The following is a 57,671-nucleotide window of genomic DNA, read 5'->3' as shown; positions in this document are numbered from 1 at the left end:
CAACCTCAAAGCCGAAGATGCCGTGGTGCTGAACGCGAACCAGCTTATCGATTTGCAGGGACTAGGGCAGTGGTTGCATCGCTTTTTGCCTGACATGGAGCTCCCCGTGCTCTCCGGGTCTGTCAGTACGCAAGGTATATTTAGTCTCCCGCTTCAGGCCGCGCTATCTCCTGATACGATGCTCTCTCAGTTGGAGTCCGAGCATCGCTTTAATACCCAGGCAACCCTAAAAGGTATGTCGCCATTATTATCGAATGTTGCGCTGAATTTGAGCGGTACGGTTCATGTGTCGGATAAGCATGTCGTAGGCAATCTGGATAAAGGCAACACGGTGACGGTTATGAAACCACAACTCGCGGATGTTCGAATGAAACAGGCTAGGGTGACACTAACGCGTCCGATTGACTTCAATACCGAGATGAAGCGTGACGGAATAGCTCTGACCAATTTACCGATTTCTGGCGAGCTGTCGCTTTCACCAGTATCCATGGGTAAGCATCGTGCAGTTTTCAGCCCGGTACAGTTCAGTGTCGATTCAGCCGATCTGGTTCAACATCAATACAAGGGATCGATAAGTATTGCCCGTTTGAGCTTGAACGTGCCGGATCAGCGTCTGCCTGACATTTCAATCAAGACGGATTTTGATGTCGATCCACAGGTGCTGAGCACAACGTTTGATCTGAATACACGTGAGCTCCCACTGAGAGTCGCTGGGCGATCCTCTACAGATCTGGGTCGTATGAGTAGCGTCATACAGTGGACCTTGAAGGCGGTAGATATTGCTGGGTTAGAGAAGCAATTGCGTAATTATGTCTCAGTCGTTCCAGCAGAACTGACGTTGAAGGGTGGAAGGCTGTTGCATAATGGTGAGGCTAAAATTCGCGATACAAAAATGCATGTTAACTATTGGAATGCGGTCAATCGGGCTGATCTGACCTGGAATAAAACGGAACTGAACAATGTTGTATGGCGCTCTAGCGGCCGTTACAACGAAAACGGATGGCTCAATGATCGCGGGACGCTAAAAATCTCGCGTATTTTCAGCGGCGTAGAAGTGAATTCGTTGAATACGGAGTACCGTTTTATGCGTGAGCCAAGCGGTGAAGGCACGATTAAAATGTCGCCCGTGACGGCTTCGCTGTTAGGTGGTGATATTCGGATCAACGGATTTGAAACAGCGTTGGTACCACTGAATGTGATGACCTCTGTGGATCTGCAACAGTTAGATATGGCGGAGATACTTAAACTGGAGCAGCAGGAAGGCCTGAGTGGAGAGGGACGGCTCAACGGCCAATTTCCTATCATGTTTGATAACGATGGGTTACGCATCAGTGATGGTCGTTTGATTGCCGATGCACCGGGTGGGGCGATCAGATTTCAACCGGATGGCTCTGTCGCAGCATATGCCGCTGCCAACCAGGGATTGGCGATGGCGCTGGGGGCGCTTGAGAATTTCCAGTACGATACACTGGAGATAAAGTTGAACTATGCACCGGACGGTACTGCTCTGTTGAACACCCGTCTGAAAGGGCATAACCCTGATTGGAATAAGGGGCATCCGGTTGATTTTACTATCAACGTGGAGGAGAACATTCCAGATTTGATCCGTACATTGCAGTTTGCAGATGAATTGACGGAAAAGTTGGAAAAACGTTACCGTGACTAATCTCAGCATCTAGCTTTGCTGAGAAGAAAGGACGCGTATAACCGAGGTGTGATGATGAAACTGACAGCAAGCATGCCGCCGATACTGGTTCTCGTGGCAGCGATGGGCGTAACGGCCTGTTCTCCAAGAGTGGAGGTGGCGGTTCCAAGTGAGCCCATTACGATTAATCTCAATGTGAAAATAGAACATGAGATTCTCGTAAAAGTGGATAAAGAGATTGATTCGCTGCTGAATGAGCAAAGCGATATCTTTTAAGGAGCTAGAGGTATTTCTATGTATCGTCGTATACAACAGGTTTTGACAGCGATTACGCTGGCGTTAACACTGGTTGCCTCGCAGGCGTGGGCTATTTCTAAAGATGACGCTAAGGCGCAGGGGCTGATAGGCGAGCGCGCCAACGGATACATTGGCATTGTTGTCTCTAAGCCTTCGGCGGATCTGTCCCGCTTAGTGTCCGATATCAATCAGAAACGTAAAGCGGCCTACCAGAAAAGTGCGGCAAGTGCGGGTGTCGAACGTAAAGTGTTTGAATTGCGGATGGGGCAGCGTTTGCAAGATCGTACACCACAAGGCCAGTACATTCAGTTAAAAAACGGCAATTGGAAACGTAAGTAACTGGATTAACACCGCGCCTGAAACGTCAGCGTTTTGAATCGTTGTTCACGGTTAGTGCAACAGCCAGCAGTTAGAGTTCGGAGGAAGTCAGGGATGTATATACGTTCACGAATTTTGGAACTTCTGACTGCCGCCCGAATGGTTGCGGTTTTCATATCATTGATATCTTCATCCTGGGTGTTCGCGCAATCCGAATTTTCGCCGGACACCCTTTACCAGTTTAATTACCAGGTCGCGAATACCTCCTCTTTAAACTCTCCCGTTGACGCACGTCTACGCGTGCGTATCTACGCTTATGATCATAGGCTGGCGGACGTGTCCGCGGTTGTACTCAAAGACGCGTATGTTAATCGCTTGCAAAGTGATACCGAGTACCACGTGGCCTTTACGGGTGAGGACTTGGAGCAAGCGTTGCAGCAATATCATGGTTCAGATCGCATTTTGAGTGATCACGATGCGGGTGTTTACCTGATATGGACGGTAGATATAAACGGCGATGGTCAGATTTGCGAAGGTGATTTGCAACTCGACTACAACAAAATGCCAGACCTGTTCTACGGAATTCGGCCTCGATCAGCAGGGCTGGATGAAAAGGTCACTGTTTATCTCGCTCCTGTGCAGGGTGGTGCATGTCAGTCGCTTGAATAATCAATACGCTCAGTTTTAGTGTGAGTATTATCTTCACTAAATGTTGGGCGCTGTGCTAACGTGAAGTTCAATCAATTGAGACTGATGTCGGGCTGAATCATGGATAGAGATGATAAAACACTCGAAAGTGGCCTGATTGATCTACCTGTTAGTGAACATGATTCCAAATGGGTCCGAGCCTGTAGCCAATGTGATGGTCAAATGATCGTGACAGCCAAAGAGGCCGAACAGTATGAAGGCCCGGGCCGTGAACACGGGTTACGTTTTACCTGCCAACGCTGTGATCGCAGCGTTTCAATCGCAAGTTCACTTACCATTTTTACCAACTTAGCCAGTGCCCTGATGGTTCTTTGCGGGGGGATCTATGCGTTCAGTAATGGGCTAGGCGGCTTTATCATCTACGCGGCGACTGAATCCATTCTTTGGTTTTTTGGTTCCTTGTTTTTAACGTTATTTGTATTGGCGTTTGCGGTGGGTGGCTATTTACTTCTCACTAGTGGTATAGAGAAGATCAGTGTCCGCAAGAAACATCCTTTGGTAGCCGGGCCCTCCGATAACGCATCACTTTTGGCTGGCCATTAAGGCAGCAGGGTGGGCTTTTCGTACGATTATTTCAGCGTTATTTTTTCCCCGCACTGATCATTCCCGTTGTGGTACAAGCTTTAGCGTTGTACCAGCGTGTAGATCAATACGGCGTCACTGAGTCGCGTTATTTCGTAGCCGTGTCGGTGATTTGGCTCGGTGGCCTTGCCGTGGCGTATGCGCTGTTTAAGCCTGCACTCAAAAACTTGTTTCTATCGCTGGCGTTACTGCTGATTGTTGCGTCAGTCGGACCGTTGAGTGCAACGAACCTATCGGTCAATAGCCAGATTGGGCGTTTGGAGATGCTGCTCCAACAGTATGGCATGCTGGAGGATGGCGAATTAGTTCAGGCGCCAGATACTCTGAGGTTTGAGCATCAGAAAAGTATAAGTTCAATTCTCCGCTATCTGCGCAAACGAGGCAGGTTGGACGAAATTAATACATGGTTACCCGAATCTGAGCGCGAAAACCCTGCACGCGTACAGACGTTTGCCGAGACGATGGGAATTGAGCTGATCAGTGAGTACGAGACTCAGGGAATAGGGGGTGACAGAGTGTTTAGCCTGACTAGTTCAGATGCAAACAGGGTGCGGGATATCACTGGATTTCAGCAGATCACACCACGGGTTACTCTGTATTGTGGTGATACGCGGTGTGTTGAGAAAAATCCATGGACCCATACGTTTGCGGCAACAGCACCGTTATCAGCCCGTTATCAAAACGAACTTCTTAGTTTTGAATTGCCCGCTATTAAAACGGTTTCGTTTGATTTACTGGCGTTCGTTGCAGCCGAAGTGATCCGTAACCCGAGCCACTCGAAACGTGAGCTTGTTCTAGAGCAGCAAGGAGAGGACTGGCGGGTACGGGTGGTGATTGATCGAATGAGTGTGAGGGAGGAGGATTCAAGCCCTACCGGTGCTCGTTTTACGCTGATCAATATGACGTTTCAGGCTATGCTGGTGTATCCGCACTGATATCAGCCGTTGAGATCTTGAGATGGATGACAAGCAGATTCTGAAAGGCATGACTGCATTGGCCAATATTGATGCAGATGTTGCGAAAGCGTTCGAGCTGTTGGGGCCGCCTGCGGCGCGGGTGCGTCCGACCGGTTTCGGTGCATTTTTATCGATTATTATTGGACAGCAAGTTTCAACAGAAGCCGCTAATGCAATTCGAGGCAGGGTAGAATCGACCTTACCGGAACTCTCTGCTCAAGGGGTGCTTGCGGTTGAGGACCAGACGCTGCGTGATGCTGGCATGTCGTTCCGTAAAATTGAGTACGCAAAGGGGTTGGCTGAGGCACAATTGGCCGGCAGGTTTGACGCGGAAGGTCTGGTGAACTTGAGTGACGCGGAAGCAATCGAATCGATTACTTCATTGCGGGGATTTGGCCGCTGGAGTGCTGAGATCTATTTGATGTTCTCGTTACATCGGCAGGACATTTTCCCGGCAGATGATCTGGCGATCTTGATCGCCTTGGGGCGGTTGAAAGGTCTGGAACAAAAACCAACGCCGAAACAGGCCCGCGATCTGGTTGCGCATTGGGCGCCCTGGCGCAGTGTCGGTTCGCTGTTCCTTTGGCATTACTATCGTGGTGCGCCAACCTGAGGCTGAGGATTGACGCGTATTCAGTTAGCTATGTGTTGAGTTATCCGTCGTAACGGTATCCCAGTCCGTGTACTGTCCGCACAATCTGCGGATGACGCGGGTCCACTTCAATGCTCTTGCGCAACTTGGAGATATGCTGGTCCAGCGTACGGCTGCTCGGCATATAATCACGTCCCCAGCAGTGATTAAAAATCGTATCCCGATCTACAACTTTGCCTTGCTCAGTGTGCAGCAACTGAAGAATTTTCAGATCCCGCAGGCTTAGTTCAATCACGGTGTTATTACGCTGTGCGCGTAGCTCATCGGGAAATACGTGCAGGTCTGCCATTTCAAATGAACGGGCATCGTTGTTTGGAGCGTTGTTTGGATGGGTGTTTTGATTGGCGAGCGCCCGCCGGGTCACCGCACGAATTCGAGCGATCACTTCACGTGTACCAAACGGTTTTTTGATGTAGTCATCTGCCCCGAGCTCCAGACCTACGACCTGATCGATCTCTTCCGATTTTGCGGTGATGAAAATCACTGGCACCAATACGTCATCCTGTCGAATCTGTCGACATACACTGTAACCGTCCTGTTTTGGCATCATGATATCCAGCAAGATCAAGTCAGGCTTAATAGCGTGATATTGCTCCAATGCGACTTCGCCGTCTTCCGCTTCGGTACAGTGATAGCCTTCAGCTTCGAGCAGGTCTTTCAGGCCCAGACGAATATTCATATCGTCTTCGGCGATCAGGACATTCATTGTGTGTCTCCAGGTGCGTGGGTTGAGGCAGACGAGTCAATGTTCAGTGAAATCAGAAAACTTGCGCCTGTGGTGCTGGTTTCGAGAATCAGGTCACCTCCATGACTGCGCGCAAGTTCACGGGCTAAACCCAATCCAATCCCCGTACCGGTTACACCATCAGTCAATTGATTGCTGCAGCGATAGAAGGGCGAAAATACCTGGCTGTGATCCGCCTTGCTAATGCCGGGACCCTTGTCACTTAATCGGATGCGGATGAAATGCCCATCCATCCAGCTGGTGATGGTTATCTCGCCGCTATTGGAGGCGTATTTTTCACAATTGCTGAGTAAGTTGTTAAGAATTTGCTCCAACGCGCCACAGTCAAAGTTCACGTGCGGATCGTCTTGTGTGTCGTAGCGAACAGACAAGCCACGCTGAGAGAGGGCCGGTATAAAATTCTCAATGACAGTATTGATACACTCTGAAAGTAAACCGGGTGTTGGGTTGATTTTATAAGTGCCACGCCCAACGCGAGAAAAGCTCAGCACGTTATCAATCAGGCGGGATAGGCGGAGGCTTTCGTTGCTGATAACGCTGATGTAACGCTGCGCCCGGTCCGATTCGGGCTCGTCCGGCAGGTTATGTTCCAGCATCTCGGCATACATGCGCACGTTCGTTAGTGGTGTTTTCAGTTCGTGGGAGACCTGATTAACGAAATTCACCCGCTGCTGCGCCATGCGCATATCACGTTGATGCTCGCGATAGACCAACCAAGCGATCAGCGACAGGCCCAACAGCGTTGTTACCATGACCAGACTGATACCCATCCAGCTATCGCTGTTAGCAGTGATTTTTGGTGCAACATATTCCAAGCGCCAGCTACCGAGTGGATGACTCAGAGGCAATATTTTCTGGGGTTTGGCTATGGCATCACGGATGGCTTCATCCAGGTGTCCCCACGCGTATATCTGTTCACCACGGCTGTTGATCAAGCGAATCTCTGCGTTGCGTAACGGATCGTTACCCAACTCAGTCTGCTGGCTCGCGGGCAGTGCCGCGATCAAATCGGATGTGAGGCGCGCGCTGTTGAGAGCGAAGCCAATAACCACGCCTTGTGCGCTTCGACGCCAGTAGATGTGTTGTAGCTCGGTATCGGCATACCATGCTATCCAGCCGGACGTGGTTATCGGGTCTTCAGGTGCAATAGCAGGGGCTCTATCGTGTGCCGCTAATTCGGTTTCAGCAATAAACATATCTGATGCGACTTTATCGCTGGCAACACCTCCATCATAAACGACGGAGCGACTGGAGCGTGCTGTAATTTCGAGTGGTTGTTGCCGTTTCTGGGCGGGAATCGGTTCACTTCGTAAATACTGTGCGGGTGCGTTTTGAGTGGCGCTGATCACAGGTTCAACATGAATATCCTCAGGTGTATCTGCAAAAAGAGCAGGGTTATTGAGCAGGTCTGCTGTCTTACGCAGGAAACGCTGTTCGCTCTGCGTGAGGTCAGCGGAGGGTGATGGGTATTCGCGTTCACCTGAGGGGTTTAGCACAAAAATATGCGAGATCTGCGGACTGCGTGCAATAAGTGTATTAAGCGTTGATGTACGGTAAACACTGCTGTTGTCTTGAATAAGTGTGTCGAGTTCTGCATCCAGTGCGGTTTGCAGGCGAGAGAAGTGATCGATTAGTTGTTGGTCAACATCGGAGAGCTGGGATTCAATCAGTGAACCAAGTTGCAGTGTTACCAGCTGTTGCTGGTTGTGTTGCAGGCGAACACCGAACCATGCCAGCAGTAAAACAGGCACGATAATCAGGCAAGCTAGCAGGATCGGTGTTTTGGTTTTCAAAATAATCTCTGTCCCTGATGGTGGTTAGATCAGTAGCTCTGTTGTGTGGCGCGCTTGTACTGACGTTCTTTCAGCTCTTTACGTTTTTTGTTCCAGTCCTGATCGTTTTCTAACTCTTCAGCATCCTGTAGCGCTTCGGCTTTCTGTTCAAGCAGTTTAGGTGATGACAGACTCTGGCCTAGCGTATCAAGATAGGTCGCGCTGCTCTTAAGGACAGATCGTGCACCTTCTATATCCCCCTGATCACGTAGCTGGATCGCTTTGCGGCTCTCCTCATTTGCGACCTGTTCTGCAGCCGCTTCGTAGGTTTTGACGTCTACCGCTTCCTGAATCTGTTTGTCTGATTGGCTGAAGCTTGCGAGAACCCGGTTTTTCAAGGATTGAGCTTGCTGGCTATACAGGTTGGTGTAGCTTACATCGACCTCGGCAACCTCCAGATCATTAGTTACGCCACGCGCAGGGACCTCAACTTCCAAAATGATAAATTTTTCCTGTTCACTATAGAGCTGATTCATGCGCGTTGTGATGCGATTTCCTCGTATCTCCGCCTCTCGACCCAGAATGCGCAGGGGCTTGATGCCGTTTTTGCAGTGAATGTTGATATTCACGCCCTGCGCGACAACAGACAGCACATCACCAAACTCGTATTGAAAAACTTGTGCCAGATCTTCTGCATTTTCAACAAAAGCATGGTTACCGTCGCTGAACCCCGCAAGCTGAGTCATCAGGTCTTCGTTGTAACCCAGACCCAGGCCAATCGTTGTGACACTCATGCCTTCTTTGGCCAGAGACAACCCTAGTTTTCCGAGTTCATTCGCACTGCTGGGGCCCACGTTCGCTAAACCGTCAGAAAGCAGAATGACGCGATTGACTTTGTTGTGGTCAAGAAACTTGCGCAGTTCTTGTGCGCCTTTGCTTACACCGGCAAACAGGGCGGTGTTGCCGTTTGCGCGAATATTACGAATGGCGTTAGCGATCTGATGTTTATCGCTGACCTTGGTCGCCGGCACCACGACCTGAACACGGGAGTCGTAACTCACCACTGACACTATGTCCTGTGCGTTCAATCGCTTGATAGCCATGATGGCAGCTTTCCTCGCCTGTTGAATCTTATCGCCATTCATCGAGCCTGACTTGTCGAGCACAATGGCGATGTTGGCAGGGATACGCTCTTCGTGTTGTTCCTGCTTAAAGCCTTCCAACGATATTTTGATAAAGGTTTTGTGAGTTTCGTCTGCCGCCATGACCGGTGTTGCCAGGTTGGTCGTCAGCGTAATCTCACGTGCCTGTGCGGTAGAAAGACTCAGGACAATAGCCACAAGTGGCAGTAGAAGCGTGCTGAGTGAGACAAATCGAATATTCATAACCGGTGTCCTTGTGGAGTTGATGTCATCACTTTATGTCAGCGGCCCGATGGAAAAGTCAGATAAAGCTTCGAACTTTGTAAAAGATTTGTAAATAGATCATAGCCTTGTGAAACCTGTAATGGGTGTGGCGGAGAGTCGAAGTTGATCGCCAATTGCACAAATTAAAAAATACTGTATATTTAGCCAGTATTCGTGTTTTGATCCTTTCAAAAAGTCAGGAGGCGCCAGATGGCCATTGAAATTGTATACCGCGTGATCGACAGGAACGGCAAGGTAGTAGGAGAGTACATGGATTCTAAGCTGGCAAACATCATCGATAAGCGTACCGATGTTATGTATGAGATGGCGGACAAACTCATCGCCACGGGCCTGAGTGAAGCACAGGCGGATACTGCTGCGGAGATGATCCTGAACAGTCGCACCGATTTTATGGAGCTGCTAAAAAGTGTAAAGGATATTCCAACACCGAAAGTGGTTTCTTCGGAGCAAAAGAAAACTAAAGCGGCAAAACAAACTGAGGCACTGGATCACGCTGCGGAAGGGTAACGTTGATGGCAGGGCCGAAAAAGCCGGGGTTATTCATCTGTAATGGAACCCTGGTTTTTTAAAGTATAAATTTATACCGTTATCTTATGGGGTAGTATTGATCCTTTGAGAGGTTTCTGCGGATAGCGTTGTTAAACAGAAAGCGGGGGGCGGAACACGAAAATCGGCGGAGCTGGAGATACATGACCGCTCTATTGCCAATCTATGTCGACAGAAGAGCGGTCAAACGTTCAAATGTGCAGCGTTTACTGAAACACTTTCTTCAGCAGATCAGTGGTGCGGGCAGCAGGATTCTCTCGAATCTTTTTCTCTTCTTCCGCGAGTACCGTGAACAATCCATCCAGCGCTTTTTCAGTTACGTGGTCTTCTAAGTTGATATTAAGGTTGTTGCCAACATAGGGCAGTTGTTTAGCTTCTTCAGCGACCGCGCCATAGTAGCGAGTTACACCCACTTCGCCCATTGATTCAGCAATACTGGGTTTAAATAGCTCAGTCAGGCGGGCGGAGGTTTTCTCGCGAAAGTACTCGGTTGCTGCGCTATCAGAACCTTCATAGATACGCTTGGCATCTTCGATCGTCATCTCTTTCAGTGCACCAACGATAAGCTCCGTCGCATGTGGCGCTGCTTTTTCAGCCGCGCGGTTCATGCTCTGTTCGAACTGCTCAACCTGTTTTTCCATACCCATGCGGTTTAGAAGTGATGCTGCTTTGTCCAGCGGTGCAGGCATCGGCACGCGGATATTCGCATTGTTGAGGTAACCGCCATCCTGACTGATGCTATCAATTGCGCGACGACTTCCGACCTCCAGTGCTTCTTTTAGGCCTTGGATTAGGGTGTCGGTATCCAGATTAGTGGGTAGTACACTGCTTGAATCGCCGCCGCTCAGACTGCTATCCAGCACTTCTTTACTGGTTTCTTCCAGGCCTTTGACGAAATCCCCAAAACCTGCGGTGGCAGTGTGAGCAAACGGCAAGCTCAGTGCCGTTGCGAGAGGTAACCAGATTAGTGCTTTTTTCATAGTAACTCCTTGTTGCCGGAATTCAGGCCATAAGACACATTGTATTAAATAGCAGCTTAGCTTTATTTTGCTTTATCGGTGCTGAATGCCATCGTCCGTGTGAATTGTGTTAGATCGTGTGATTTTACACAGAGGCTGATTCGAAAAGTAGCAGGGCAAGGCATTGAATGGGGCGTTCTAGTGTAGAAAATCTAACTGTACCGAAAGAGAACAGAGCGAGAATTTGTGCGTGAAATTACTACTTTAGAACGAACTTGGTACCTTGTTCAGAACAAATGTATGCGGCAATAGTCTTAGAACATACATCGTGACCACACCCTGTGGTCTTCAGGAGTTCACTATGAAGTCGTTATTCTTAGCCGTTGTGGCAGTACTCGGAATGAGTGCAGGTCTGGCGTTTGCTGATCAGGGAATGGATGAAGATAAATATCGCGATACGTTTAGTCACAATATCGAGCACATTTATAACCCTTCTACACGTTAAGCTGTAATGCAGCCCAGGAAGCTGAATGACTCCCTGGGCTGTCTTGATAGGATCGCTAGCCACTATGTTTCAAAGGCATCTATTTAGGTTGTGGCACAATCCGGAGGTAAGGTTTAGGTGCTTTCCAGCCATCCGGGAACCGTTCCTTGGCTTCATCATTAGATACAGCAGGCACGATAATCACGTCTTCTCCCTGTTTCCAATTCACAGGTGTTGCCACTTTATGCGTTGCGGTTAACTGACAGGAATCCAATAAGCGCAGTACTTCATCAAAATTTCGTCCGGTACTCATTGGATAGGTGAGGGTCGCTTTTATCTTTTTGTCCGGACCGATCATAAACACCGAGCGAATCGTTGCATTATCGACAGCAGTCCGTGGTTGGCTGCCACTGGCGTTTGGGTGGATCATATCGTAGAGCTTAGCAATGACCAGATCCGGATCGCCGATCAAGGGGTAGTTTACGGCGTGTCCCTGAGTTTCTGCGATATCACTGAGCCATGCATTGTGGTCACTGACCGGATCAATGCTCAACCCTATGGTTTTGCAGTTACGCTTTTCAAATTCAGGCTTCAGCTTCGCCATATACCCCAGCTCCGTTGTACATACAGGTGTGAAGTCTTTGGGGTGTGAGAAGAGGATTGCCCAGCTATCTCCTATCCATTCGTGAAAATTGATGCGTCCTTCGGTTGTTTCAGTGGTAAAGTCAGGCGCATCGTCGCCTATTCGGAGTGACATAACTCACCTCCATTATTAGTTGATTCTGCCGTCACTTGGAGGGTGTTGTTCTGACACCCGCAAAGGACGGGCAGGTTATTCGGCCAGAAAGCGACGCCATACAGATAGACACAAGGCACTGGATTAGTTTTGTCGTAGTCGTCTGCTTTCTAGGGTAGATGACTGAATCAGGCATCTATCACTATAGGTCAGTTCCCCACAGTGATGATAATTGCGTGTTGGCGGAGCAGTGCAACTCGCGGCGGATATTGCACTGTATTCATGTGGTCGCAGGCCGAAACAATGCGACTTCGACGCTGGGATAGGGCTAGTCGGGTTGGAGATCACCGATATGGGTTGATACGGGCTTTATACCACTCCACGTTGGATAGTCAGCATCTTCCGCATCATCAATGGGTCCACCGGTACGGATTTTTGCGGATACCTCTTCAATAGGAAAGCTGATGACCACCGTCGCCTTCATTTCAGTATCGTTCGGTTTACGGGCTTCTTCTGACCGCCCTCTACTGAATTTCTCAAGCATCTGGTCCAGCGCAAACCGCTTATGTTCAGACTCTTCCACGACATCGCCTTTTCCATAAAGCATCACGGACCGAAAGTTGGCCGAGTGATGAAATGCCGATTTGGCAAATACCAATCCATCCAGCAGCGTTACCGTAATGCAGGTCGTTTCACCTCGGATGATTGACTGAAATAGTCCATTTTTGATGGAACCGTGAATATATAAGCGGTCACCAATACGCCAGTGAAAATTGGGCTGAACGGCCGCAGTACCATGCATGGTGGCCCCCAGATGGCAGACATATGCTTCATCTAGAATCGAGTAGATTGTTTCACGGTTATAACACGCTTTCTTGGGGCCTCGTCTTACGCGTGTTCTGTCTGTGATGTCGATGGGCTTCACTGCGTTCCTTCTCCTATGTCATGTTCAAGCTTGCGATGGGTCTAGATTAAAGGCTAAATTGGGGCCTGAAGAGATCCATTATCAGAAAGTTCACAGGCCCACTTTGAGCGATATTCAGTTTCCCACGGCATTGTTCTTACCATTCCATGAAGGTGATTCAGCATTGCCGCAATACGCACGCCTGTTTCGTGCGTTTCAGCAAGCAATCATTGCGGGTCATCTACATCCCGGTACCAAGCTTCCGGCGAGTCGTCCGTTATGCGCAGAGTTGGGTATTTCACGCAATACCGTCAAAGCGGCCTACGAAATGCTGCACTCGGAAGGGTATGTAGAAACCCGACAAGGAGCGGGCAGTTTTGTGGCGACGGACCTACCGGAACTCAGAGGATCGAATCAGCTTGATTCAAAAGGGACGATGCCACAGGCAAGCCCCAAGCTATCAGCATTAGCGAGCCAGCTGACAGACGTCAGACCGCCCAACCAAACGCCCCAGGGAGCCTTGTTGTTGCCTGCACAGCCGTGTATTGCGAGCTTCCCGTGGCATCAGTGGCAACGTGCCGTTGCGCGTGCGGGCAGGCAAATGAAACACCAGCAGAATTCAGTCATGGGTAACCTCTTATTACGAGAGCAAATCGCCAGTTACCTGCGCGTGGTCCGGGGTGTGAAGTGCAATGCAGAGCAGATCATGGTCTGTTCTGGGTCTCAGCAAGCGATGTTTCTGGCATTACGTTTGCTGGTGGATCAGGGAGAGACTGTATTGACGGAAGATCCTTGTTACCAGGGGGTGGATGGGGCGGTGTTAGCTGCCGGTGCCGTAAAAATTCCCGTACCCGTCGATGAACAAGGTATCCGTTTGGAGGATGGCTTAGCACAAGCTCCTGATGCGCGTGTTGTCATGGTGACTCCATCACGTAACCATCCTCTTGGTTATACGCTTAGCCTTGAGCGGAGGCTACAGCTGCTGCAATGGGCACAGCAGAGCGGTAGCTGGCTTATTGAGGATGACTACGACAGCGAATTTCGATTTGACCATCCTCCTCTGACCTCGTTGCAAGGGTTGGGAGGTGAAGATGTTGTGATCTATACCGGCACCTTCAGCCGTATCCTGCATCCTGGTATCCGCTTGGGATACATGGTTGTACCTCAGCCTTTGCTTGAGATGGCTAAGCGCGCAAAAACGTATATGGAAGGTGGAAACTCTATCCTGCCGCAGTTGGCATTGGCGGAGTTTATGGCTAATGGTCAGTTTGCCAGCCATGTCCGACGCATGCGCAAGCTCTATCAGCAGCGGCGTAATTACCTCCATACACTGGTAAAGGATAAGTTCGGCGACTATTTTGAGTTGATAGAAAGCGATGGCGGTATGCATTCGGTCTATCTTATTCCGCAACATTGGAGTGATAGCGATATAAGGAATCGTTGCGAGGAGCAAGGGTTAGGCATTCGAGACTTGTCTCGCTATTTTATCGCCCAAGCGCCAATAAAGGGGCTGATTTTGGGGTTTGCGGGATATAGCGAAGAACAGATTCTAACGGCGGTCAACAGGCTTAAAAAGATCATTGATGCATATGCGTAACGAATTAAACCACGTTACGTTGGAGCCACATTAATTCTTTTGGCATATAGAGAACGTTCATGGTTGTTGAACTGATATTAACTATGTAGTGTTTCCCTAATAGCCTGTCAGAATGCAGTATGGAGGGGAAAATGAAGCGCTATCTGTCATCAGCTTTAATGGGTGCGGTACTTGCCTGCTCGGTTCAGGCCGCTGAAGAGGACCCATATGACGTGCTTGTTGTCATGAGTTACGAAGAGCAAAACCCTTGGTGCAAAGAGATCAAAGCGGGTATTGAATCTGCTTTGGGCGAACATGCTGCAGCAACATATTTCTATATGGATACGAAGGTCGATCCGAAGAACGGTCCTGCGAAAGCAAAGCAGGCTTACAGCACCTATCAAAATTTGCAGCCGGACGGCGTTATTGCCGTTGATGATAATGCTCAATCGATGTTTATTGTTCCGTCTTTAAAGGACAAAGTCAGTACGCCAATTATGTTTGCTGGTGTTAATTCCAACGCTGATAAATATGGCTATCCAAACAGTCATATCTCCGGGATATTGGAGCGGGCTCACGTTCACGAATCACTCGCATTCGCCAAGCAATTAATGCCGAAGATACAAAATGCGTGTTTTTTAACAAACGATGTGCCTTCCGGAAGGGCGCTGCAAACCCAAGTGATGGCGGAACGGAAGGCTTATCCGGTTAACGTACATGATTTCTATCTCATTAAATCCACGACTGAATTAAACAGTGTGAGTGATGAGATGGGGCAAGCGTGTGATGCCCTATTCGTTGACAGCCTTGAGGGTATTGTTGATGAGAATAACGAGCCGCTCTCCAATAACGAAATATTGAAGCGGTTGGATGCGTCCTACGATGGAGCTCTGCTCGGCGGTAATCGATACCAGGTAGAGCAGGGGGCTTGGGCCGCGGTTGTGAAAACAGGTCAGGAGCAGGGTGAAACCTCGGCCGAGATGCTACTGGCAGCCATGCGCGGAAAGGATCTCGCAGAGATTCCAGTTGTTCAAAACACCAGAGGTGAGCGGGTTGTGAACGTCACTGCGCTTGATGAGCACCAAATCTCATTGAAACCTTTGGTGCTACGTGGGGCGACACTCGTCCGGCAGCAACCCTAAGCGGGTTAGTGATGACGCGTCTATTTCCAAGCATTGCCAGCAAGCTTATATTGCTGGCCGTGCTGATTATCTTCTCTTTTACGGCGATCACATCGGTTACCGGAGTTAGCTTTTATCGAGTTGAAGCCCTGTTAACCCAGGTTGTAAACGATGAAGTGTCCGGTGTCATCTCCAACGCCCAGCTTGGGCGTAAAGTCTCTTCTCTTCTATCCGATATCGACAGCCTAAGTCGCCAGTGCAGTAGCTCAAATTTAAACATGAGTGAAATCAGCACGGTGAATAGCAATCTTAGTGAGCTGGCCAATCATCTGACTAATCCCGTATTAATGGATTCGTATTCAGAATTTCGTATGTCCGCGGATACCCTGCTGAAACAATGCGTACTCCAGAACCGGGAGCTTCAAGCGTTACGCGATATTGAACAACTCACCGAACGCAATTTGACACGTTTAGAACATTTCATTGGCGAAACACTGATTCAACAAACCCTAACTGGGAAGACGACTGAGCATCTGGATCAATTGATGGTGTTGGTTGCGGGTCTTAGGGAGAGTTTATTGTCGCTGAGTAAACAGATGGCTGAACAGATTCTGTTTGATATTGCGCAAAGTCCGAAAGTAAACGTTGTCTCCCAAGTAGATGATATGGCACTGCGTCTGCAAACACTAACCGCCTCAACAGATGATATCGCGGTTGTGAGTGAAACGCTTAATGCAAACATAGTTGCATATAGAAACCGATTGCTCAGTTATATAACAACGCACGGACAGCTGAATGACGCAGTCTCGGCGTTACATGATGCCGAACAAGCGGTGCTCAGCGATATGGGGCGTTTGGATGCTGATACTTTCCGGCGCAGTGCATTGGTGCGCTCTGATATAGAGAACATTATTCAAAGCACGCGTGCGCAGCTGGTGGGATTATCCCTCGGTATTGCGTTGGTGACACTTGTGCTGGTCATCCGCCTAAATCGGCGCAGCATTCAGAAACCGCTTGATGATGTGTTACAACTCATTCAGGCGATTAAGGAAGGGCGCAGTGACACGTCCGGCCCCATTCGTTCAGATGAATGGGGCATCATCCAAGCGCAGCTGTTAGAGATGTCTGATGAGCTTCAGAGCTCGTACAAGGAAGTCGTTACCGGTCGTGAGCGCCTTGAAATAGCGATGATGGGGGCGAATGATGGCCTCTGGGATTGGAATCTGGAGTCTGACGAGGTGTACTACTCTCCCCGTTGGAAGTCGATGCTTGGATATGCTGATCACGAACTTGAAAGCAAACTTGATACATGGGCGCGTCTGGTCGATCAGGACCAAGTAGACATGATTTTAATGAAGGTAGAGGAATATCTTGCAGCGCCCAGTGATTCTGCCTTCAGAGTTGAATTTCGCATGCGGCATAAAGAAGGGTACTGGGTTGAGATTCTTTCGCGTGCGCAGTTAGCAAGAGACGCAGAGGGGCGGGAATCTTCCCCGCGACGTTTGGTAGGAACACACGTTGATATTACCGCGCGTAAACTTGCTGAGGATGTGTTGAAGCAAAGCGAACTGGAGCAACGCAGTTTGATTGCCGCATTACCGGATATCATCATGAGATTTGATATCAAAGGGCGACACCTGTTTATCTCTGAAAATATTAATGTGGTAACCGTACTGGAAGCTGAGCAATATATCGGCAAAACGCATCGGGAACTGGGATTTAACGAGGGGCTTTGCAAGGAATTTGAAGCTTCGATTGCGCATACGTTTTCTAAAGCTGAGCCGTATGAGACAGAAGTTCAAATGCGAGGGCCGGCGGGTGAGAAAGTCTTCAATCTTAAGCTTACTCCCGATATGTCAGAGGATGGGGAGGTCCGCACTGTACTTGCGGTAGCACGCGACATCACTCTGCTGAAGAAACATCAGCAGCAGTTAGAGCATATCGCACATTATGATGTGCTAACGGGGCTACCGAATCGTATATTGCTCGCAGACCGTCTCCAGCAGGCGATGATGCAGAGTCTGCGGCGTGGTACCAAGTTAGGCATCGTTTATATCGATCTGGATGGTTTTAAAGAGGTTAATGATACCTATGGGCACGATGTGGGAGATCGTCTTCTGCAAACGGTATCAAGTCGGATGCAAACGGCATTGAGGGACGGTGATACGCTGGCGCGGCTGGGTGGCGACGAGTTCGTTGCGGTGATTGGAGACCTGCAAACACATCAGAGTTGTGAGGAAATATTGCAGCGCATCTTGCATGAAGTTGGCAGGGATGTACGGGGAGAACAGTATGTGACCCGGGTTGGCGCAAGCTTAGGTGTTACGTTCTATCCGCAAGATGAAGATATTGATGCTGATCAGCTTCTGCGTCAGGCTGATCAGGCTATGTACCAAGTGAAGCTGTCAGGAAAGAATCACTTCCATATATTTGATATGGCACAAGACCGCGCTTTACGCGGCAGCCATGAGATCATCGAGCGAATCAGAACCGGGCTGAGCAGAGACGAATTTGAACTCTACTACCAGCCGAAAGTGAACATGAAAACGGGTGCTGTTGTAGGTGTCGAGGCGCTCATTCGATGGAATCATCCGGAATTAGGTTTAATGTGCCCCGATGATTTTCTCCCCGCCATCGGCGATCATCCATTGGGTATTGAGCTGGGGCATTGGGTGATCTGTCGTGCATTGGAACAGGTGGCTAATTGGCAGGATGAGGGGCTGTTTTTGCCTGTCAGCGTGAATGTCAGTGCCGCGTTGCTACAACATTCCGACTTTGTTCGTTCGCTGAAAGTTGCGTTGGATGCGTGGCCGCAAGTGTCACCCCAACAGCTTGAGCTCGAGATTCTGGAAACCGCTGCGCTAGACGATATTCTTCATACCTCAATGACCCTCAATAGCTGTCTTGATCTGGGTGTCAGTGTCGCCATTGATGATTTCGGTACAGGTTACTCGTCTCTGACTTATCTGAAGTCGTTGCCGGTGTCGACATTAAAGATCGACCAGAGTTTTGTCCTGGGATTGATCGATAACCCAGATGATCTGGCCATTCTGGAAGGTATTATGGGGCTCGCGAAGGCGTTTCAATTAAAGGTTATTGCCGAAGGTGTGGAAAGTATCGATCATGGCCGCTTCCTGATGGATATCGGGTGTGAGCTGGCGCAAGGTTATGTTATTTCGCAGCCGCTACCTGCTGGTCAGTTGCCGCAATGGGTACATCATTGGTGTTCCCCATTTCGTGGGCGTTCGAACCTTTACGAAACTGAAAGTTGATCGATCATTGCGGAATGAGCGATCAACGTCTTGAAATCAGAGGTGACGCGACATTTCGTGCCATCTCAATCCACCGTGGTCTGAGGTCGAGGGGCCTAAATCCTGATAACCAAACTTCTCATACATAGGGATCAGTTCTGTCTGGCAAATCAGGTAGATCTCAGATTTACTCATTACTTTCATTCGAGCAATAAAATCATCCATCAGTTTTGCTGCCATTCCCTGTCCCTGATAATCGGGATGTATCACCACTGACATGATGACAATCTGCTTTCCTGCTGGGTCGTGACCAATCAGTTCTTTGAACTCTTCATCAGACAGTTCAACCTGATGGGTCGCCCCTGCGTTGATAAAACCCACGATTTCCCGCTCATTTTCCAGAACGATAAACCCTTCAGGGTAGGTGATGATTCGTTTGAGAATCTTTTCTTTGCTCGCGGCTTCGTCTCCGGCATAGGACACGGTTTCTATTTCGAAACAGCGTTCCAAATCGCTTTCCTGAACGGGACGAATACTCAAAGTGGACATTGAATTTTACCTGCCGAATAGTGTGGAGACAGTCGTAGATGGTGCCGAAAAAAGGGTCGATGAATTGCTCCACCGACCCTTGCTAACGTGCACTGTTTAAGCGTTAGCCTTCTTCTGGCTCATAACCCAGGTTAGGTGCTAGCCAGCGTTCAGCCTGTGTCATTTCCATGCCTGTACGTTCTGCGTAGTTTTCAACCTGATCTTCACTGATCTTGGCCACGCCGAAGTACTGAGATTTTGGATGGCTAAAGTACCAGCCGCTGACCGAAGCGGTAGGCAGCATTGCATAAGCGTCAGTCAGGGTGATACCTGTGTTCGCTTCAGCATCCAGCAACTCCCACAGTAAGCCTTTCTCGGTGTGCTCTGGGCATGCCGGGTAACCCGGTGCTGGACGAATACCCTGGTATTTTTCTTTGATCAGGTCTTCGTTTTCTAACGCTTCATCTGCTGCATATCCCCAGATTTCGCGACGAACTTTTGCATGCATCATTTCAGCGAAGGCTTCGGCAAAACGGTCTGCCAGTGCCTTAACCATGATGGAGTTGTAATCATCGTGGTCGGCTTCGTACTGTGCGACCAGCTCGTCACAGCCGTGACCCGCAGTCACCGCAAATGCACCGAAGTAATCTTGTTTTCCGCTGTCTTTCGGTGCAATGAAGTCGGTCAGACACATATTGGCTTTGCCCTCAACTTTCTCCATCTGCTGACGCAGATGGTGCAGGGTGGTCAGAACCTCAGTACGGCTTTCATCGGTATAGAGTTCAATGTCATCGTCATTAACGCTATTGGCCGGGAACACACCAACAACTGCACGTGCGGTCAGTAGCTTTTCGTCCACCAACTTTTTCAGCATGTCCTGTGCATCTTTAAAGAGCTTGGTCGCTTCTTCGCCGATGATTTCGTCTTTCAGAATGCGCGGGTAACGACCGGCCAGTTCCCATGTATGGAAAAATGGGGACCAGTCGATGTACGGCAGCAGCTCATCGAGCGCGACGTTATCAAAAACCTGAAGCCCAAGTTGAGCCGGAACCGGCGGTGTGTACTCATCCCAGTCAATCTGGAATTTGTTCTCACGAGCGGCTTCTAGTGTGACACGACGTTTATCATTTGCACGCGCGGCGTGACGTTCGCGGACAGCCTGATATTCCTCTTGTATCTCTTTGACATAATTAGGTTTTTTGTCTTTAGAGAGCAGAGAGGAAGCAACGTTTACTGCGCGGGATGCGTTGGTAACATGCACCACTTGGTCACGATGGAAAACCGGATCGATCTTCACGGCGGTATGCGCTTTCGATGTGGTTGCGCCGCCGATCATCAATGGAATGTTAAATTCCTGACGTTCCATTTCGCGCGCCATGTGGACCATTTCGTCCAGTGATGGAGTGATCAAACCGGACAAGCCAATGATGTCGGCGTTCTCTTCACGGGCGGTACGCAGGATGGTTTCTGCCGGTACCATGACGCCCAGATCGACGATCTCGTAGTTGTTGCACTGCAGGACAACGCCAACGATGTTTTTACCGATATCGTGAACGTCACCTTTAACGGTCGCCATGATGATCTTGCCGTTAGAGCTGGAAGCGCTACCGGCTTTCTCTTCCTCGATAAATGGCATCAGGTAGGCAACCGCTTTTTTCATTACACGCGCGGATTTTACAACCTGAGGCAGGAACATCTTACCGGCACCGAACAAGTCGCCGACAATGCTCATGCCGTCCATCAGCGGCCCTTCGATCACTTCCAGTGGGCGAGGGTAGTGCTGGCGACACTCTTCAGTGTCTTCGTCGATAAACTCAGTAATGCCCTTAACCAGCGCATGACTCAGACGTTTGTTGACGTCCCAGCTGCGCCATTCAGCCGCTTGAGGATCTTCTTGTGCTGAGCCATCACCACGGTATTTTTCAGCAACTTCAAGCAAACGTTCGGTGCCATCGTCACGACGGTTAAGTACAACGTCTTCAACCAACTCACGTAGCTCGGCAGGCAGATCATCATAGATAGCCAGCTGGCCCGCGTTAACGATACCCATGTCCATACCTTGTTGGATGGCATGGTAAAGGAAGACACAGTGGATCGCTTCACGTACCGGATTGTTACCACGGAAAGAGAAGGATACGTTGGATACACCGCCGGATACTTTTGCATGTGGCAGGTTTTTCTTGATCCAACCTGTGGCTTCGATGAAGTCGACCGCATAGTTATTGTGTTCATCGATGCCCGTTGCAACGGCAAAAATGTTCGGGTCGAAGATAATGTCTTCTGGTGGGAAGCCAACCTTATCGACCAGCACGCGGTAGGAGCGTTCACAGATTTCGATCTTTCGCTCGTAAGTATCAGCCTGTCCGGTTTCGTCGAAGGCCATAACAACCATCGCTGCACCGTAGCGGCGAATCTTGCGAGCTTGTTCGATGAAGTTCTCTTCACCTTCTTTAAGGCTGATGGAGTTGACCACGCCTTTACCTTGGATGCATTGCAGACCGGCTTCGAGTACATCCCATTTGGATGAATCGATCATAATCGGTACGCAGGCAATGTCAGGCTCACCCGCGATCAGGTTGAGGAAGCGCACCATGGCTGCGTGGGCATCCAGCATGCCTTCATCCATGTTGATATCGATGACCTGAGCGCCATTCTCTACCTGTTGGCGGGCAACATTAAGGGCAGTTTCGTAATCGTTTTCTTTGATCAGCCGCTTGAACATCGCTGAACCGGTGACATTGGTTCGCTCACCCACGTTTACGAACAGCGTGTCGTCACCGATATGCATCGGTTCAAGGCCGGATAAACGGCAGGCAACAGGAAGATCAGGGATCTCGCGAGGTGGATGCTGATGTGCAGCTTCACGCATGGCCCGAATGTGATCGGGCGTGGTGCCACAGCAACCACCGATAATGTTCAGGAAGCCTGATTCTGCCCATTCGCTAATCTCTTTACCCATCTGCGCCGGTGTTTCATCGTAACCACCAAAGGCGTTAGGCAGACCGGCGTTCGGGTGAGCGGAGACATGGGTGTCCGCGATACGGGATAGTTCCTGCACATACTGACGTAGCTCATCCGGTCCCAGCGCACAGTTCAAACCAATGGAGATCGGTTTAGCGTGACGGACTGAGTTCCAGAACGCTTCGGTTGTCTGGCCGGACAACGTGCGGCCAGAAGCATCTGTAATCGTACCTGAGATCATGACCGGCAGACGCAGGCCGTTTTCTTCGAAATAGGTCTCCACAGCGTAGATACAGGCTTTTGCGTTTAGCGTATCGAAGATTGTCTCGATCAGGATGATGTCTGCACCACCCTCAATCAATCCATCCAGAGATTCGGTATAGGCTTCAGCCAGCTCATTAAAGGTAACATTGCGGTACGCGGGATCATTCACATCCGGCGAAATAGAGCAGGTTCGGTTTGTCGGGCCTAATACACCGGCAACGTAACGCGGTCTGTCCGGTGTCTGTGCAGTGACTTCATCCGCGACCTGGCGAGCCAGTCGTGCCGCTTCCACATTGATCTCGCGACTGTACGACTCCATCTCATAGTCGGCCATCGCAATGGTGGTCGCATTAAAGGTATTGGTTTCGATAATGTCAGCACCGGCGTCGAGATAAGCGCGGTGGATATCAGCGATGATCTTTGGCTGTGTGAGTACCAGCAGATCGTTATTGCCTTTGACCTCAATGTGCCAGTCAGCAAAACGCTCGCCGCGGTAATCCTCTTCCTCCAGTTTATAGTCCTGAATCATGGTGCCCATACCACCATCCAAAATTAGGATGCGGTCTTTCAGAGCAGCGCTCAACTGTGCGGTTTTATCTACTTGTGCCACGGCTTTCTATCCGGTGTTAAATCGAAACGCAGTATTTTAAATCAATTAGTTGCAAGATGCTTTGAGTCTAATTCAACTTTTATTGAATGAGTTTAATGTTAGTCGTTATCTGCTGGTGAAATTTTCACCAATGCGACATAAGAATTCTAAGGATTACCCTTATTTTTTTAAAATTTGGTGGTAGAATTGGCGACCGCGTGTACGTGTGAAAAATCACTGTCCAAATTGACTAGTTCATTTTGGCTTTGTTTTTAGTACCATGCGCACCGCCATCCACATATTTGGAATTTATGCTGGGTGAGGCGAGCAGTGCACAGTGTGCACTGAACTCTATAAAGGTATCGGGACTTTTATAGAGCAGGGCTTCTCATTAACGGATCTACGGATCTGTTGGGGAAGCAATATTGGGGGGAACCCGGAGCCAGATCCGGGGCAGGAAAGCAAACGCAGGTTTTAGGTTTATGCTGCAGACATTCTTGAAGGCCAAATTGCATCGCGTAACTGTTACGCACGCAGAGCTACATTACGAAGGTTCTTGCGCAATCGACAGTGTACTGCTCGAGCGTTCAGGCATCAGAGAATATGAACAGATTCATATCTACGATATCAATAACGGTGAGCGCTTCTCTACTTATGCCATCGCTGCTGAAGCAAACAGTGGCATCATCTCTGTTAACGGAGCTGCGGCGCATAAGGCAAGCAAAGGTGATCTGCTGATCATCTGCTCATACGTACAACTGGATGAACAGGAAGCAGATAACTTCCAGCCAACCCTCTGTTACTTCGAAAATGCGAAGGCAGATGGTGGTATCGGTGCAAGTGATGAAGAACTTCATCAGCGCAATGTGCTGACCGGTGTGAAAGAAGCTATTCCGGTACAGCCAAAAGATATCTGATCGTAAAGAATTTTAACAAAGCCGCCTTAGGGCGGCTTTTTTGTGTCTGCAATCTGTGGCCAAATCCCCGTCATTTCTGAGCTTCAGCGCATGCTGCGCTGCAAAATCTTGATAAATCACTCACATTGTCGACAATCTGTCGTCAGTCCTTAGTCTTAGGGTTCAAGTCAATAAAATGGCTGTAGCCCTAATGGATACTGGATGTAAGCACCCTTATAAGCCTTTTGTATTAGTTAAATTGTGATCCTGTTCGGGTAAAGTAGCCTCAGTCAAACGGGTCAACTGTCTACAATAACTATAACGGCCCGTTACTTTCAGCAGATAACATAAATACAAGACAGAGAAAGGACCCGCGCTATGTCCTATCAAGCAGAGTACAACAAGTCCATCGAAACTCCGGAAGCATTCTGGGGTGAAAAGGCGGAAGCCATCGAGTGGTTTAAGAAGCCTGAAACTATCTTGTCCAAGGATGAGAACGGCATTGACCGCTGGTTTGCTGATGGTGAAATGAACACCGCTTACCTGGCATTGGATTACCATGTAGAAAACGGTCGTGCTGATCAGCTGGCCATGATCTACGATTCTCCAGTAACCGACACCAAGCGTAAGCTGACTTACCGCGAGCTGCGCGATGAAGTTGCTAAATTCGCAGGCGTTCTGAAATCTCAGGGCGTAGAAAAAGGCGATCGCGTTGTTGTTTATATGCCGATGATCCCTGAAGCGGTTGTCGCGATGCTGGCTGTTGCACGTCTGGGTGCCATCCACTCCGTTGTATTTGGTGGTTTTGCGCCACACGAACTGGCTGTACGTATCGATGATGCCGAGCCTAAAGTAGTGGTGACCGCATCTTGCGGTATCGAAATCTCCAAAGTTATCGAATATAAGCCACTGCTGGATTCAGCGATGGAAAAATCAGCGCACAAGCCGAATGCATGTGTTGTACTGCAGCGTCCTGAGGTGACTGCAACGCTGATTGAAGGTCGCGATATCGACTGGGCAACGGCGATGGAAACGGCAGAGCCGGCTGACTGCGTACCGGTTAAAGGTACTGACCCTCTATACGTTCTTTACACATCCGGTACAACCGGTAAGCCGAAAGGTGTTGTGCGCGATAACGGTGGTCATGCGGTTGCACTGAAATACTCCATGAAAGCGATCTACAACATGGATGCGGGTGATGTGTTCTGGGCCGCTTCGGATGTAGGCTGGGTTGTTGGTCACTCTTACATTGTTTACGGACCGCTATTAGCGGGTTGTACAACGGTTGTCTACGAAGGTAAGCCGGTTCGTACTCCGGATGCCGGCGCATTCTGGCGCGTATGTGCAGAATACGGTTGTAAAGCATTGTTCGCAGCACCAACAGCGTTCCGTGCAATCAAGAAAGAAGATCCGGATGCGGTGCTGCTGGCAAACTACGATCTGTCTAAGCTCGAAACAATCTTCATGGCGGGCGAGCGTCTTGACCCACCTACGTATCATTGGACTGTTGAGAAGACTGGTAAGCCAGTGATCGATCACTGGTGGCAGACTGAGACCGGTTGGTCAATCTGCGGCAACATGACAGGTATTGAGCTGAAAGAACCTAAGCCAGGTTCATCGACTGTTCCTGTACCGGGCTTCAATGTTCAGATCCTGGACACAGAAGGTAATGAGCTGCCAGCGGGCGAGCAGGGCTCTATTGCGCTGAAACTGCCTCTGCCTCCTAGCTGTCTGCCAACCGTATGGGGTGATTTCGAGCGTTTCCGTACCGGCTATCTGTCTGAGTTCCCGGGATACTACTGCTCTGGTGACGGTGGTTATAAAGATGAAGACGGTTACGTGTTTATCATGGGCCGTACCGATGATGTCATCAACGTTGCAGGTCATCGCTTGTCGACAGGTGAGATGGAAGAAATTGTTGCAGGACATGATGCAGTTGCTGAGTGTGCGGTTATCGGTATTAACGATCCGCTGAAAGGTCAGCAACCTGTTGGTCTGGTCCTGCTGAAAAATGGCGTAGACATCGAAGAAGATGCGCTGGAAGCTGAACTGGTTGCCTTGGTACGTCAGGAGATCGGTGCAGTGGCCTGCTTCAAGCGTGCGATTGTTGTTCAGCGCCTGCCTAAAACACGTTCCGGTAAGATTCTGCGTAAATTGCTGCGCCAGATCGCCGATGGTAAGGATTACACAATCCCGTCGACCATCGATGATCCTGCGTCTCTGCCGGAAATCCAAGAAATTATGGGAAGCCACGGTCTGGTTTCCGCATAAAACGAAGTTCCAACCCTTAGCTCAGTTTAGGCGATCCTCGGATCGCCTTTTTTCGTTTTGGGAGCGTAATGTTATGGATAAACTGATTCCCTTGTTGGGTCGCCTTTAGGCGACCGGCGCCTTAAAAGACGCCCTACAGTTCAAACCATATGAACTCGAAACACTGATTGCTCAGCCGAGCTACCTGAATCCGCAGGTTAGGCATTGAAACGCGACACTCAAACGATCTGCTTTGTAGGGGCTCCTTCAGGTGACCGGCGCCTTTAAAGGCGCCCTACAGAGAGATAGATTCTTACTTATTCTCATCATCCGATACCCGGCGCAGGATGCGGTCAAGCCAGCGGGCAGAGAGGAAGCGGCGCAGGTAAGCAAACAGGTACGTAGGGAAGGTGACGTAATAGCGCTCTTTCGGACGCTTACTTTCCAGTGCATGTATTACCCGCTTTACAACGGCCTCCGGTTCCAGCGTAAATGGATCGTTTCCGCGCTCGACATCCTGTTTTGACAGGCGCTTATTCACCGCGGCATAGACCTCTTTGTGGGCACTATTTTCCGTATCAATGTTCTCTTTAAATGCGTTGTAAGCATTGACGCGAAATTGGCTGGTGATCGGACCTGGCTCGACCAGCGAGACGAAGATATTGCTACCGTGAAGCTCCTGACGCAGGGTATCGGTTAAACCTTCAAGAGCAAACTTAGAGCAGTTATACGCACCACGATATTTTAGTGTGATTAATCCCAGCACTGAGCTGTTCTGAATGATCCGCCCGTAACCTTGTTTACGCATGATGGGCAGGACCTTACAGGTGAGTTCATGCCAACCGAGTAGGTTAGTTTCTAACTGCTGACGCAGGACATCACGGGTTAAATCCTCGACCGCACCTGGCTGACCGTAAGCACCGTTGTTAAACAACGCGTAAAGCTTGCCGTCGGTGTGCTCCAATACCCAATCGAGCGCCTGTGTGATTGAGTCACTGCTGTCCAAGTCCAGTATATGTGCTTCAAAGCCTTCCTTTTTCAAGCGCTCCACATCATCAGGTTTTCGTGCTGTGGCGAAAACGCGGTAACCGCGTAAGCGCAGTAAATGAGCGGTTTCGTAGCCGATACCGGTTGAGCAACCCGTGATAAGAATGTCCTTGTTCATAACCTGTCATTCGCGATGAGAAATGGTCGCAGCATGCTATCAGATTTACAGGGCTTTAAATAATTCATCAAAGATTTTCAGGCGACGTCGCGGGCAACAGAGGAATTGGGTCTATTATTGGAGATAGGTTGTTTGATCAAAATACATACAGATGTAAGGCGGTTATTACACCTTAACAAGGATCGTCTTGTATTCTAATGACTCTGGCACCGGAGGATATCTGGATGAGTAATTCATCTGAAGGGACCTCACTGGCAGTTGATTCTCAGGCGTTTGGCGAAGCACTTGTCGCAGCGGGATGCCTGTCTGATACCGACTTTTCCCGTGTGATGCAGATGCGGGCATCGAGCAGCGATGATACTCCAATTGCATCGCTGCTGATTCGATTGGGGCTAGTGTCGGAGACCGACATCGCCAACCAACTCGCCTCTATGTATGAACTGCCATTGGTTCAGTCACGTGATTTTCCTACTGATCCATTTATGGGTGATCGACTCTCATATCGCTTTCTCAAAGAAAACCATGTGTTGCCCCTTCATGAAGATGAAGGGCGTTTAGTCATTGCAATGGCAGACCCTCAGGACACATTTGCGGTGTCCGCTATCGAGGTCGCCACCGGACAAACCGTTGACTATCGAATAGGTGTTGCAACGGAACTGGATAACGCGATTGAGAGACTGTATGGAGAAGGTCACAGCAAGATGGGGGATATTCTCGCCGGTGTGGATGCCGACGAACAGGATCTCGAACAAGACATCGAACAGCTTAAGGATATGGCGAGTGAAGCGCCGGTTATTCGTCTGGTGAATTTGATTATCCAGCGTGCAGTGGAAGCACGTGCATCCGACATTCATATCGAACCGTTTGAAAATTGGCTTAAAGTTCGTTATCGCATTGATGGTGTTCTAAAAAATGGTGAAGCTCCGCCGGTGAACATGTCACCCGCAGTGATATCACGTATCAAAATAATGGCGAAGCTAAATATTGCCGAGAGGCGATTGCCGCAAGACGGTCGTGTCGAGATGCGTCTGCAAGGTAAAGACCTGGATATACGTGTGTCTACAGTACCCACCATGCACGGCGAAAGTGTCGTATTGCGTCTGCTGGATCGTGAAACGGTTGCGCTGGATTTTGATTCGCTGGGTTTTGATGATTTTTTGATGACGCAGATGAACTCTGTGCTTTCGATACCGCACGGAATGTTAATTGTTACAGGGCCTACCGGCAGTGGTAAAACCACAACGCTTTATACTGCCCTGAGTCAGCTGAATACCGAACAGAGCAAATTGATCACCGTTGAAGACCCGGTTGAATATCAGTTGGAAGGGATAAACCAGATTCAGGTGAAATCCTCCATCGGCCTTACGTTCGCCAGTGCATTACGCTCTATTGTCCGACAAGACCCTGACGTCATCATGGTCGGTGAGATGCGAGACCTTGAAACGGCCCGTATCTGTGTGCAGTCCGCATTAACCGGTCATATTGTACTGTCGACGTTGCACACGAATGATGCCGTCAGCAGCGTGACCCGACTGTTAGAGATGGGGGTTGAAGACTACCTGCTGACGTCCACGCTCAATGCGGTGATTGGTCAACGATTAGTAAGGCGCTTGTGTGATCACTGTCGGGAAGCTTACGAACCATTACCTGAGATCGTTGATGAGCTGGGGTTGCGGGGTTCGAAAGAGCATCCTATCACCCGATTATACCGACCGAAGGGGTGTGAGCAGTGCGGAGGCAGTGGGTATCACGGACGTATCGCCATAACTGAATTACTTGTGGTGACGGATGACATCCGCCGGCTGGTCTTGAAGCACGCAGACGCCGGTGTCTTGCTGGAAGCGGCAAAAGCGGCGGGTATGCGGACGATGTATCAGGATGGCTGCCGTAAGGCGCTGATGGGTTCGACCAGTATCGAAGAAGTCATTCGTGTGACACAGGAGGCATAGACAATGCCTCTCTTTCAATACCAAGCTGTTACCGCCGATGGGGAATCACGCAGTGGCTCACTGGAGGGGGCAGACGAGCAAACTGTCGTCCATCAGTTGCAGGCTAAAGGCCTTATCCCGGTTGCGGTGGAACCCGGGGAGAAAGGTTTCAGTATCACCCAGTTGCTTAATACACGCGTGGGTAGCGGGGGACTGAGTGATACGCGTTTGTTGGTATTTACCCAGCAGTTATCGGCTCTGATGCAAGCAGGGATCGCTCTCGACCGGGCACTGGATATCATGCTGGAAGTGAGTGACGATCAGCAGTTGTTAGATCTGGTTCAGCCGATTCAGGATGGTGTGCGGCGCGGTTTACCGCTTTCTCGTGTGTTGGCTGATGTGCCTGAAAGTTTCTCTCATTTCTACGTCAGTATGGTTCAGGCTGCAGAAGTATCGGGTGACTTAGGCAACGGTCTGGAGCAGCTCGCTTCCTATCTTGAACGCAGTAAACACCTGCGGGATCAGGTGCTATCTGCGCTGATCTACCCGATTATTTTGGTTATTGTCGCTGCGATTTCGCTGCTAATCATTCTTACCTATGTTGTGCCTCAATTTCAGACATTGTTTTCAGACATGGGGCAGGCGTTGCCACTGCCGACAGCGATCGTTATCGCAGTGGCGGAGGGGATACGGGCGTATTTTCACTGGGGTGTATTCGTGTTGATTGTGGCACTGCTCTATTGGCGTCACCTGCTGACAAAACCCGAGTTCCGTTTGTGGTGGCATCGAAAACGATTAGGGCTTTGGCTGATAGGGGGCGTTAATCAACGTATAGAAACGGCCCGATTCAGCCGCAGTTTAGGTACTTTAGTACAGGGCGGTGTCCCCTTACTGAGTGCATTGGGGATTGCACGGGAAACCATCGGGAACACCTGTATGGCGCAAGCAGTCGACAAAGCGACAAAAAGCCTGAAAGAAGGCAAGCACTTAGCGGGACCCTTGCAGGCGACCGGTTTGTTTCCTTCATTGGCATTGCAGATGATTCAGGTGGGAGAGGAAACCGGTCAGTTGGAAAGCATGCTGCTGAAGGTCGCGGATGTTTACGACCGCGAAGTATCAACGGCGATCCAGCGTACCTTGTCGATTCTGACCCCCGTGTTAATTGTTGGATTGGGCATCCTGATCGCCGGAATCATCATGTCAATTTTGGTAGCAATTATGAGTATCAACGATATTCCGATCTGAGTTGAGGAGAGTTTTGTTATGGCACGCGTATTCACGTCGAAACAAAGCAAGGCGCAAGGAAGACAACGCGGATTTACCTTGCTCGAAATCTTGGTCGTACTTGTAATTTTGGGACTGCTTGCCAGCTTGGTAGGCCCTCAGGTGTTTAAGCAACTTGAGGGATCGAAAAGCAAAACGGCCGCATTACAGATTGAAGAGTTGGGTGCTGCGCTGGATCTTTACCGGCTTGAAGTGGGAAGTTACCCGAGCACATCAGAAGGGTTAAACGCTTTGATCGAAGCGCCATCGGGAGTGTCTAGCTGGAACGGGCCCTATCTCAAGAAAAAAGTTATACGAGATGACCCTTGGGGAATGGCTTATCAATACAAATATCCTGGGGATCATGGTGAATTTGATCTGATGTCCTTAGGTGCAGATAAGAAAGAGGGCGGCGAGGGAGATGACCGTGATGTGGTGAGTTGGGAGTAACGCGCAGGAATTAATGTTATGAGGTAAAAGATCCGATGACAGCTAAGCGCCAATGCCTGAAGGGCTTTACGCTGTTGGAGTTACTGATAACGATGCTAATCGCAGTGTTGGCTATCGGCATTGTCGCACCTAGGTTTTCCGCGCTCATCCCCGGTGTAGAAATTAAAGGCGAGGCTCAAAAGGCTGCAGCACTGCTACGCTTCGCTCGCAGTCGCGCCATTGCCGAAGGTGATGTCATTACAGTGGAGCAAATAGAAGAACCGGTCGCGATTAAGGTGACAGGCGCCGATAGGCTGTATCAATGGCCGGGCAGTATCGAGCTAAAGGTCATGCGTGAACTGGGTTCGGATGAAGGGGAACCCGAAATCCTTTTTTATCCGGACGGAAGCTCGAGTGGTGGGGTGGTATCTCTTCAATCGGAAAACCGTCGTTTCCGAATATCAGTGGATTGGTTAACTGGCAGGGTGACGGTGTATGACTAGCAATCGTCGCAAAATGACAGGCTTCACCCTTATAGAGGTACTCGTTTCCTTCATCGTGTTATCGATGGCGCTGGGTGTGATCATGAGCCTCCTATCGGTTTCCATGCGAACCAGTCGTACTGCGGACACAGATCAATACGCCTTGATGTTGGCGGAATCTAAGTTAGCCGAGTTGGTGGCTACACCTGAATTGAGTGTAGGCCGATCTGATGGTGAATTCACCGAGCCGTATCGTTGGGAATCAATTATCGAGCCTTGGGAGTTCCCCGATCAGGTGCCGGGTACGATTTATCCGTTTATGCCGTATCGAATAGAAGTGTCTATTTTTTGGGGAGACCACGAGCGACAGCATTTCTCGCTTTCTACCATTTATGTCGTTGCAGAGGACACCTTATGAGTGTGCTGATGGCCAATGAACGCGGCTTTACGCTGATCGAGATGATCATCGCATTGGTATTGGCAAGCTTGCTGTCCGTCGTTATCGCCTCGGGCTTGCATCTGGGTATACGAAGCTGGGAAGTGGTATCTAACAAGGTAAACGAAGGTAGCGATACCTATGTTTCGATGCATGCGTTGCGTCGGGTATTGTCGTCTTTACGTCCGGAGCGGGTCCGGGATGATGATGGCAGACCACAGGCTGCGTTCTATGGCACCCAGAATGAAGTCATGTTTATCGCCCCCCTTGAGCAGATCGGCAACCAGGGTGATCTGTATTGGATAATGGTGAAAGAACGGATTGCGGAAAATGGTGATATGTCTCTTGTCCTCTACTTGCTGCCTTTCAACGAACAGACACAGTTCGACGATGACGAAAACGCTGTATTAAAGAATATCGTTTGGCAGGAGAAGATAGACGAAATCCTTCAGCTGGAAAGTGAAATCGTAGTTGGAAACCCGGATTTTTCAGGGATTAGCTTTGAATATCTACACATAGACAAAAACGGAGATGAAATATGGGAAGAGGAGTGGATTGAAAATAGCCAACTACCGCGGTCAATAAAGGTAACACTTGAATTTGGCCCGGACAACGCATGGCCCACTTTGTATGTGTTGCCGAAGACGAGTGCCTATGAGTTTAAAAAATTACTCTAAAGCACCTCACGGCTTTGCGCTGATTGCTGTCCTTTGGCTGTTGATATTGCTTTCGTTGATTGCGATGCAAATATCCTCAGTGACGCGCTCTGAAGCACAACTGGCGAGAAATATGACTGTTGGTAGTCAGGTTCAGCATGCGGCTGAATCGGGTGTACGTTGGGCGATATGGAGCCTGACTTTGCCGCAAGAAGAGCGGTGGTTAGCTGACGGTAGCGTGCAAAAAATGGAGTTCGATCGCACCAATATTGCCGTGTCGCTGCAAGATGAAAATGGAAAAATTGATATCAATATGATCACGCCTGCGCATCTGACTAAACTGTTCGAGGTCGCAGAAGTAGATGAAGAGATCGCAACACCGTTGGTGGATGCAATTCTGGATTGGCGTGATGAAGATGACCTTAAACGCCTGAACGGTGCGGAAGACGAGGACTATCTGGCCGCAGGTTATGAATATGGCGCAAAAGATGGAATTTTCGAAAGCGTTGAGGAGTTGCAAAAAGTATTAGGGATGGAGCCTTGGATCTATAACGCCATTAGCCCAGCCCTGACCGTCTATTCATTAAAGAATGGGATTAATCCGTTGGTTGCGCCGCGCCTGGTTCTATTATCGCTGGAAGGTGCTGACGAATATATCGTGGACCAATACATTGAAGACCGGCGTTTGAATCATGAAGACCGCTTGCCCCCTCCTGAAACACCACCGCTGCAGGGTAAGTTTATTTCACCAAGTTTACAGGGTGTCTACTACACTATTTATACAGAAGCCGTTGCTGGACAGTATGGAAAGGCATTTAAACAAGTTGTCGTTCGTCGCCGAAGTGCTGCAGCCAACGCACGATTCGATCTGATAAAAAGCAGTGAGAAAAAGGAGCCGTTATTCATAGGATTGGAGTCTGACGATTAGGTGACTTCCAATGGCAAAACAGAGCACCTCGCCAAGTTTAAGAACCGGAGCATACCAGCTGTATGATCGGCTAGGAGAGTTTTGGTATTGGTGGACTGGTGAGTTAATGGGGGTTTTACCCTCAACACTACGCAATAAGTTGCATCGTCGCGGTCAGTATGTGATGGCCGAATTGCATGACGGGCATTGCAGTATTCGTTACGGCAGCCGCGGTAACCTGATGCCTATCACCCGCTTTGCCATACAAGAAGAGCCCTTGATTGCGGACGACATTCGGCAACAGTTATCTGAGCTCGGTCACAAAGCCGATCAGGTTATACTCTTAATCCCTCCAGAGATGTTACTCACCAAAACGCTTCAGTTACCCGCCGCAACGGAAAACGGTCTGGAAAATGTTCTACGTTTCGAGATGGACCGTCATACCCCGTTTACAGCAGAGCAGGTGTACTACGGATATCGAATCATCGAACGGGATACAAAAACGCAGCGTATCAGTGTTGCGTTGAAGCTGATGGCCCGCGCCAAATTGGATCCATTACTCAAGGCGCTTGAGGTAAGTGGCGTTCACCCGACGGTTGTGGCACCGGCTGCAGAAGCCAGTAGCGATCTGTATTCAGTCAATATTCTGCCCAAATCCATGCAACCGCCGCAAGATAGAAAAGCGAGATCGCGCCGCTGGCTGCTCTTCGTATTGTTTATTACCTTCATTCTAGCGGTCACTGTTCCGGTATATCAGCAAGAAGCGCGGGTGGAATCGCTTCGCACCGAAATTTCTGCACCAAAAGCATTGGCAGAAAAGGCGCAGGTTGTGAACGAGCAAGTGAAAGTGCTGACTGAAAGTCGTCAGTTTTTAGTGAATAAAAAGAACAGTGCACCCTCAGCACTGATTCTTCTGAATGAACTCACACGACTCCTTCCTGATCATACGTGGATCAGCCGATTTGAGTTACGCGGACGGGATATCAAGCTCCAGGGTGAATCAAACGAGGCCTCCGAGTTAATCGGGTTGATGGAAGGGATGGGGTATTTAGGAAATGTTCGATTCTCCTCCCCTGTAACCTCCAACCCCCGCAACCAAAAAGAGCGCTTTGTGATCGTTGCACAACTACTGCAAGAGGAGGCGCTGTGAATACGTTGAACCCCAGACAGAGCCAATTACTTGCAGTCGGTATTTTATTGCTGGTGGTACTACTGGTCGTCCTCTTTTTTATCCAGCCACTATTTGCTCGTTATCAGTCGTCGAGCGAAGAGATCGAGCAGCTAGAGCAGCGAATGGCTGTCTATGAGCGGGTCGCTTCCGGACTGCAAAGCAGTGAAGAGCAGTTGGAAACGTTGCGTAAAAATAATCCTATCGCTGATCTTTATTTAGCGGAGAGCAAACCAACGTTAGCTGCCGCAGAGCTGCAAAAGAAGCTGAGCCAGATGGTCACGTTGTCTGGCGGACAGGTTGTTAGCACGCAAATTCTTCAAAAGAATACCGATTCAGTTCTGCCCACCGTAGCGTTGCAGATTCATATTCGTAGTGAGATCGATGAGTTAGCCGATCTTTTTTATAAGATCGAATCAGGCAAACCTCTGCTGTTTATCGAAAATCTTGTTATTACATCTGCTGTAAGGCGGGTGGTGCAGCGCAATAATCGAACCCGCAGACAGCCGCGAGTGAAGCGCACATTGCCCTCGCTGGATATTCGTTTTGATCTGATCGGACATAGCGGTAAAGGGGAATAGAATGACAAGACTTTTGTTCTCTTCAGCCTATTTTTCTTCTGCATTGGCGCTCGCAATATCATTGCTGGCAATGCCTGTTTCTGCGGATAACGGGTCTCAACTTGGCGATAAAGATACACCTGACCAATCACTAACGTTGCCAGACTATCCACCGTTGGACACCTTTGACGAAATTAGTAAACGTCCACTATTCACTTCTACCCGCCGACCAAAACCCAAAGAGGATCAGTTTGCTGAAGATGTTACTCAGAAAGAACTGATGGAGAAGTGGCAGCTGGTGGGCGTGATACTGAGCAAAGACACCCCACTGGCGCTTATGTCTGAAAAACAAGGAGATAAGCGGATGACACTCGCGGTGGGGATGCCATTAGATCAAACATGGGTTATCAGTGAGATAGGCAGTGACTTTGTCGTACTAGACGGCAGTGGAGACCAGGCAAGACTAGAGCTCTGGCAACCGCGTGACAAAAAAGTAACTAAGAAGCCCAGCCGTACGCGCAGTAGTGGAAATAATGAACAATCATCCGATCAGGATCAAAAAGCAAAAACGAATCCCAGACCACAGCGTGTACCGGGGGCTCAAATTCGTATCCCACCACGTGACAATAACGGTAGCAACGGAGGTTAATCGTGATGGAAGTGAAGCGTTTATTAGGATATAGCCTGTTATTTTCAGCGTGTGCGTTCGTGAGTTCGTGCAGTCTGATGCCGGGTGGTGAACGAGAGAGCTTCGATAACCCATGGCACAAAAAAACAGATCAGACCGTGTCGGTGCATCAAGAACAATCGGCAGATGTGCCCGCTGACGGGAGTAAGCTAAAAGGGGCGGAGCGCTTCAAAGACCAGTTTAGCGTCAATGTCGTTGACGATGGACCCAGTGAAGAGCTTTATCAAGGTTCGGGTTCAATGGTTAATCTCAGTGTTGCCGGACGGGAACGAAGTGAACCGGCTGATGGAGATATCACGCTCAATTTTCAGGATGCCGAAATTGGTGAGGTCGTAAAAACCATCTTGGGAGATATTCTTCAGAAGAACTATGTATTGGACGAGGATGTCCGGGGTACAGTGCATCTGCAAACCAGCCGTCCACTTTCTGCCGATGAGTTGATCCCCACACTCGAAACATTACTGCAGTTTAATGATGCCGTGTTACTCAAATCTCAAAATTTCTATGAAATCGTACCGGCCGATAGAGCGCCATCCGGTGCTTTTGTGCCGCGAATCCAATTGAAGGCAGGCAGCGGATATCAGGTTTTGATTCTTCCCCTACGGTATATCGCCTCTTCAGAAATGATGAAAATCCTGGAGCCGCTCAAGCCAGAGAGGGGGTTAATTGAAGTAGACGAGCGTCGCAATTTATTGACGGTGGCAGGCACGGAGGAGGAGCTGACCAATATCCGTGAAACCGTGCGTATCTTCGATGTTGACCAGTTAAAAGGGATGTCAGTTGGGTTATTCCGATTGAAATCAGTTGAGGCCGATACAATTGTTGAAGAACTTGAAGCTATTTTTGGCGATGCTGCCGATGGCCCGTTGGCGGGATTGGTACGCTTTATGCCAATTGAGCGCTTGAATGCCCTGTTGGTGATGACACCTCAGAAGAAGTATTTAACCGACGTAAGAGTATGGATCAATCGTTTGGATCGTGCAGAAGATCGGCGTGGTTTGAATATGTATGTGTATTACGTACAGAATGGCAAGGCTGATAACTTAGCCGAAATGTTGGGTGAGCTATTTGAAGGGCAACGTCGTAGTCAGCGTCTTCAAAATGAGCGGAATGAACTGGAACGTCCTGCAGCGACACCGAATGAAAGCGGCTCACAAGAGGCTGCGACAGATGGAGGGAATGAAAGAAACGACGCGTTACGCACAAAAATCTCTGCTCAAACGGGGGATGGTTCAAGTCTTGATGTGGGTGATGTGAGCATTATTGCTGATGAAGAGAATAATGCGCTGCTGATTCTCGCGACCCCAATTGACTATGAAAAGGTGCACGATGCAATCGTCAAGCTGGACGTGTTGCCATTACAAGTACTGGTAGAAGCAACTATCGTTGAAGTCTCGCTGCAGGATGAATTGCGTTACGGCCTTCAATGGTTCTTTAAATCATCGCTGGATAATAAATCTGCGCGGGGTAGCTTGGGGAACATTCCGATAGGGACAACGGATGACTTCTTCCCGTCAGCCAACTTTGAAGTATTCGATGCGGTAGGTACCCGACTGTTGCTGAATGCCCTCGCACAAGATTCCAAATTAAACGTTATTTCGTCTCCGTCATTAATGGTACTCGATAATCATACAGCGACCATCCGTGTTGGGGATCAGGTTCCGGTGCGTACCTCCGAAACTACGGCCAACCAAAGTGATAATCTCAATACAACCAGTACGATTCAGTTTAAAGATACAGGTGTACTACTTGAGGTTACGCCACGCGTGAATGCGGGTGGCATGGTCGTTCTTGATATCAAGCAGGAGGTGAATGATGTGGATCAGACCACAACATCAGGGATTGACTCTCCGACTATTATCCAACGTCAGATTGAGACCAGTGTTGCTGTACAAAGTGGTGAAACACTGGTGCTTGGCGGTTTGATCAAAGAAAACAAGAATCAAAGTAGCAGCGGGGTGCCAGGCGTACGTCACGTGCCGGTTTTAGGCTGGCTATTTGGTGGTGAAGGGAAGTCGCTCGACCGCACTGAGCTGGTCGTCATGATTACGCCGACAGCCGTGACTGATAAAGACGAAGCGCGCGAAGTGACACGGGAGTATCGTGAAAAGCTAAGGGGCGTCACCATGCCAGATAGCTAAACGCCAATTTTGTATATATCAGAAAGGCCGCCTGGGTGCGGCCTTTCTATTGAGCGTAAACACGCCTCGTAGCTAGCCGTGAAAAAAGCCCGTTTATTTTAGATAGTACCAGGCGACACTCCAGACCAGTCTCTCATCCATTACATCCTATCTTTCGATTGTTAAGTGACCCTTACAAATCTTACATTTTCATATCCTTCTGTATAAAAAAATCTATATATTTCAGCATGATATGTTGTTGGTTCAGTCCTTGCTTGTATCTGCTTTGAGGAATTATTTCCTTAACTCCAGGCTTAAGGATTGATAGCTGAAATGACACAAAGATGTGAATGTGTCGTGGGATACCGCCAACAGCTTTATTCGATCTTCAAGGTTGGGAGGGGCCTGTCGAAATAACAGGATTAATGAAGCATACAAACACTGCGCAGATTGCATAAAAGGTTACGAATAGCTTAATCCGCTGTCAGGACTCACGGCGGTACACGCGCAGGGTGGAGAGCATGGGACATGCTTACAGGATGTAAGCACGTATATCCCAGGAGGTACGACATGAGAGCGTGCGAAATTACGGCATCCCTAAAAGCGATAGCGCTGGGGTGTCTATTATCATTAACGTCTATAACGACCTATGCAGTTGATGAGATCGGGTTATTCGAGCTCGATGCAAATGCAGTGGAAGACGCAGTATCTCAGCCGCCGGACGACTGGGAAACATTATGTGATCCAGTGGCCGTTCCGGGTGGGCCTTGTCAGAACCCTAATGGTTCTGGAGGCAATGCGTTTGCATTCACAGGCATTGACGCTGATCCAGCGCCTCTATCTATTTTTGATGGTGGTAAAAAAGATATTCAGGATATTCCTGCATGGAGCCATAAAGATGGTTCTGTCCCAGATAAAGGTGATATCACCAATGCTTATGCTGCTGCTTATTTAGTACCGGCAGCCGCTGCAACGGCGACACATCAGGAAGGAGATCTGATTCTCTATTTTGGTGCTGACCGAATTATCAACGTCGGTGATACCTTTATGGGTTTCTGGTTCTTCAAAGACTTGGTCAGTGCAAATCCTGATGGTTCTTTCTCCGGGGTCCATATGCCGGGTGATACTCTGGTATTGGTGAACTTTCCTCAGGCCAACAATGCGGTGCCGCTGATTCAGGTGGTAGAGTGGGATCCATCTTGTCCTAAAGCTGCCAGCAATAACCCGCAAGTTAACCAGTGTGCAGCAAAAAACCTCCGTCTACGTTTTGGCGTATCTGGCGCAGGCGCTATCTGTAATTCAGATGATCCGCAAGAAGCCTGTGCAATCACCAATGACGTGACCGAAGATTCTCCTTGGCCATATGTCTCTAAAGATGGTTTTGTGAATGAGTTCCCATTTGAAACCTTCTTCGAGGGCGGCATCAATATCTCTGAAGTCATTGGTGGCGATGCATGTTTCGCCAGCTTTATGGCTGAAACCCGTTCATCCAGCTCGTTCACGGCATCACTGAAAGATTTTGTGATCAGTGACTTCCCTGTGTGCGGGACTGAGCTGCGTACGGAGATTCATGAAAAAGGCACTCACGCCCCCGATCTTGAGGGCGGTGCAGTCGATGCGGGTACTGAGATCCATGATGCAGCTTACCTTGCGGTAACAGGTCCGGGTACTATCACCCCAGTTGGTGATGTTGTGTTCACACTGTTTAACGCAGCAAACTGTCAGGGTAGCGGTACTGTCGTTGCTACCGTGGATATCTCAACCGGTACGTTAATCAACGGTGAAATCCGTGTTGAAACGCCGGATACACAGTTTGGTGCGGGTGCAATCTCTTACGAGGCGAAGTTTATTAGTAGCGATGGTGTGTTGCCAGATGCGACTGCTGCTTGTGAGAACCTCACGCTGAACACCTTGAACACGACAACGGTGACCCAGATTCACGAAATGGGTGGTCATGCGCCAAACCTTGATGGTACGAAGCAGTTTGTGGGTATTAAAGTCCATGACTTTGCGTCTGTCTCCAGCACAGGTGCACTAGCCATTACCGGTAATATCACCTTCACGCTGTATGATAACGATAACTGTGAAGTCAACGGCAGCCCAATCGCGTCCTTCGGGACGAATGGTAGTGAGATCGTGGGCTTGAATGCAAGCGCTGAAGCCGAGTCCGGTAACTTTGATACAACAGGATATCTGCCAACCGATGCCAATAAGTCTCTATCGTTTAAAGCAAGCTATGGTGGTGACACCAACTACAAACCATCTACTGCTGTATGTGAGAAATTGGAGCTTGAGAAATACACGCCAGCCGTTGTGACCAATATCCATGCAGGTACTGCCAGTGCGACACATACAATTGGCACACCGGCAGATATTCAGAATGGTAATGTCACCATCGGTGCAACCATCCATGATATCGCATCGGTTAACGGTTCTGCGCCTGCACGTCCTACAGGTAACTTGACCTTTACCTTGTATGAAGGTGATACCTGTAGCGGTACGGTGATTACCCAGACCGATCCGGTGAAAGATTTGACCGCAGATGGTAAAGACTATCTTGCAAATGGTCGTACGGTCGAATCAGATAACTTCAATACCGCCGGTTATGTTCCTATCAGCCTGACCAATAAGAAACTCTCCTATAAAGCTGCTTATGCAGGAGACCAGTTCTATAAATCAGGTGTTGAGGCTGGTTGTGAAAAACTGACCGTCAACAAACGTCTGCCGACTATCGCAACTCACGTGATTATCCTTGATCGTGCGGAAGTGACCGGTGACGCGGGCGTTCTGCCTACGGGTAACGTAGATTTCCTGATCTATCAGGGCACTGGTTGCACAGGTACATTGCTGCAGACTATCAATAACGTTGCTCTGGTGCAGTCCAACGGCAACCTGTTTGCGACACTGTCTGATGCGAACAAACGTATTATTACAGCAACCGGTACAACGTCTATTTCCTATAAAGCGGACTATGACGGTGATGCCAATTATGTTCCGGTGACTCATGCATGTGAAGATGTAACTGTCACTCTTCCAGGGCCTACAAGCGCAACGCTTTAATGGATTTCTGGAACTGAACTAAACGGAAAAAAACGGTGGGTGTAAAGCCCGCCGTTTTTTTATGCGCATCGTATGGACAATGTTACATATGAAGTTTCAGGTCGTTATCACAGGTGTTGAAGGTTCGTTACAGTAAACAAAATTGTACGGCCAGAAAACTTGCAAGTTCAATAAAAACAATGAGTTACGACGTTTTGCTCGTAGGGTGTATGAATGTTTTTACATCTATATGCTGATTCGTACTAACGCATTTATAAAAGTGTCGAAAATTCAAGTAGTTATAAAACAGGCGTGATAGTTGCAGCGATAAAAGCAGGAGAGCGGGCGCTCCCTATCTCTTGGCTGATCCCCCCGGAAACGCTGCCTTGCGGAATCGCCCATGTGGGTTATTCCTCAAGGTAACGTTTCATCGAGAGGGAGTTTCAGACAGGGGAAAACTCTGCAACAAGCGGAGATTTTATTAACCAGACCCGGTGCTCTGCTAGTAAGACGCGAGTGACGGGTCACGGTACATGGGCAGCAGTAACGCACGTATACCGGGGAGGTTGAAAATGAGAGGTCTCACGAGGTTATTCCGGTCCTCTTCATTCCTGTTCGCGGCTGTTTTTTCAACGTTATTTGCGATTGTGACGGCGGTGTGGGCTGTTGATGAACTCGGACTATTTGAATTAGAGGGTGATGCCAAAGGCGCATCACCTGTGATGATGATCCCTGATGATTGGGAGGAGGTATATGACGGGGATGATGCTGCGGATGTCAGTGTTTTTATATCCAGCGCAGATGAAGACCCAAGTGTTGATATATCTTACTTTACCGGCGGTGGTTCTAAAGACGTACGTGATGTATCACAGTGGCAAAGTACAGAAAATAATGTGGCGCCTGACAAAGACCAGATTCTGGATGCTTTTGCAGCCGCCTATATTAATCCAAGTGATTATCCAGCGGTGGGACCGGTTGTCCACGATGCTGGCGACCGTTTACTGTTCTTCGGTTTGGACCGATTTGCTGTCAGTGGTGATGCTCAGGTCGGTTTCTGGTTCCTGAAGGGTCAGGTCAGTGTAGATATTGATGGCGATCCCAACACGGCAGACCCGTTTATCGGAAACCACCAAATTGGCGATATCCTCGTACTGAGTGACTTCGTGAAAGGGGGTAAGGTCAGCGAGATTCGTGTCTTTGAATGGGTAGGCGGAAACAAACCACTTCAAATGTTAGGTTCGGGTGGTGACTGCGGCGATGCGCATGACTTTGCGTGTGCGACCGTCAACAACCCCGGAGATGACAGCGGTTCACCTTGGCCGTTTGTACCTAAAGCGGGTTCAGCGGGCACATTCCCGGATGGTGCCTTCTTTGAGGGTGGTATTAACCTGACGAAACTGGGCGTGGAAGAGGGGTGCTTCAATACGTTTATTGCAGAAACTCGTTCATCTCAGTCAGTCACTGCGCAGTTAAAAGATTACGCATTGGGTGCATTCCCGCTCTGTCAGGCTGATGTAACCACGGAAGTTCACGACAAAGATCACAATGACATTACTTTTGCGACTGATGTACTGGTACTCACCGACGTGCACGATAAAGCATTCGTCACAGGCTCCGGTGTGACAAACCCGCCTGATCCGACTGGAAACGTAAGCTTCCAGCGGTATACCGGGTTGGATTGTATGCCAGGTAATGAGAGCGGTAGTGCGGAAGTTGTCGGTTTGGGTGCGGGTAACCCCGCGACAGCGGAATCAACACCGTTCACACCCGCAGCAGGTGAGTGGTCGTTTAGCGTGAGCTATGCCGGTGATGGCAACTACCCATCCGCGATGTTACCGGGTGAACACTGTGAACCATTCACCGTGATCAAACGAGACGCAACGGTCGTCACCAATATCCATGACTCAGGCCATAATGATATTACCGGTGGTAGCGCTTTTGTGGGTGAAACCGTTCACGATAAAGCATTTGTTAACGGTGACGGTGTAGCGCCTACGCCAACCGGTACTGTGACGTTCTACCGTTACGCAACCGGTAATTGTAGCGGCTCACCAATGACGGAAGTAAAAGCGATGTCTGGTGGTACGGCCGAATCCAGCAACGTCCTGCTGAGCGCGTCGGGTGGTTTGTCGTATCTGGCAACCTACAGTGGTGACCAGTATTACAACGAAATCAAACTCGCTGATCTGGACAAGCGTCTGGTATCCGCAGGTGGACATTGTGAGCCACTGACGGTCAATAAACGTGTACCAAACATCGTGACCTTTATCCATGCGGGTCCAACCGTGGGTCCTGCACACGTTGCAACCGACATTAAAGGTGGCAGCATCGATGTGGGTGATACTGTACACGATCAGGCAGCTGTATCGGGTGCAGGTAATACTCCAACCGGTACTGTGACCTTCTACCGTTATTCAACAGCCAATTGTACGGGTACACCTCTACCGCAGGCTGGCGTTAACTTGGTGGGTGGTAAAGCTGAATCCAGCGCATTCACAGCAACAACCTCAGGTGGTCTGTCCTATCTGGCAGCCTACAGTGGTGATACGGAATACTTCCCAATCACCCTGCAGCAGCTTCAGCAGGATCTACAGACTCACTGTGAACCGCTGACTGTGAATAAAGTACAGGCCAATATCGCGACCAACATCCATGCCGGACCAACGGTGGGCCCCGCGCATGTAGCAACTGATATACAGGGCGGTAGTGTTAATGCCGGTGATACCGTGCATGATAAAGCCACTGTATCCGGTGCTCAGGGTACACCGACAGGTACGGTGACCTTCTATCGTTACTCAACCGGTAACTGTATGGGTACACCAATGAGTGAGACAAATGTTTCACTGGTTGGCGGTATGGCTGAATCAACCGCGTTTACGACCAGCACATCGGGTGGTCTGTCCTATCTGGCGACCTATAGTGGTGATGGGGTGTATTTCCCAATCACGCTGAACCAAGTGCGTGCTGACCTGATCAATCACTGTGAACCGTTAACCGTGAATAAACTGGATGCGAATATCGCAACCAATATCCACGCAGGTACACGTGTAGGTCCGGGCCACGTTGATACTGATATTCAGGGTGGTCAAGTGAACGTTGGTACTGTGATTCACGATAAAGCGACTGTATCCGGTGTGCTATCTACACCAACAGGTAGTGTTACGTTCCATCGATACGCAACACTCGACTGTTCTGGTGGTGCTGTTAGTGATGGACCATGGACACTAAGTGGAGGTACTCAGGAATCTGGTAACTTCACCACGGTGATTGGTGCGTTGTCTTATCTCGCAACCTACAGTGGTGACAGTGTCTACAATCCGATTACGTTAGGTGATCTTGCAGGCAACCTGCCAGCCCACTGTGAACCGTTGACTGTTGTTGGCGTATTTGAAGCTTGTACTCCAGGTTACTGGAAACAACCTCAGCACTTCGGTAACTGGGCTGCGCCTTATAGCCCTGTACCGATCGAAACGCTTTACGTTGATGCGTTCGGTGTAGGCGGAAAACTGCCAGGCTTGCCAGGTAAGTACAAAGAAATTACCTTGCTAGGCGCATTGGAAGCAGGCGGAAATACTGATCACGAGGCATTACTTCGTCATAGCGCAGCAGCGCTTCTCAATACGGCTAATTCCGATGTGAATTATCCATTGAGTACACAAGAAGTGATCATGCTGGTTCGGTCCGCATTTGCTAACGGCACAACTGCTGCAGCTCATGCCTTACTGGGTGGATACAATGAAACCTTCGATTGTCCATTAGCACGAGCTGATCTGTAGTTGTTGCTTAGTGCCAATTATAAGGGGAGGCGGGTAAAAACCGTTTAACCTGGACTAGAAGTGAAAAGGGCGATTCCCATTATAGGAGTCGCCCTTTTTCGTGAGTGAATCTATCGAATAAACATCACGTTATTGCTTAACGATTCTTGCCGTTACCTTTACCGTTAGAACCACCGGAACCGCCACCAGACAGGCTCAGGTATACGGTTGCAGTCGATGTCTTCTGACCATCGCTAATGGTATAGGTGAAGGAATCACTGCTCTTAAAGCTCTTAGCCGGAACATAACGGATCGTACCGTTGCTGTTGATGCTGACAGAACCTTTATTGCCTTGACTCACACCGACAACACTCAGCGTATCGTTTTCTGGATCATAGTCGTTGCTCAGGACGGAGATAGTCTGTGTTGTTTTGCTGGTCATGGTAACGCTGTCATTCACCGCCACCGGCGCCGTGTTATTGTTCACCGCACTGACAGTGACACTGACGCTGGCGTTATCGGAACCGCCGTTACCGTCTGACAAGCTGTAGTTAAACACTTCAGTACCTGCAAAACCGGCCGCTGGGGTGAAAGTGATCGTACCGTTGCTGTTGATCACTGCGTTACCGTTTACACCACTGACAGAAGTGATGTTCAGGCTGTCGCCGTCTGCATCGCTGTCATTGTTCAGCACGGAAATGACTACAGAACTTCCAGTACTTGTCGTAGCGCTATCGTTCTGAGCAACCGGTGGCGTGTTTGCCGCAGGGTTATCAATCACGTAAGTCACATTACCATTGTTACTGTAGTTACCACTGACCGCTGATACGTTGATGTCATAGAAACCATCAGTCGCACTGCTTGCAGAAGAAACAGTTAGTACCGACGTGCTGCTCTGGCCCGGCGCCAGTGACAGGCTTGCAGCACTGAAAGATGCATTCCAGCCCGACAGTGTGTTTGCAGACAGGTTATAGCTGCTGGAGGAACATGCAGCACCATCGTTGTTGGTGACGGTAACGTTGTAATTCACTGCTGTACCCGCATTTACCCATGGGCCCTGAGCCGGAGTAAAGTTGATAGATGGATTACTGCGTACACAGCTCTGAGTACCCATGGATACTGTAACAACAGCCCCGTTCTGATCACCGGATACCGCTGTGATTGTTACACCAGCGTCGGCATCGGTGAAACTGCGTCCAAACGTCAGTGCAGGATCACGGGTGTACAAGTCATATGTTTCCGGCGTCATATCAAGCAGGAAACTGGTGTTGCTGCTCTCTTCCGGGGTGCCGGTACGAATGACCACACCATTCATTACGTTGCTTGGATTAGTACTCGTCATAGTCGCGTCAAAACCGATCGGCTGACGATACTCGATATAGTAGTACTCGGGGTGACCCCACTGATCGAAACCTTTTTGTATCTTCAGCGCCTTGGTGCCATTGGTTTGTGATGCATACGCTTCAATCTGGTAGGTGCCTGCGCCCGTTACATGCTGGATGCTCGGTGTATTGCTCTGGTTCAGCCAACCGAGGTATTCCTTAGGAAACGGTGCGAAGTGGCTAGAGGACGCCCAACCCATGACATCAACGCCGTCACCGTATTCCAGATTCTGGCAGTTATCGCCCAACGTGCTGCCATTGCATGCCAGAGAGTGGGAGTGATGCAGGCCGAAGTTGTGCCCCATTTCGTGTGCGATCACATCCATATCAATGGTGCCGTTAATCCACGACTCAGCACCGCCAACCAATGCGGTACCGGACCAGCTGCACGCGGTGGTGTATGGGAAGATGTACAGGAAACGGTCGTATGCAGAAACGTTTACACCGGCATTGCTTGCCGCTTGTTTTGCTGCAGTTGCGATGTCCTTATTGTTACAAGTGGAGCTGCTAAGCGGCAGCGTATACCAGCCCTTCGTTGCACCAACAAGGGAGGTTTTTCCATAAGAGTTTTCATTGAAGTAGTTGCTGACATCACCGAATACCGCACTATTTACCTGGCTGGTGGACCAAGGCTGCTGACTAGAGTTATCCTGAAAATTAACCAGCAATACCAGCGTGTCTTGCTGGCCAACTGTATTGTATGGAGAGACGGGTGTGCCACCGTTACTGCCGCCGGTTTCATCGCCGCCGACGGCCAGCATCAGAATACCTTCGTCTTCAGCATCGACTACCAGGTTCTCTTCACCCTGAGTGTTGGTGAAGACAACACCCTTGGCATTGATTTGGTTACCGGTGTTCAGGGGACCTGCATCGCCGGAGATGTGCAGTTTGACACTGTTGCCATTATTGGTCTTCAACTGGTGAACCAATCGGCTATTTTCCGGGTTTTTGAAATCGTCCTGATAAGACACTTCCAACTCGCCGTTCAGATCGATGTGCTGTTCTATCAGTTCCTGAACCTCAGCCGGCAGCGCCTGTGCTACATCTGCAGGGATTGCGATTCGCAGAATCTCGGCTGGGTTAGTTTCAGCCAGATCGGTCAGCAATTCCTGACGCGCCTGTGCCTTTTCAATCAGTTTAGCCAGACCCAGTTTTTTACCGTTTCCGCGGGACTGAACCCACAGACGGTGCTGATTGATCAGATCCTGAGTGGCTGTTTCAGCCTGTGCACGCTGTGCAGCAGGGGTGGAGTAAGCTTGAGGTGCAGCATGATCGTGGTTTGGACCAGATACCGCGAGGCCCGGAGTGAATAGCAGGGCCGAACTCAGGCCCAGTGTCGCGAGTAGTCGAGTAGGTTTTGGCGCTCTAAGCGTCATGAGAATCTCCGCAAATTGGGTTCGCGAAAGATCCTCAACAGCTGCGTACTGACGCGCGAGGGTATACTCTCCATCGGCAGTGCGGCCGTCCCCACAACAAAGATGGGACCCGTGACTTTGCGACACCCGGTTTCCCAGGTTGTGCCTTTATCCAGAGAGGATCTTTCAAATATATAACCGCGGTACTGTTTTCCCGCGGACAGACCCTTATGGCTGATTCTCGTCAGTGAGACCGTATATCCAGTAACATCAGTGTTCCCGTTGACCGTCCTTGTCCAAGGTGGATGCGTTAAGCCATTCGGGTGGTAAAGCGGAAAGATATGAGAGGCGTACGAAAACGAATGCGGGCAACAAGAAGACGCATGAAGCGTGCCTGTACCTGCCGAGTTTCCCTACCAAAACCCAGCGAGTCAGACGAAACAGCAGTTCCCCACAACGTATCGCCAACGTCTTATCGTTTGCTTTACACGCTGTAAACTGTTCTAACGGTGCGCATCCTAACATTAACAACTGATCATGTCTTATACAGTTGTGGAATAAAACATACGTTCGGCTGAATAATAAGTGATCAACTGTACGGGAACTTATTTCAGAATATTTACATATCCCGTCATAGCTGAGAATGACGGAGTTTGACAGCAAGAGCGCCATGCACTTTTGGTTGAACGGTTTGCTGTAAAAAAGCATCAATCACATTTTCTATAGAGCTTTTCGTCCAGATAGTGAGTTCCCCTATGAAATGCATGTGTCAGATACATGCTTGTGATACTTCATTCACTATACAAAACAGATAAGAATCTTTGCGTGCTGTAAACGAAACATTACGTTCTATTCACTATACAGGGACCATGCTGTGATTTTGTTTATAAGTATCAACTAGTTATATGTTTGGCCTGGTTTATGCTTTGAATAGGTAGAAGGTCTCTTGTTCCTGTTGCCTAAGAACGTTCGATTTGTCATCGGAAAGAACAGATTAGTTAGATGTGGCGCAGATCGGCTTAAAGCGTATGGAATGAGTAGCACAATACCTGCCATGAATAGCGCTAAATGATGCAAGTAGTGGCTATAGCCATCACTAAAGATCGGCTAATGCACAGGTATATTCTTTCCTGTTCTCGTCGTTGTTCTACCAAAAGACGGGGTGTTAAAAATTAACAGCACTTAAGGAGGGCATAGATATGTCCATTTTAAAACGCTGTAGACACGGTGCGCTCTTTACAGTGGCACGGAGTATTGCAATTGCCGGAGTGTGCGCCCTGACATTAAGCAGCAATTCAGCGTTAGCAAATCATACGGGAGACGGTCCAGAGGTTAGCCCAATATTTATGCCAGGTAACCCAGACTGTTCTGCGTTGGGGTATCAATATTCGGTGAGATTTCAAGATAGCTACGGGCTGGGAATGAGCGGCGGTAATCACCCAGATGGTCCAATTAATGTTGATATTATTCTGACAGCCAATAAAACTTTTACCTGGGTCTCTCATAACAGTTTGGTACATGCAGTTATCGTCAAGGGCGGCCCCAATGCCAATGGCTACCTGTACGCAAATGCACCAGGTGATACAACAACCGGTGAAACCCATGATGATGGCTTGCATTCACCGAATTCGAAAAGTGGTAACCGGGCGGGATTGAGTCATATCGATTTCTGCTATAGCCCGGTCCTGCCTGATCCTGATATCAGCGTCACTAAAACCTGCCCGTCTGCTCCCGTGCTGATTAACGGAGGTGTGGGTGGTGCGACGTATAACTATAAAGTGCGTGTAGAAAATACAGGTGATGGTCAACTGAGCAACTTAGTAGTAGATGAATCTCTTTCCAACTGTACTGTGCAAAGTACGGCGGGCATTGTGCTAAATGAAGGCGCGCACGTGGTATTAGATGTGTCATGTCATAGTGCTTTACCTCTGCCTCAAAACGGCCGCAACATGGCTAAAGTGAAAGCAACAACTGAGTATGGTCATGAGCCTATGGTAATGGACACCGGCGATACCGCGAATGCTAATCCGCCAAACTGTCCAGAAAACGCTCCACCGCCAATAGATATTGTTAAAGACTGTGGTAACCCAATGGTTCGTCTTGTTGAGGTTCCTTCCGCGTACGGCCCAATTCTTGGTGTACAGGCTTGTGTAGACATTACAGTGACCAACCTGGGTGATGTTGATGATGAAACTCTGGTGAATGTAGAACTAACAGACACCGAGGCATTTGGCGGCGTCATGAACCTTCCGGACCTCGTACCAGGTGCTTACTGGAGCGACACTCTGTGTTACTTCCCAGATATGCCAACTGGCGATACGTTGGATCACTCGGACGGTTCGCACACAGCCTACTCAGTGTTTACAGTTCTGGACAATATCCTCTCAGACCCAGAGGCGTTGTTCTCCAATACTGCGACTGTAACTGCAGATGGCGCATTCAGTGGCGAAAGCGTGGATGATTCAGACAATGCAGATTGTTCAATCTGTTACTCTGACAATCAAGATCTACCTTCCGCGTGTCCTCCTCCTGCAAAAAACCCATATCCACTATTCCATTAACGGACTGACTGGATAAAAAAAGGGGCTGATCACTCAGCCCCTTTTTAATTACTCTTACTCTAGGAACGTTATTTGTTCTTACCGTTGCCTTTACCACCGCCAGAGCCGCCGGTGTTACCAGAGTCAGCGTTCAGTTGTACTTGTACCTGAGCTGTTGCCGTTAACGTACCGTCGCTGATGGTATAGGTGAACGTGTCGTTGTTTTTGAAACGTCTACCCGGCGTGTACATCAGCTGACCATTGCTGATGGATACGCTGCCTTTATTGCCCTGAGTTATTCCGACGATGGTGATCGCATCCGAGTCTGGATCGTAGTCGTTGCTCAGCACTGGGATCGATACAGATGTCTTGCTGGTAATTTGAACGCTGTCATAGACGGCAACGGGTGCACTATTAGTACTGGATGCGTTCACAGTCACGGTTACCGTAGCGGTGTCCGTGCCTCCGTGACCATCTGAGATAGCGTAAGTGAAGTTTTCGGTCCCGCTAAAGCCGCTCACCGGTGTAAAGAGGATGTTACCTCCAGAGATCTGTATAGAGCCATACACGCCGCTGGTACCGGTAATGCTGATGGTATCTCCGTCAGCATCATAATCGTTGCTCAACACCGGAATTGTGACTGCACTACCTTGGTCCGTTGTGGCAGTGTCGTTCCATGCAACCGGCGCACTGTTGCTTGGCGCTGCTGCAACATTTACAGAAACTGTACCTGTATCTGAAGCACCATTGCCGTCTGAGATGGTATAGCTAAATGTCTCGATACCACTAAAACCGGTATTTGGTGTGTAGACGATATTACCGCCAGAAACCTGTGCGCTGCCATTCACTCCACTGGTGCCGGTAATTGCCAGATTGTCACCGTCCATATCATAGTCGTTAGACAGGGCAGGGATAGTTACTGCGCTGCCAGCGGCCGTATTTGCACTATCATTCACGGCTACCGGTGCTGTGTTGGTTGTGCCACCGCCGCCATTACCATTAAAACTTACACTCACAGTAATGCCGTTGGCATCATTCGATAACGGCATAATGGTTACACCAGCGTCGTTATCGGTGTAGGAATGGCCGACCTCCAGTGCACCGTCGCGCAGATCGTAGCTTCCAGATTTGGCAACACTGTCTGGAGTCATATCCAGCAGATCGCTGCTGTTGCCATCCCCTTCAATCGCTTTGTGAACCAGAACACCGTTAGCGATGTTCTCAGGGAAATCGTAGGTGCCTGTTCCGAAGATGCCATCATCAAAACCAACTGGCTGGCGATATTCGATGTAGTACCAGCTTTGCTGACCTGTTGCTGGATCGATCCCTTTACTGATTTTCAGTGCTTTTGTAGCGCTGCTATTTGGAGACATGGGTGAAATCGTATAAGTACCATCACTGGTAATTGTGGCGATCGGTGGGGATTGGTTGTGTCCCAGCCATCCTAAACGTTCTTTATTCATTGCATTCAAGTGACCGTACTTGGTGCCCATCACGTCAAATGCATCGCCATAGGTGTATTGACGGCAGTTTGAAGACAGCACGTCACCTTCACAGTTCAGGCCGTGTGCGTGGTGTAGTCCTAGGTTATGACCAAATTCGTGAGCGACTGTACGTGCGTCGGTTGCTGCACTGATCCATGCACGAGAAGGGCTACCGCCAACCGTGCCAGCGTTAGTGGAAGGGCAGTTACTGCCGGGTGGAATCATATAGATAATATGGTCATAACCGGACAGGTTTACACCTGAAGATGTAGCAGCCTGATCGGCATAGCTATAGTAGTTACTTGGACAGTTGTTGCTGTCTACCGGGACTGTGTACCAGCCCAAAACATCACCGTTAAGCCATGTTTGCTGATAGGAGTTTTCGCTGAAGAAGTCGCTAACTTCACCAAACACCACATTCTGTATCTGGGAATGGCTCCATGGTTTATTGGATGAGTCATTTTGGAAGTTGACTAATAGCACAGCAACTTTACGTTCACCAAATGTATTAGGAAGCACGGAGGCACTACCACCGTTATCACCACTGGTGGCGCCCATGATCAAAATGTCATCGGCAGACGCGAGTGCGATGGAGCCATCGATATTCTCATGATCATCACCTGCCGGGATAAGCAGGCCATCAACAGATACTTTCTGGCCATGGCGCAGGTTTTTACCTTTGCCAGCCGTATGAAGTTCGAAACGATCACCGCTAGATGTTTTCACGAACTGACGTAGTGTGTAGCTACCATCATCCGTGTGTTCGTAAAGAGCTTCAACCTCACCTTCTAGCTCAAGATCCTGTTCGAGAAGGTTCTGCAGAGCTTCAGGCATCGATTCACGCATGGATGAGTCGATAGCCACATTCAGCACATCTGATGGTGAATATTTCACCAGTTCAGCTAGCACCGCCTGGCGTGACTCAGCTTGTTCTATCAGGCGATTGAGACCGATTTTTTTTCCATTACCGCGGGACTGTGCCCAGAGACGGTGTTCGTTGACGAGATTCTGGGTGAGCACTTCAGTTGTTGCACGCTGTTCTGAAGATGAAGCGAATGTCTGAGGTGCATCATGATCATGATGTGGGGCTGATACCGCGAAGCTTGAAGTGAATAGCAGGGCTGATGTAAGGCCCAGTGTTGCAAGTGTGTGTGTAGGCGTTGGCGCTTTAAGCGTCATGAGAATCTCCGCAAATTGGGTTTGCGAAAGATCCTCAACAGCTGCGTACTTAACGCGCGAGGGTATGCTCTCCATCGGCAGTGCGGCCGTCCCCACAACAAAGATGGGACCCGTGACTTTGCGACACCTGATTTCTCAGGTTGTGCCTTTATCCAGAGAGGATCTTTCAAGTATATAACCGCAGTACTGTTTTCCCGCGGACAGACCCTTATGGCTGATTCTCGTCAGTGAGACCGTATATCCAGTAACCTCAATGTTCCCGTTGACCGTCCTTGTCCAAGGTGGATGCGTTAAGCCATTCGGGTGGTAAAGCGGAAAGATATAAGAGGCGTACGGATACGAATGCGGGCAACAAGAAGACGCATGAAGCGTGCCTGTACCTGCCGAGTTTCCCTACCAAAACCCAGCGAGTCAGACGAAACAGCAGTTCCCCACAACGTATTGCCAACTTCATATCGTTTGCTTTACACGCTGTAAACTGTTTTAACGGAGCGCATCCTAGCATTAACAACTGATCATGTCTTATACAGTTGTGGAATAAAACATACGTTTGGCTGAATAAAAAGTGATCGATCATTCTGGAACTATCTGGCAATGAGCATCCCATGCATGTAGGACAGTCGTACTGAGGCCGGAATATGGAAAGGGTGGTACGTGTTAAGTTTACTTAACAATATTTATCGCTATTTTGGGCGATTTTCACCATACGGCCAGTATTTTCATCGGTTTGTTACATATTAAGTACAATGATCCACTACTGAGTTATTTCGCGACTTTTATGATCTATATAATTTCAACAGGTTACTAATGTTGGCGTCAGTTTTGCTTTGTGTAACCTGAAGGCTAAGGCTTTCGAGATCCCAAAAAAAATCGCACAAAAATGCGGTGCGGCAGAGTATGTGTTGAACGTCGTATCGCATTTTCTTTATCTTTTTTCTTATTTTCTCAAGTATAGATTTCCTTATCGGTGACGTGGCTTTGTTTCAAATGTGTAAAAGTAAGTTGTTCTCATTGGAAGGGTGTAACGGATAATTTACATGTGAAACGTAAGTTATAAAGCTGAATATTTTGTCATAGGTTTTTAAGCTAAAAGTTACTTATTGTTTTTTCAGGGTTATTTCTCTGTACGCTGTTATTTTCGCTTTACATAATGTTTATGTCTGTAAGCTAAATGTTACATATGAAGCATTGTCTATCGAGCCTCTCGTTATAAATAGATAGCAAAAACAAAGAGATATAAATGTGGTTCGCTTGTTGCTTAATCATAGGGGCGAGGAAGATTCATCTTCCATATCTCTTGCCCACGAGGTCTGCTTACTTTTTTTGGCGGATGGGTACTGTTGTGTGCTCAAAATGATATTAATCCTTGATGGGGAAGGACGGGGGTCTCGATTTGTAACGGGGACTAAATAAGAAAATTAATACGATACCGATGTTTGCACATAATATAAGTGGTGTGCGAATCGCGGCGGAATGCTGGCGATGACCGGTATCGTTACCTCAATGTCTTTAGCTTAACGGAGCGACGGCAAGACAAAGGGAGGTAGACATGCGAACGTTATCACGATGTTTGAAAATACCGCTGATGAAGCGGTTTATGCAGTTTTTCGTTGCCCTGCTACTAGCGGCGTTTTATGGAACGTCTTATGCAGCAGAAGCAACACAAGTTAACTTTACCCTGGAAGGTTGTAGGTTGGAAAAGGGTGATTTGGTATTCCCCGGAGGAAATACCGCTTTGATTCCAACCTGTACGGAGCCGGGGTGGACCACGGGTAACCTCGGTAAGAACTACGCAGAGCTCGATTGGGTTCCCCATCGGGTTACCTTACAAAACAATAATGGTAATCAAACCTACTCGTTCCTGCTGGTAGGTGACCATTTTAAAAATTTCCTCGGATGGGACAAAATAAGTGTTCCTGTTAAGAGTTCATTATCCGATGCGAGCTGTCCTGAGCTTAGTGTTGGTCCAGAACTCATTGAAACCGCAGGTTCAATCGGTGGCGTGAATGATGTTATCTATCGCGTAGCCACTCTTACGCAGCCTGCGGACACCACATGTATTTATGACTATGCGCAGCGGTTAGGTATCGGTGCCAGTCAGTTCAGTGGTTCCTCTTTGCAGTCTGCTCTGCTACAGACCGATTTCAGTAGCGGTGGTATTGGTGAGAGACGTATCCAGTTACCAGTCAACGAAATCCTTCCTCAGGAACTGGATAAAGACATGCATGCAGAGCAGGATGTGCTGAATGTATGGAACCTTACCAAGGAAACATCGCCGGTTGTTCATAACTTTGGTGATACCTGCTGGATCAATCCCGAAGATTTTCAGAAAGAAGTTCGGGTTACTATTGACTGGACGGTGACGCCCAGCCTTGGCGGTATAGAGATAACCACTAACATCAAAGCAACCAACCCATCACACCGGACGGTATTTGTCGAAATTCACGATGAAATTTGGGGTGATCCGGGTACGGGTGATCAGCTTCTGGACGAGATAGATTCCCCTCTGATTAAGTTGGAGCCAAACTCTAATGGGATGTTTACTCATTCAGTCACCCTCAATGCGACCAGTGTGAGCGGATTACGTGATATAGCCTCTGCGACCTACTTTGATTCAGTATTCCCTAATGAACCTCTGCCTGGTGTAGATATTGCGGAAGCCTTCGTTGATGAGATTGCACCAGGTGATGTGCTGAATGCGACTGCAATTATCACTGACGTCGAAAGCATTTCCGGTGCTGGTCTTAGTTATTCTGTCGACTCGCTGAGCGCTGGCAGTGCCGCGGGTACGTTCCAGAATGGTTACGTCCAGGGTACTGAGACGACGAATGATGTTACGTGGGTCTCTGATGCTCAAAGCAGTGATGGCTTTGTAGAATTCAATAAAACGGTGTATCTGGATCACCCAAGGATTACCAGCGGTACCTTGTCTGATATAGCGACACTGGATTACGGTGACCCGAACAACAAGCTCACCGCCAATGCGCATACGAACTTCTCGTCTAGTGCGACAACAGAATTGACCATTGAGAAAATGATCGATGATGTGTTGACCGGAAATGAAACCGTCACCTTCAAGTTTGATGTTGATAAGGGCGTCGGACAGCATGAGATTGTTTTCAATGCGGGAGATACTACCAAAACGAAAACGTTGATTGATCTTGCCCCAGGTACATACTCTGTTCTGGAACTGGCGACCGCAGGTTTCTCGCTTGCCGCCGGTGAGCAAAACCCGCAGAGCGTAGACTTGGGTACCGCAGACAATCCAGTCTGTGAAGGCAGCGTTTCCTTCTTCAACGAAGCAGATCCGGCCAATGTGCAGGTGGTGAAAGTCACACTTCCCGCTGGCAATGAAGCAGGATGGCAGTTCACTCTGACGGGCCCAGGCCTTAATGGTGGTGTCTCTGATACCACTGATGTGAATGGGCATGCGAACTTCGGTGGCATTGAGTTGGGTGAAGGCCTGTACACAATGACCGAGCTGTCCCAGACTGATTGGGACCTCACCGATGTCACTAATCCCGACGGCAGCCACGATTCGGCAGAATGTACGTTCGAGGTTGATCTTCCTGCTGATGCAGGGCACGCATTTGAATGTACTTTCGAAAACACTCAGCGAGGTCAGATCATCATTACCAAAGTGACTGAGGGTAATGAGTTGTTGGATCTGGGTGGTACGTTCAGTTTTAGCAGCAGTCCTGATCTGTCACTCAGAGATTTGGTAACAACTGATTCTGTTCCTACAGACACGCAAACTGTTAGCAGCGTGTTACCAGGCCAGTATCTTGTTAGTGAAGATGATCCTGCCTTGCAGCTCTTCGCACTAACAGATATTACCTGCGATGACGGTAACAGTGTCGGGGATGACAATCCGTTGAGTTCGACTTATCGCCAAGCGACTATCAATGTAGAGGCAGGCGAAACGGTAGAATGTGTGTATACCAATACCAAACTGGCTGCACCAGGTAGCATTGAGATCAGGAAGATCAGTATTGGTGGCGTCGATACCTTTGGCTACAACGGTGATCTGGGTCCATTCAGTATCACCACCGTGACGGAAAACGTGCCGGTGTCGGATACTGAAAACTTCGTCAATCTTCCTGCGGGAGAATATGTTGTGACGGAGAATGATCCAAGTGCAAGCGGATATCATCTATCCGATCTGTCTTGTGTGGATGATAAGGAAGTTATCGGTACAACCACGTGGAATGTGGTGAACCGTTCAGCCTCCATTAGCATTGATGATGGTGAACATGTTGTTTGTACCTTCACCAACACCAAAAACGGTCAGATCATCATTGAGAAACAGACCGATCCCGACGGTCATAGTCAGGTGTTTAACTTCACCTCCGACTACGGCGCACCGTTCGGCCTGAGTGATAATCAGACCAAAGGTTCCGGTGACTTGTTGCCAGGTACCTACAGTGTTAGCGAAACGGTTCCTGCAGGTTGGAAACTCGATAAAGCCACCTGTGACGACGGTTCTCATCCGAATGCCATTGAACTGGATCCGGGCGAAACCGTGAAATGTACGTTCTACAACCGTCTTGACCGTGGTCAGATCATCATTGAGAAACAGACCGATCCTGATGGTCATAGTCAGGTGTTTAACTTCACCTCCGACTACGGCTCACCGTTCGGCCTGAGTGATAATCAGACCAAAGGTTCCGGTGACTTGTTGCCAGGTACCTACAGTGTTAGCGAAACGGTTCCTGCAGGTTGGAAACTCGATAAAGCCACCTGTGACGACGGTTCTCATCCGAATGCCATTGAACTGGATCCGGGCGAAACCGTGAAATGTACGTTCTACAACCGTCTTGACCGTGGTCAGATCATCATTGAGAAACAGACCGATCCTGATGGTCATAGTCAGGTGTTTAACTTCACCTCCGACTACGGCTCACCGTTCGGCCTGAGTGATAATCAGACCAAAGGTTCCGGTGACTTGTTGCCAGGTACCTACAGTGT

The 57,671-nt window shown here is 49.1% G+C and carries 40 protein-coding genes and 2 riboswitches (1 of these 42 running past the window's edge); of the genes, 29 read left to right on the top strand and 11 right to left on the bottom strand.

Features of this window, described 5'->3' with window-relative positions; all coding sequences use genetic code 11:
* The 7 genes from IOQ59_RS16165 to IOQ59_RS16135 form a co-directional block, all read left to right on the top strand.
* Positions 1-1,666, top strand: partial view of an intermembrane phospholipid transport YdbH family protein gene (locus tag IOQ59_RS16165; protein WP_193954492.1) — the 3' portion only. It extends 668 nt beyond the left edge of the window; the window shows 1,666 of its 2,334 coding nt (coding positions 669-2,334); its start codon lies beyond the left edge, outside the window; it ends in the stop codon at positions 1,664-1,666.
* A 54-nt stretch (positions 1,667-1,720) separates the two neighbouring features.
* The gene (locus IOQ59_RS16160; RefSeq protein ID WP_193954491.1) at positions 1,721-1,921 is read left to right on the top strand and encodes a YnbE family lipoprotein; all 201 of its coding nucleotides are present in this window, start codon (positions 1,721-1,723) and stop codon (positions 1,919-1,921) included.
* An 18-nt stretch (positions 1,922-1,939) separates the two neighbouring features.
* Positions 1,940-2,281: a YdbL family probable chaperone protein gene (locus tag IOQ59_RS16155; protein WP_193954490.1), complete on the top strand. Its 342-nt coding sequence runs from the start codon at positions 1,940-1,942 to the stop codon at positions 2,279-2,281.
* Positions 2,282-2,374: 93 nt separating this feature from the next.
* Positions 2,375-2,929 carry a hypothetical protein gene (locus IOQ59_RS16150; RefSeq protein WP_193954489.1) on the top strand — a complete coding sequence of 185 codons (555 nt, stop codon included), beginning with the start codon at positions 2,375-2,377 and terminating at the stop codon, positions 2,927-2,929.
* A 99-nt stretch (positions 2,930-3,028) separates the two neighbouring features.
* On the top strand, positions 3,029-3,511 hold the full coding sequence (locus IOQ59_RS16145) for a hypothetical protein (protein ID WP_193954488.1): 483 nt from the start codon (positions 3,029-3,031) through the stop codon (positions 3,509-3,511).
* On the top strand, positions 3,490-4,485 hold the full coding sequence (locus tag IOQ59_RS16140; RefSeq protein ID WP_193954530.1) for a DUF4153 domain-containing protein: 996 nt from the start codon (positions 3,490-3,492) through the stop codon (positions 4,483-4,485). The genes IOQ59_RS16145 and IOQ59_RS16140 overlap by 22 nt, the downstream gene beginning before the upstream one ends.
* A 22-nt stretch (positions 4,486-4,507) precedes the next feature.
* Positions 4,508-5,119, top strand: coding sequence for a DNA-3-methyladenine glycosylase family protein (locus tag IOQ59_RS16135; protein ID WP_193954487.1), 612 nt, complete (start codon positions 4,508-4,510; stop codon positions 5,117-5,119).
* Between the two features lie 40 nt (positions 5,120-5,159).
* On the opposite strand, the gene IOQ59_RS16130 is transcribed toward IOQ59_RS16135, so the two are convergent.
* The 3 genes from IOQ59_RS16130 to IOQ59_RS16120 are packed head-to-tail and all read right to left on the bottom strand — an operon-like array spanning position 5,160 to position 9,060.
* Entirely contained in the window at positions 5,160-5,864 is a 705-nt protein-coding gene (locus IOQ59_RS16130) for a response regulator transcription factor (protein WP_193954486.1), read from the bottom strand.
* Entirely contained in the window at positions 5,861-7,696 is a 1,836-nt protein-coding gene (locus tag IOQ59_RS16125) for a sensor histidine kinase (protein WP_193954485.1), read from the bottom strand. Before IOQ59_RS16125 ends, IOQ59_RS16130 begins: the two co-directional genes overlap by 4 nt.
* A gap of 29 nt (positions 7,697-7,725) precedes the next feature.
* Entirely contained in the window at positions 7,726-9,060 is a 1,335-nt protein-coding gene (locus IOQ59_RS16120) for a vWA domain-containing protein (protein ID WP_193954484.1), read from the bottom strand.
* Positions 9,061-9,291: 231 nt separating this feature from the next.
* On the opposite strand from IOQ59_RS16120, the gene IOQ59_RS16115 reads away from it, so the two are divergent.
* A complete protein-coding gene (locus tag IOQ59_RS16115) occupies positions 9,292-9,609 on the top strand; it encodes a YebG family protein (protein WP_193954483.1) in 318 nt (105 codons plus the stop codon).
* 245 nt (positions 9,610-9,854) lie between these two features.
* Here IOQ59_RS16115 and IOQ59_RS16110 read toward each other — a convergent pair whose 3' ends face one another.
* Complete coding sequence (locus IOQ59_RS16110; protein WP_193954482.1) at positions 9,855-10,628, bottom strand: DUF4197 domain-containing protein; 774 nt, start codon at positions 10,626-10,628, stop codon at positions 9,855-9,857.
* 340 nt (positions 10,629-10,968) lie between these two features.
* Here IOQ59_RS16110 and IOQ59_RS16105 point away from each other — a divergent pair, with 340 nt between their 5' ends.
* Positions 10,969-11,112, top strand: coding sequence for a hypothetical protein (locus tag IOQ59_RS16105; RefSeq protein WP_193954481.1), 144 nt, complete (start codon positions 10,969-10,971; stop codon positions 11,110-11,112).
* Between the two features lie 79 nt (positions 11,113-11,191).
* Here IOQ59_RS16105 and IOQ59_RS16100 read toward each other — a convergent pair whose 3' ends face one another.
* Together IOQ59_RS16100 and IOQ59_RS16095 are read right to left on the bottom strand one after the other, a co-directional pair.
* Positions 11,192-11,848: a peroxiredoxin gene (locus IOQ59_RS16100; protein WP_193954480.1), complete on the bottom strand. Its 657-nt coding sequence runs from the start codon at positions 11,846-11,848 to the stop codon at positions 11,192-11,194.
* Between the two features lie 307 nt (positions 11,849-12,155).
* A complete protein-coding gene (locus tag IOQ59_RS16095) occupies positions 12,156-12,752 on the bottom strand; it encodes a pyridoxamine 5'-phosphate oxidase family protein (protein WP_193954479.1) in 597 nt (198 codons plus the stop codon).
* Positions 12,753-12,855: 103 nt separating this feature from the next.
* Here IOQ59_RS16095 and pdxR point away from each other — a divergent pair, with 103 nt between their 5' ends.
* From pdxR to IOQ59_RS16080, 3 genes are all read left to right on the top strand, one after another.
* Positions 12,856-14,328: a MocR-like pyridoxine biosynthesis transcription factor PdxR gene (pdxR, locus tag IOQ59_RS16090; RefSeq protein WP_228050959.1), complete on the top strand. Its 1,473-nt coding sequence runs from the start codon at positions 12,856-12,858 to the stop codon at positions 14,326-14,328.
* 131 nt (positions 14,329-14,459) lie between these two features.
* Positions 14,460-15,449: an ABC transporter substrate-binding protein gene (locus IOQ59_RS16085; RefSeq protein WP_193954477.1), complete on the top strand. Its 990-nt coding sequence runs from the start codon at positions 14,460-14,462 to the stop codon at positions 15,447-15,449.
* An 11-nt stretch (positions 15,450-15,460) separates the two neighbouring features.
* Positions 15,461-18,700, top strand: coding sequence for a GGDEF domain-containing phosphodiesterase (locus tag IOQ59_RS16080; RefSeq protein ID WP_193954476.1), 3,240 nt, complete (start codon positions 15,461-15,463; stop codon positions 18,698-18,700).
* 36 nt (positions 18,701-18,736) lie between these two features.
* On the opposite strand, the gene IOQ59_RS16075 is transcribed toward IOQ59_RS16080, so the two are convergent.
* Positions 18,737-19,228, bottom strand: coding sequence for a GNAT family N-acetyltransferase (locus IOQ59_RS16075; protein ID WP_193954475.1), 492 nt, complete (start codon positions 19,226-19,228; stop codon positions 18,737-18,739).
* Between the two features lie 103 nt (positions 19,229-19,331).
* Positions 19,332-23,042, bottom strand: coding sequence for a methionine synthase (gene metH, locus IOQ59_RS16070; RefSeq protein WP_193954474.1), 3,711 nt, complete (start codon positions 23,040-23,042; stop codon positions 19,332-19,334).
* A gap of 461 nt (positions 23,043-23,503) precedes the next feature.
* Here metH and panD point away from each other — a divergent pair, with 461 nt between their 5' ends.
* The gene (gene panD, locus IOQ59_RS16065; protein ID WP_193954473.1) at positions 23,504-23,938 is read left to right on the top strand and encodes an aspartate 1-decarboxylase; all 435 of its coding nucleotides are present in this window, start codon (positions 23,504-23,506) and stop codon (positions 23,936-23,938) included.
* Positions 23,939-24,268: 330 nt separating this feature from the next.
* On the top strand, positions 24,269-26,188 hold the full coding sequence (locus IOQ59_RS16060; RefSeq protein ID WP_371871884.1) for a propionyl-CoA synthetase: 1,920 nt from the start codon (positions 24,269-24,271) through the stop codon (positions 26,186-26,188).
* A gap of 292 nt (positions 26,189-26,480) precedes the next feature.
* Here IOQ59_RS16060 and IOQ59_RS16055 read toward each other — a convergent pair whose 3' ends face one another.
* Complete coding sequence (locus IOQ59_RS16055; RefSeq protein ID WP_193954471.1) at positions 26,481-27,332, bottom strand: SDR family oxidoreductase; 852 nt, start codon at positions 27,330-27,332, stop codon at positions 26,481-26,483.
* Positions 27,333-27,556: 224 nt separating this feature from the next.
* On the opposite strand from IOQ59_RS16055, the gene gspE reads away from it, so the two are divergent.
* The 13 genes from gspE (at position 27,557) to IOQ59_RS15990 (ending at position 44,784) form a co-directional block, all read left to right on the top strand.
* Positions 27,557-29,281 carry a type II secretion system ATPase GspE gene (gene gspE, locus IOQ59_RS16050; protein WP_193954470.1) on the top strand — a complete coding sequence of 575 codons (1,725 nt, stop codon included), beginning with the start codon at positions 27,557-27,559 and terminating at the stop codon, positions 29,279-29,281.
* 3 nt (positions 29,282-29,284) lie between these two features.
* Positions 29,285-30,505, top strand: coding sequence for a type II secretion system F family protein (locus tag IOQ59_RS16045; RefSeq protein WP_193954469.1), 1,221 nt, complete (start codon positions 29,285-29,287; stop codon positions 30,503-30,505).
* Between the two features lie 18 nt (positions 30,506-30,523).
* Positions 30,524-30,973: a type II secretion system major pseudopilin GspG gene (gene gspG / locus IOQ59_RS16040; protein ID WP_193954468.1), complete on the top strand. Its 450-nt coding sequence runs from the start codon at positions 30,524-30,526 to the stop codon at positions 30,971-30,973.
* A gap of 35 nt (positions 30,974-31,008) precedes the next feature.
* Entirely contained in the window at positions 31,009-31,455 is a 447-nt protein-coding gene (locus IOQ59_RS16035) for a GspH/FimT family pseudopilin (RefSeq protein ID WP_193954529.1), read from the top strand.
* A complete protein-coding gene (locus IOQ59_RS16030) occupies positions 31,448-31,852 on the top strand; it encodes a type IV pilus modification PilV family protein (RefSeq protein WP_193954467.1) in 405 nt (134 codons plus the stop codon). Before IOQ59_RS16035 ends, IOQ59_RS16030 begins: the two co-directional genes overlap by 8 nt.
* Positions 31,849-32,547: a prepilin-type N-terminal cleavage/methylation domain-containing protein gene (locus IOQ59_RS16025; RefSeq protein WP_193954466.1), complete on the top strand. Its 699-nt coding sequence runs from the start codon at positions 31,849-31,851 to the stop codon at positions 32,545-32,547. The genes IOQ59_RS16030 and IOQ59_RS16025 overlap by 4 nt, the downstream gene beginning before the upstream one ends.
* A complete protein-coding gene (locus IOQ59_RS16020; RefSeq protein WP_193954465.1) occupies positions 32,525-33,454 on the top strand; it encodes a type II secretion system minor pseudopilin in 930 nt (309 codons plus the stop codon). The genes IOQ59_RS16025 and IOQ59_RS16020 overlap by 23 nt, the downstream gene beginning before the upstream one ends.
* Before the next feature lie 106 nt (positions 33,455-33,560).
* A complete protein-coding gene (locus tag IOQ59_RS16015) occupies positions 33,561-34,583 on the top strand; it encodes a PilN domain-containing protein (protein WP_193954464.1) in 1,023 nt (340 codons plus the stop codon).
* The gene (gene gspM, locus IOQ59_RS16010) at positions 34,580-35,182 is read left to right on the top strand and encodes a type II secretion system protein GspM (RefSeq protein ID WP_193954463.1); all 603 of its coding nucleotides are present in this window, start codon (positions 34,580-34,582) and stop codon (positions 35,180-35,182) included. The genes IOQ59_RS16015 and gspM overlap by 4 nt, the downstream gene beginning before the upstream one ends.
* A 1-nt stretch (position 35,183) precedes the next feature.
* Positions 35,184-35,810 (top strand): type II secretion system protein N, encoded by a 627-nt coding sequence (locus IOQ59_RS16005; RefSeq protein ID WP_193954462.1) that lies wholly within the window; start codon positions 35,184-35,186, stop codon positions 35,808-35,810.
* A gap of 5 nt (positions 35,811-35,815) precedes the next feature.
* Positions 35,816-37,990, top strand: a complete 2,175-nt coding sequence (gene gspD, locus IOQ59_RS16000) for a type II secretion system secretin GspD (protein ID WP_193954528.1) — start codon at positions 35,816-35,818, stop codon at positions 37,988-37,990.
* 549 nt (positions 37,991-38,539) lie between these two features.
* Positions 38,540-41,029 carry a hypothetical protein gene (locus tag IOQ59_RS15995; RefSeq protein ID WP_193954461.1) on the top strand — a complete coding sequence of 830 codons (2,490 nt, stop codon included), beginning with the start codon at positions 38,540-38,542 and terminating at the stop codon, positions 41,027-41,029.
* 551 nt (positions 41,030-41,580) lie between these two features.
* Positions 41,581-44,784 (top strand): Ig-like domain-containing protein, encoded by a 3,204-nt coding sequence (locus IOQ59_RS15990; protein WP_193954460.1) that lies wholly within the window; start codon positions 41,581-41,583, stop codon positions 44,782-44,784.
* Between the two features lie 136 nt (positions 44,785-44,920).
* Here IOQ59_RS15990 and IOQ59_RS15985 read toward each other — a convergent pair whose 3' ends face one another.
* Positions 44,921-47,521, bottom strand: coding sequence for an Ig-like domain-containing protein (locus tag IOQ59_RS15985; RefSeq protein WP_193954459.1), 2,601 nt, complete (start codon positions 47,519-47,521; stop codon positions 44,921-44,923).
* Between the two features lie 72 nt (positions 47,522-47,593).
* Positions 47,594-47,677: riboswitch (cyclic di-GMP riboswitch) on the bottom strand.
* Positions 47,678-48,699: 1,022 nt separating this feature from the next.
* Between IOQ59_RS15985 and IOQ59_RS15980 the strand changes: the two genes are divergently transcribed.
* Positions 48,700-50,061, top strand: a complete 1,362-nt coding sequence (locus IOQ59_RS15980) for a hypothetical protein (RefSeq protein ID WP_193954458.1) — start codon at positions 48,700-48,702, stop codon at positions 50,059-50,061.
* Between the two features lie 68 nt (positions 50,062-50,129).
* On the opposite strand, the gene IOQ59_RS15975 is transcribed toward IOQ59_RS15980, so the two are convergent.
* Positions 50,130-52,703, bottom strand: coding sequence for an Ig-like domain-containing protein (locus IOQ59_RS15975; protein ID WP_193954457.1), 2,574 nt, complete (start codon positions 52,701-52,703; stop codon positions 50,130-50,132).
* A gap of 73 nt (positions 52,704-52,776) precedes the next feature.
* Positions 52,777-52,860: riboswitch (cyclic di-GMP riboswitch) on the bottom strand.
* A 1,392-nt stretch (positions 52,861-54,252) separates the two neighbouring features.
* Between IOQ59_RS15975 and IOQ59_RS15970 the strand changes: the two genes are divergently transcribed.
* A partial coding sequence (locus IOQ59_RS15970; RefSeq protein WP_193954456.1) for a prealbumin-like fold domain-containing protein occupies positions 54,253-57,671 on the top strand: 3,419 nt, incomplete at its 3' end.

Origin of the sequence: Pontibacterium sinense, from assembly GCF_015209595.1 — a bacterium.
Lineage (GTDB): Bacteria > Pseudomonadota > Gammaproteobacteria > Pseudomonadales > Balneatricaceae > Pontibacterium > Pontibacterium sinense.
This window is presented reverse-complemented; position numbering and strand designations above follow the sequence as displayed.

What these genes read in the sequence shown, in the direction of transcription:
- IOQ59_RS16160 (WP_193954491.1), top strand. Translation starts at nt 1,721, where the DNA reads ATGAAACTGACAGCAAGCATGCCGCCGATACTGGTTCTCGTGGCAGCG.
- IOQ59_RS16155 (WP_193954490.1), top strand. Translation starts at nt 1,940, where the DNA reads ATGTATCGTCGTATACAACAGGTTTTGACAGCGATTACGCTGGCGTTA.
- IOQ59_RS16150 (WP_193954489.1), top strand. Translation starts at nt 2,375, where the DNA reads ATGTATATACGTTCACGAATTTTGGAACTTCTGACTGCCGCCCGAATG.
- IOQ59_RS16145 (WP_193954488.1), top strand. Translation starts at nt 3,029, where the DNA reads ATGGATAGAGATGATAAAACACTCGAAAGTGGCCTGATTGATCTACCT.
- IOQ59_RS16135 (WP_193954487.1), top strand. Translation starts at nt 4,508, where the DNA reads ATGGATGACAAGCAGATTCTGAAAGGCATGACTGCATTGGCCAATATT.
- IOQ59_RS16130 (WP_193954486.1), bottom strand. Translation starts at nt 5,864, where the DNA reads ATGAATGTCCTGATCGCCGAAGACGATATGAATATTCGTCTGGGCCTG.
- IOQ59_RS16120 (WP_193954484.1), bottom strand. Translation starts at nt 9,060, where the DNA reads ATGAATATTCGATTTGTCTCACTCAGCACGCTTCTACTGCCACTTGTG.
- IOQ59_RS16115 (WP_193954483.1), top strand. Translation starts at nt 9,292, where the DNA reads ATGGCCATTGAAATTGTATACCGCGTGATCGACAGGAACGGCAAGGTA.
- IOQ59_RS16110 (WP_193954482.1), bottom strand. Translation starts at nt 10,628, where the DNA reads ATGAAAAAAGCACTAATCTGGTTACCTCTCGCAACGGCACTGAGCTTG.
- IOQ59_RS16105 (WP_193954481.1), top strand. Translation starts at nt 10,969, where the DNA reads ATGAAGTCGTTATTCTTAGCCGTTGTGGCAGTACTCGGAATGAGTGCA.
- IOQ59_RS16100 (WP_193954480.1), bottom strand. Translation starts at nt 11,848, where the DNA reads ATGTCACTCCGAATAGGCGACGATGCGCCTGACTTTACCACTGAAACA.
- IOQ59_RS16085 (WP_193954477.1), top strand. Translation starts at nt 14,460, where the DNA reads ATGAAGCGCTATCTGTCATCAGCTTTAATGGGTGCGGTACTTGCCTGC.
- IOQ59_RS16080 (WP_193954476.1), top strand. Translation starts at nt 15,461, where the DNA reads ATGACGCGTCTATTTCCAAGCATTGCCAGCAAGCTTATATTGCTGGCC.
- IOQ59_RS16075 (WP_193954475.1), bottom strand. Translation starts at nt 19,228, where the DNA reads ATGTCCACTTTGAGTATTCGTCCCGTTCAGGAAAGCGATTTGGAACGC.
- panD (WP_193954473.1), top strand. Translation starts at nt 23,504, where the DNA reads ATGCTGCAGACATTCTTGAAGGCCAAATTGCATCGCGTAACTGTTACG.
- IOQ59_RS16055 (WP_193954471.1), bottom strand. Translation starts at nt 27,332, where the DNA reads ATGAACAAGGACATTCTTATCACGGGTTGCTCAACCGGTATCGGCTAC.
- gspE (WP_193954470.1), top strand. Translation starts at nt 27,557, where the DNA reads ATGAGTAATTCATCTGAAGGGACCTCACTGGCAGTTGATTCTCAGGCG.
- IOQ59_RS16045 (WP_193954469.1), top strand. Translation starts at nt 29,285, where the DNA reads ATGCCTCTCTTTCAATACCAAGCTGTTACCGCCGATGGGGAATCACGC.
- gspG (WP_193954468.1), top strand. Translation starts at nt 30,524, where the DNA reads ATGGCACGCGTATTCACGTCGAAACAAAGCAAGGCGCAAGGAAGACAA.
- IOQ59_RS16035 (WP_193954529.1), top strand. Translation starts at nt 31,009, where the DNA reads ATGACAGCTAAGCGCCAATGCCTGAAGGGCTTTACGCTGTTGGAGTTA.
- IOQ59_RS16030 (WP_193954467.1), top strand. Translation starts at nt 31,448, where the DNA reads ATGACTAGCAATCGTCGCAAAATGACAGGCTTCACCCTTATAGAGGTA.
- IOQ59_RS16025 (WP_193954466.1), top strand. Translation starts at nt 31,849, where the DNA reads ATGAGTGTGCTGATGGCCAATGAACGCGGCTTTACGCTGATCGAGATG.
- IOQ59_RS16020 (WP_193954465.1), top strand. Translation starts at nt 32,525, where the DNA reads ATGAGTTTAAAAAATTACTCTAAAGCACCTCACGGCTTTGCGCTGATT.
- IOQ59_RS16015 (WP_193954464.1), top strand. Translation starts at nt 33,561, where the DNA reads ATGGGGGTTTTACCCTCAACACTACGCAATAAGTTGCATCGTCGCGGT.
- IOQ59_RS16005 (WP_193954462.1), top strand. Translation starts at nt 35,184, where the DNA reads ATGACAAGACTTTTGTTCTCTTCAGCCTATTTTTCTTCTGCATTGGCG.
- gspD (WP_193954528.1), top strand. Translation starts at nt 35,816, where the DNA reads ATGGAAGTGAAGCGTTTATTAGGATATAGCCTGTTATTTTCAGCGTGT.
- IOQ59_RS15995 (WP_193954461.1), top strand. Translation starts at nt 38,540, where the DNA reads ATGAGAGCGTGCGAAATTACGGCATCCCTAAAAGCGATAGCGCTGGGG.
- IOQ59_RS15990 (WP_193954460.1), top strand. Translation starts at nt 41,581, where the DNA reads ATGAGAGGTCTCACGAGGTTATTCCGGTCCTCTTCATTCCTGTTCGCG.
- IOQ59_RS15985 (WP_193954459.1), bottom strand. Translation starts at nt 47,521, where the DNA reads ATGACGCTTAGAGCGCCAAAACCTACTCGACTACTCGCGACACTGGGC.
- IOQ59_RS15980 (WP_193954458.1), top strand. Translation starts at nt 48,700, where the DNA reads ATGTCCATTTTAAAACGCTGTAGACACGGTGCGCTCTTTACAGTGGCA.
- IOQ59_RS15975 (WP_193954457.1), bottom strand. Translation starts at nt 52,703, where the DNA reads ATGACGCTTAAAGCGCCAACGCCTACACACACACTTGCAACACTGGGC.